The sequence below is a fragment of the Hominimerdicola alba genome (assembly GCF_900112155.1).
Classification (GTDB): domain Bacteria; phylum Bacillota; class Clostridia; order Oscillospirales; family Ruminococcaceae; genus Hominimerdicola; species Hominimerdicola alba_D.
The window spans coordinates 1-56,693 of the sequence record NZ_FOKQ01000028.1 but is presented as its reverse complement, the minus strand read 5'-3'; the positions used below and the strand labels follow the sequence as shown (position 1 = coordinate 56,693).

Below are 56,693 nucleotides of genomic sequence, written 5' to 3'. Positions count from 1 at the left end.
AGCGGTCACGGCATACGTATTTCAGGCAAAAAACTCGGAAGACCGAAGAATTACGCCGACAGCAAGGCTGAAAAGAAGGCAGCATATAAAGATAATACCGACAGGATCGAAGTGGAGCGTAAGTTCAGTCTCGCAAAGCGCAAATTCGGTCTTGGTCTGCTGCTCACAAAAAGAGAAGACACAACAAGAGCATCGATAGTTCTCAGCGTTATCGCAATGAACATCGACCGCCTGGCGGCGATGCTTTTGCGCTTCTGGAAAATAGTGATAAATATTCGCTTCTCATATCGCCAGCCGGTATGCCATGGATTTTAGAGGCTTGTTGAGGAGAGACTAATTATGTCAAGAAGGAGATTCCTTTATCTGATGTAACAGATTCGCTAAAATGCGTATCCCTGTGTAGTCAGTCGTTTTTTCTCTCAGACAATCTTATTATCCCATTGTAAGCTTGAGATCGGCTCTGTTTGTACAGCCACCATTTTTGCAGGCATAAGTATATCCTCTCATGTTAACCCATGCCATCTTCTTGCCTTTAACCTTTTTGTCATAACTAAACCACTTTTCTTCCTGCCTTTCACTTTTTTCTCTCTCATCAGATTTGTTTTTCCCACTTGTAGAGTCATAGGTTCTTCCATTTATTCTGTATGCACTCCTGAAAGTATAATAATTATCCAAATCAGTTCCACTCAGATAAGCCTCTACAGTGTTGGTCTTGTTGCTGTAGCTGAAATATTCATGTAAATAAATTCTATCCCCACCTGAATAGCTTCCTTTTTCAATATCAATATCTCCATAGTTTTTATATATTGTCTTCTCTTTATCATATGAAGATGCACCCATAGCCGATATAGTTGAGATAGAAGTCATCATTAATACAGCAACACCAAATGCTTTAATCCTTTTTACGATATTCATTATAATATCCTCCGTTGTTTTGCTATAGTTTTATAGTGTTATAAACTGGTGATCACTTTTTAACACCAGTATGAGAATTATATGAAGCACTTCATTGGTTAATAGTATAGCAAATGACAACTTAATTGTCAAGCTAAAATCATACTAAATTTTTTGAATTGTCAAATTATCACGCAATTTTCTGGTAGAATTGAGTTGAGCTATGCAATGTTTATAAATAATAGAAATTTTTATCAAGAAAACAAAATCCAAATTACTTTAATCATAACCACTAATTAGCCTTGCGTTTTAGGTTACATCTAAACAGCCACATCCGAAGATGTGGCTGTTGATCCGCTGTATATCGTCTGTATCAATTATTTCGGTATGAATAGATTACTTCTTTAGCGCTAGTCAGATAAAGCTCCCCTCCTTGGCAGTTTTCCTCTAGTTAGCTATTTTAATACCACGCATCAAAACAAGGCATTACAGCCGAATTTGCCATTCTTCTGGATACTATCCTCAGCTCATCAGTATTCTTCGCTGAATTTATATCCGCAACCAAAGGTCTGTCACTATCATGGTTTGCTATAGGTGCTGTGAACTTCGGCATGCTGTCGGGTGTAAAAGCAAGAACTTCATAACGTTCAATGCTGTCACCTGCAAAATTAACAGCGTCCGATGCCTTTTCAGGAAGAACATATCCGCCCGAAAGACTTATCACAAAGTCGAATTCCTTAAATCCGTAATAATTTCCGCAGCCCGTAACCGAAATTGTGGCTGTGCCGGCAGAGATATTGTTGTAGTACTTGATGATGTAATCAACACCGCGCACAAGCTTCGTTCCTCGAAGAGTCACGTTTATATCTGGCTCGATGTGCCTGCCGGTGAACTTATAAACAGGTCTTATATCGCATGTACAAGCGCTGAGTGAAGCCTTTGTTCTTACATTCAGCACCTTTGAACTGCTCTCGGTAACTGCATCACCTGTGTCAAGCAGAGAGTCTATCCTGTACTCAAACATGGTGTTCTGTGGCAGAGATTCATCGGAGAACGATGGTGTTGACACCTGTGCTACCTCGGTGAAATCTTCCTCGCTGCCTGCAAGTCTGCGCTTTATGGAGAAGCCGTCGGAGCCGCCTTTGCTCTTCCATGAGAGCTGAACATGGTCGCCGTAAACGCCGTCAGCCGCAAAAGAGGTCACAGGCATAGCGTATACGCCGCCTTTATAGTTTACGCCTTTATTTTCTACAAAAGTATTGGCATTAACATAAGCGCTGGAACCATCACCTGCAAATATGCCGTACTCGGTACAGCCGTTTATCGTGTTATCGGTTACGTGTATGCCCGAAGCACCCTCAACTGCAACGCCGCTGTAGCTTGCCTTGACAGTGTTTTTGCTGACATCGGCTTTGGCTTTGCCCGCGATATAGATACCGCTCTGGGAAGAATTTTCAACGGTATTGCCCGATATGGTGACCTCGGCGCTCTTATCCGCCGAGATACCGCTGCCGGCGCTGTAAAGACAGGAATTCTTCTTGACTACCCCGCCGGTGCCGCCTAAAACTGCTATAGCGTCAGCTGAACTGCCGATGATGCTGTTGCCGCTTACGGTGACATCGTTGGAGAATTTAAGGCTCACCAGATTGCTTCCGCTCTTTTCGCCGTCGGTAGGTGTACCGATGACATTTGAATCCACGAAAACGCCGGTCGCATCGTTCATCTGAACAGCCGATCCCGAACTGGTGATATTGTTTGAGCTTATATGCACTCCGCTGACCTTGTAGTCGTGGTCAGGCAGACTGCTGTTCTGCACCATCTTGCCATAGAGGCTTATGCCGAAAGGCTTATCGCAGTAGCCTGTTGCATTTGCGCTGATGGTGTTGTTGTTTATAACGATATCAGAAAAATCGTTTATCCTGTCATAAACGCCGTCATAGCCTGCCACAGGTGTATTATATCCGGAATATTCCAGATAAGTCATGTTTTTGAAATCAATACCGCAGCCCACACCTGTCATACTGTTGTTCTCGATGGAACAGCAGCGGTAATTCTGCATGATGATGGCGGTATCGTATATATTACTGAAAGTATTGCCCGCGATATAGAAATTGGTATAGTACTTTCCAACCGTGGCGGAATGAGAACCCATACCTCTCATAAGGTCGTAGAAGCTGTTATTCTGTATGATCACGTTATCGCATGGAGTATCATCAAAAGGTGCGTAGCCGTCGAAAAGGTTGGCATTATTGAGGACATCGAACTGTATAGCCTCCTTGTACTTCTGTCCGTAGTACTCATGGAAGCTGCAGCCCTCGATGGTGACATTCTTGATGCCGCCCAGCTCCAGCATATGGCAGTTATAGTTGTCCTTGAATTCGACGTTCTTTACCCATAGATCATGAAGATGACCCATACGTATGGCAGAAAAAGCCTTCACGCTGCCGCCCCCGGTATTTCCGTCAAGGCAGCCGCCCTCGATAATGATATTCTCCGCACCGTCGAAACCGCCGCAGCCGTCGGTATTGTTCATCAGAAGCACGCCGCCCGAAAAATCCTTTCTCAGGGTGGCATTATCAAGATAAAGCCATGTATTGGAGCTTACGTACAGTCCTTTGCGTATGCTGTACGTGCCCTCGGGTACTATGACCTTTACCTGTACCGAGCTGCTGCCCTTTGTTTTAGCATAGTCAAGTGCTTTTTGTATAGCGGCAGACGAATCCTTTTTACCTGTGGGGTCTGCGCCAAGGTCGGTAACGCTGACCGCTATGGCGGAATCATATCCGCTTATATTTGCGCCCGAAGCATGACTGCCGCTTATTACGCTGTAATCATAGGCACTTGCGGTGAGCATAAAACGTCCCGACATAAGCAGAGCCGCCGCTGATAAAGCAGCAGTCCACACAGACAAGACGCGCACCAAACTCTTTAAGTTCACTTAGCCTCTATCCTTTCGCTTATCTTCTCCGTTTATTAAGCTATTATAAAGCTTGTCCGACGAGAGTTATGTATATTTTTGTCGGCGGACAAATAAAACCATTTACACGCATACATTATAACATCTATGTACATATTTGTCAACCCATGAAAAATTAGCCTTTTCAGGACATAGGGTGAAAATTCTGTGAGAGTTTTTAAGTTCATGATTAATTAATATCAAGTCAATAACTCTCGGTTATAATTAATGTATATTTTTTATGGTTATCCCGCTGACACACCTGACTTAACAGCGAACAGAGGAATATAACGTCAACATAATATATCCCTGTTGATACGGCATTTTAAGTGGTGTGGTAAATGGATAGTCAGATATCTTTTTATTGAAAGGTCAGTGCAAAATGTCAAAAAAGAATTTAAATATAGAAGATATGAACGTAGACGCTGAGGATTTCGAGTACGAGAAAAAACTCGCCGAGGAAGAAATGCTGAAAAAACAGCAGGCAGAGGAAAAAGCCGCGGCAGAAGAAGCCGCCCGCGAAAAGCGTCAGCGTGAAGCAGAAAAAGAGCGCAGCCGCCAGATAGAGGAAGAGCGCCGCGAGCTGCTGAAAATGAAATCGGGCTTGACATCCGAAGAGGATTCGGAGTTTACCAAGAAAGACGAAGCTTATGAAAAGCCTCACGGCATGGCGGCGGTGGCAAATTTCTGGTATCACTACAAATTTATCGTGATCTTCTCATTTATCACACTGGTGGTATTGGGCTATCTGATCTACTCCGAATCTACAAGAAAGCGCGACGATATCAGCATCATGGTCATCACAGACAACGACCTCAGCCTTCGCACCGAAGAACTTGAGGAGTTTTTTGAAAAGTACACCGATGATATCGACGGCAACGGCTATGTTCATGTGGGAGTCATAGTGATACCCATAAGCAAGGATATCGATGCGGTGACCAAAAACACCTATTCCCAGAAATTCCTTGCGGAGATACAGACAGGCGAGGGCATGATAGTAATTACCGATTCCCACACATCTGACGAGTTCATGTCGGTAATGAAGACCGACCTTGACAAAGATTTCCCTGATAACAAGTACATCGACGAACAAGGCTTCAGCTTCAATTCCAAGATAATGGCTGAGGAACTTAAATACGAGCTTATGCCAAATGATGTGTATATGTCTATACGTATACCACAGGATACCATGGGGCTCAGCAAGGACGAGGCACAGAAATACTATGACCAGTACTTTGAGATATACCAGCGCATAGTCGATGATATAACCACACGCTGTGAAGAGACCAACGACCCGGGACTTACCACCGAGCCCGTAAAATACGAAGACGAATCAGAAGCGCAGTAACGCAGGCTCTATAAATAATAAATAACAAATAATGAATAATGGATAATTAAGGTATCGCCTTTGGCGATGAGTTTTTTGGAGACGCCTTTTGTTCATTATTCATTTTATTTAAGGAGATAAGAATGAAAAAGAGAATTTTGTTTTTGGCTTTTGTCTGTTGTTTGCTTACATCCTGCGGGGATGGTGTATCTAAAAGTGACGTGAGTTCAGATAAAGCTGTAAATTCATCTGTGACTGAAACTGAAACTTCTGCCGAAAGCACGACGGAAGTTATTTCAGAAGCAGAAGAAATTCCCGCAGATGAAAGTTCATCTGCCGAACACACTGTGGAAGTCATAACCGAAATGAACGAGGAAGCCGCGGAAGAGACCGCTCTGCTGACAAGTGCCGAGGAATTGCAGCTTACCGATGTTGACGGCTGGGAGTCAAATTACACTTTTGTTTACGGCGGAGAGGTCTACAATGCAATATACTCCCCCGACAACTGGAAGATAATTGATTCATACAAGATCACCTGCGAGGCGGATATGATTATTATATGCGGTGCGCTGGCTGATATCCACCCCATCCACGGCAGTGACGGCGAAAGCTACCGCGAACCCGAGGATATGGCTTACGAGTGGATACAGCACAACATCGCCTACAGTATACTGCCCGATGACAACAGCTGGAAAGCCAACGCCAAGGACGTTGATATCAATCCCGCCGACCAGAACAAGAGCCTTTACGAGATGTACAAAAGCAAAACAGGCGGAGATCTGCTCTGATAAGCAATTTAATTATATATCATAATATATTTATATTGACACTTCTCTGCAAAAGTGGTATATTGTAATAAACCAATAGTTAGTATCTTTTTGTTACAATGAGAGGTGAGCGACCTGTATTCACTTGAAAATTATGACAGACCATCAGTGGCGGCAGACGCTGTGGTCTTCGGTATCGACAGTATCAAGTCGGCGGACAAGAAAACCCTCGACACGAAAAAGCTGAAACTTCTGCTGGTAAGGCGCGGCGAAGAACCGTTCATGGGCAGCTATTCCCTGCCTGGCGGATTTCTGCGAAAGGGCGAGACCATCGAGGAAGCCGCTATAAGAGAGCTTAAAGAAGAAGCCGGGGTCAACGAACCCAAGCTGATAAACCTAGGGGTATACAGCAAGCCACAGCGAGACCCCCGCGGCTGGATAATTTCCTGCTGTTTCATCGCCCTGACCAACACTGTGGAACTTTCCACGGCGGCGGGCTCTGATGCTGAATCAGCCCACTGGCTCGACCTTGAAGCCACCAATACCGAAGACGGTCTTACGCTGAAACTTCACGATGACGGCGAGGTTGTATACGAGTATTCATGCGGAGGTATGCGGTCGGATAAACTGGCATTCGACCACGGCGAAATGATACTTGACGCATTCCTGAAACTGCGTGACGAGGTGATAAATCACGATATGATATTCGGACTTATGCCCGAATACTTCACCATATCAGATCTCCAGCAGCCATATGAAGCCATCACGGGGATACATCTTTCCCCCCAGGGATTCAGAAAAAAAGTGATAGGCAAGCTCGCGGAAACAGAGCTTTTCGATGAAGCCGCGGCACACAGGACATCGAGACTTTACCGAAAGGCGTGACCCGATAAAGAGGTGTCGGTATGATCGATAGATTCACAGATGAATATTTTTTCCTGAGCAATTTTTACGAAAGCAAAGTAACTTATGATGGCATCACCTATCTTAACAACGAAGCCGCATTTCAGGCGATGAAAACTCTTGACGAGGATGAGCGCAGGAGATTTGCATTGCTTGACCCCGATGCTGCTAAAAAGGCAGGCAGAAAAGTCAGCCTGCGGGCGGACTGGGAAGACGTTAAGACAGATCTGATGTACGAGATATGCAAGGCAAAATTCACCCAGAATGACGACCTTGCCCGCAAGCTGTCAGCCACAGGGGATGAAGAGCTTGTTGAGGGCAACAGCTGGGGCGACAGGATATGGGGAAAAGTCAACGGACAAGGCGAGAACCGCCTTGGGATAATACTTATGAAGATAAGGGAGGAGCTTAGACAATGAGCAATTTCGATGCAAAAAAGGTCAAGGAAGACGTTATCAGATGGATAAGAGAGTATTTTGAGGCAAACGCTACACCCACCACAAATGCTGTCATCGGCATTTCCGGCGGAAAGGACAGCTCCGTAGCTGCGGCGCTTTGCGTTGAAGCACTGGGCAAGGACAGGGTCATCGGCGTGCTGATGCCCCAGGGCGAGCAGTTCGATATTGACTGCAGCAAAAAGCTGGTGGCACATCTGGGTATCAAAAGCTATGAGATAAATGTGGGCAGCACAGTTTCGGCTCTTCTTGGTGAGCTGGGCAACGCTCTTGATATCTCCGAACAGGCAAGGGTGAATACTCCCCCGAGAATAAGAATGACCACCCTTTACGCAGTTGCTGCCTGTGTGGGCGGACGTGTGGTTAACACCTGCAATATGTCTGAGGACTGGGTGGGATATTCTACAAAATTCGGTGATGCCGCTGGCGATTTCAGCCCCCTCTCCGAGCTTTGCGTTCGCGAAGTTATTGCTGTGGGCGACGAGCTGGGTCTCCCCTACGAGCTTACTCACAAAACGCCTATCGACGGTCTTTGCGGAAAGACCGACGAGGATAATCTCGGTTTCACCTATGCCGAGCTTGACAGCTATATCAGAAAGGAGACCGACCTTTCCGATAAGCCCGAACTGAAAGCCCGCATCGACGGTATGCACGCTAGAAACCTCCACAAGCTTCTGCCCATGCCGAAGTTTGAGTATGATCCCGAATAAGTTCATGATAGTATCAAAGGCACTTCCCTGTTGCGGGAAGTGCCTTTTTCGCTTACAAAGTTTCAGTCAGCATTACAAGCAGGTCGCATATCTTTTCCATGGACTCAACACAGCAGTACTCGTATCTGCCGTGGTAGTTGTGACCGCCTGTGCAAATATTCGGGCAGGGCAGACCTTTGAATGAAAGGCTTGAACCGTCCGTGCCGCCGCGGATAGGCTGTATCCTGGGCTCGATACCCAGCTTTTTCATGCAGTCGGAAACATTCTCCACAAGGAACATGAAATCGGGGTCTATCTTCTCGCGCATATTGTAGTATGTGTCCTTGACCTCGGCGGTGACTGTACCTTCGCCGTATCTCAGATTCAGGATATCCGCAAGCTTGGCTATCAGGTCTTTTTTGGCTTCAAACTTAGCCCTGTCATGGTCGCGGATAAGGTATGAAAGTGTGGCGCTCTCGGTGCTTCCCTCGATGTTCATAAGGTGGAAGAAACCTTCCCTGCCCTCGGTGAATTCGGGCTTCTGCTCAGGGGGAAGAAGGCTGTCAAACTCCGCCGCGATTCGTGCCGCGTTGACCATCTTGTTCTTGGCTTCGCCCGTATGCACGTTCACGCCCCGCACGGTGATATCAGCAGATGCGGCGTTGAAAGTTTCAAATTCAAGCTCACCGATGCCGCCGCCGTCAACGGTGTAGGCGTAATCCGCGCCGAACCTTTTAAGGTCGAAATTGTCAGTACCAGCGCCTATCTCTTCATCGGGTGTAAAAGCTATGGCTATCTCGCCGTGCTTGATGCTGTCGTCTGTAAGCAGACGGTGAGACATGGTCATTATCTCCGCAACACCCGCCTTGTCGTCAGCGCCGAGCAAAGTTGTGCCATCGGTGACGATAAGCGACTGCCCGATATAATCCTTTATTTCAGGGAAGACCGATGTCTTCAAAACTATATCCTGCTCTGCGTTCAGGGTGATATCTTCGCCGTCATAGTTCTCGATGATGCGGGGATTTACGTTTGCGCCCGATGCTTCGGGTGAGGTGTCCATATGAGCGATGAATCCCAGCGTATGCGACCGCATACCACCGTCATTGGCTGGTATCCTTGCGTATACGTAACAATGCGCTTCGTCAAGATACACATTCTTCGCACCCATATCGGTAAGTTCCTGATACAGCAGCCTTGCCAGGTCGAACTGCTTGGCAGTGCTGGGCTGGATCTGCGCATCCTCATCGGATTGGGTATCTATCTTTACGTATTTTAGAAATCTTTCAATTACTTCGTTCATGTTTATCCTCCATAAATTATTTGCGGAATGAGAAAAGGCAAACTGGCGTAAACTGCCAAAGAAGAGAGCTTTGGCTCAAGCCTTTCGCGAAAGGCTTGCGGAGAGCTCGAGAGGCAGAGCCTCTCGGTCAAGGCGCAAAAGTGACGCTGCAACAAAACAATAAATAGCAAAGCAATCTTCCGACCAAATAGGCGCGGCAATATTTACGGACTTAGTTTGAGCGTATGCAATAGGTTTGCATACGCTCTTGTTTTTGATATTACCGCGCCCTATATGGACATTAGTATGCTGTGCTATTTACAGCACGGTTGCCGCGTCACTTTGTGCCTTATTTAATAATGCTTGTTAGGATTATATGTTGATTGAACAGCAGGACGCGGGAGTTTGCCTGGTAACTCAAATACACTTTTATCAAGCTTTTTAAGCGTTTCCTGTTGTCGTTCGATAATTTCCTGCTGCTTTTCTGCAATTTCAATAAGCTCGCTTAGCTTATTGCTTATCTGCAAGATAGTAAAAATTAGAACGATTTGTATAACGGCAATACAACCTGCGACTGCAATAACAGCCATATTATCTTCCATAATATAATATCACTCCTTATCCAACTGAGCAGCTATACGCTATTCAATTTGCTCCACAACGTTCAATTATTTATCTCCAAACGAAACGCCCAATGCCTTTGCGTACTTCACCATCTGGTCGTCCTCAGGCACGAATTTCGTCTTTCCTGCAACGTCTTCCAGCTTATTCTCCGATACAACTTCCTTTATCATCGCAACAGCATAGCCATACTTTTCCTTTGCAACAAGCTCTGCCGCGTGTACACCGAACTTTGTGGCAAGAACTCGGTCATAAGCCGAAGGACTTCCGCCGCGGAGCATATGACCGGGGATACATACTCTTGTCTCTCTGCCTGTCATCTGCTCTATCTGCTTTGCTATGCGGGCGGTAGCGGTGGTAATGCCCTGCTCAGCACGGAGTTTAGCACGCTCCTTTTTCTTCATCTTGGCTTCTTCCTTATCGAAAGCGCCCTCAGCTACTGCCATGATGGAGAATCCCTTGGAATCACGGCGCTCGCAGGCAGCCGCAAGCTTTTCTATATCGTAGGGTATCTCAGGGATGACGATCATATCAGCACCGCCTGCAATGCCCGAATAGAGGGTCAGCCAGCCAGCCTTATTGCCCATTATTTCAGCTACAAGGATACGTCCGTGAGAGTTCGCAGTGGAGTGCAGTCTGTCGATAACATCGGTGGCGGTATCAACAGCGGTATGGAAGCCGAAAGTAACGCTGGTGCCCCAGATATCGTTATCGATGGTCTTGGGCAGACCGATAACGTTAAGACCTTCTGAACTCAGCAGATTGGCAGTCTTGTGAGTACCGTTTCCGCCCAGTGTCAGCAGACAATCCAGCTTCTGCTTTTTGTATGTTGCTTTCATCGCCTTTACCTTATCCACCTTATCGTCTTCAATTACCTGCATCATCTTGAAAGGTGTTCTCTTTGTGCCGAAGATAGTTCCGCCCGTGGTGAGTATGCCCGAAAAATCCGACTGGTTCATCTCTTTGCAGAGACCGTTTATCAGACCAAAATAACCATCGTGTATACCGATTATCTCAACGTCGTCGCCGAATTTTTCATAACAAGCCTTGGCAACACCTCTGATAGTTGCGTTAAGTCCCGGACAGTCGCCGCCGCTTGTGAGTATACCTATCCTTCTCTTCATAACTGATCATATCCTTTCTGTTATCTTCGTCAGTATTTATCATCAAGATCGTCTAAAAATGCCTGATCGTCATCATCGTCAAGATCCATGCCTGTCAGCTGCATAACTCGGTTTTTGAGTATCGAGGAATTTTCCTCGGGAACAGCGTAATCGTACTTTGAGATACCGCTGGAAGCCTTTGGTTCCTCGCCAAGCTTGAACCTTGCTATCATGTTCTTGAGTATCAGCGACTGGCTGGAAAGCTCCTCACTGGCTGATGCTGTGCCCACTGAAGCCGAGGTATTCGCTGAAACGACAGTGGATATCTGTCCGAGACCTGTATTTATCTGGGCGATAGCTTCTGTCTGAGCTTCCGAAGCTTCCGAGATGTTCTTTACAAGGGTCTGTATCTCTTCCGAACCCTCAACTATACTACCAAGGGATTCCGCAGTCTTTTCAGCGATCTGCGAGCCCTTCTGTACTGCCGCCGAGGAATTCTCGATAAGTGAAGCTGTCTGCTTTGCCGCTTCAGCGGAACGTGAAGCAAGACGTCTGACTTCATCGGCTACAACGCCGAAGCCCTTTGAACCCTCGCGGGCAGCTTCAACCGCCGCATTCAGCGCGAGGATATTGGTCTGGAAAGCTATCTCGTCAATTACTTTGATTATCTTGGATATCTGTTCCGAGGATATCCTTATCTCGTTGATAGCACCCAGCATACTGGTCATATCTTCATTGCATGAGCCGATGGCTTCCGCATTTCTTGTAACGATGGTGTCTGCGTTCTTCGCGTCGTTGGCGTTCTGCTCTACCTGCTTTGAAACGTCTTTCAGGGTAACTGAAAGCTCCTCTATCGCAGATGCCTGCTGAGTTGAACCCTGTGACACTGACTGCGCCGAGTTGGACACCTGTACAGCGCCGGTGTTAACCTGTTCAGCGGCGGTATTTATTGATGCGAACGTGTCCGAAAGTGAATTCAGGATATCGTTGAATGTGGTCTTTATCTGCTGGAAATCGCCCTTGAAAGTACCCTCCATGCGGTGGCACAGGTTGCCGTCGGATATCTGGTTGAGGGCAACTGTTATCAGGTTGATGTACTGTCTCAGACATACGATGGTCTCTTCAAGCGAGCTTGTCAGCACACCCAGCTCATCCTTTGAGTACCATACGTCAACAGGTGCGGAAAGATTGCCCTGTGCAAGCTCACGGATACGAGCAGTCGCGGATACTATAGGCTTTGAAAGACGTCTGGAGAAGAACATTGATGAAAATACCGTCAGCAGCAGAAGTATTATGCCGCATATAAGGATGGTCCTGAACATACCAGTAGAAGTGCCGATGAAATCGCCGGGTGTCAGTGCGTAGATCATTATTGAATCAAAATAAGCAGAATTACAGGAGCCGAAAACATAGTTCTTGTTATCAAGCTTGAACTCGCCCGAATCCTCACTGCCGGCTAAAACAGGTCTCAAAGCTTCGGCAAAAGATTTGTATTCTTCGTTATTGCCCTCTTCCTTTATAGGGTTAAAACGCTTCAGACCCACGGACTTGTCGGTATGCATCAGTATATTGCCGTTCTTGTCCACAAGGCAAACAAAACCCTCGTGACCGATCTCCGAAGCGGAGAAAATATCATACAGCGAAGAGGTATCTATAACGGAAGCTGCAACTATATATTTGCCGTCCCTGAAAGCTGACTGGAGAATATAGAAGTACTGCTGCTTTCCGTTAGCGCCGTCAACAACATAAAGATCACTGATGCGGGTCTCATTGGAGCCCACAGCATTAGCAATATCTTCCCTTGATATAATATCGGTGAGCCCCGAATTGGTGGAAAATAAAGTCTGACCCTCAGCGCCCATTATGGCACAGGTTATATTATCCCTGACATTTTCGGGAAAACCGTTCTTTATGACTTCTACCATACCCGCTTCACCTGCAGCCTGGCTGAAATCGGATGATCTTACAGACCTGGACATATCTGTGATATACTGCTGAACGGAGTTATCAAAGTTCTTAACGCCCTGTACCGAAAGGGGTTCCGCAGAACTCATCACCGAATCCTTGGTGGTCTTGCTGATGGCGGTTATCGCAACAGCATCGAGAACGGATATGATTATCAATGCCACAACAAACATTATCAGCATCAGTTTAGTACCGATCGTCTTCATATCTGGATCCTCCCGTTAAATAATTTATCAAAATGCTTAATTTACCATTTCAACATATTTAGAGTATATCATATTTGCACAATTTTTTCAAGCCTATATTCGGCTTTTTTTGAATTTTTTTTGCAGATACGGCATATATACTAAAAAAAGCTGTAAATATAACAGTTGACATGGAGGAGATACAATGTTCAAAACGATAAAGCTGAACAAATTACTGCTGACAATACTGCTCCCTGCGGTGATCGCCGTGGGTGCCGGAATAACCAGCACATTCGCTGCACAGGAGACCAGGCCCGAAAAACCTCAGAAAAACGGCGTTCCAGTCCCTATAATAATGTATCACAGCATAACTCTTGATGATGACTGCCTTGGTGAATACGTGGTCAGTCTTGACCAGATAGAAAGCGACATAGAATATCTCAAGGAGAAAGACTTTACACCCGTATTCGTAAACGACCTGATAAATTATGTAAACTACGGCGGCGAACTTCCTGACAAGCCAATAATCTTGACATTCGATGACGGCTTTTACAACAACCGCGAATACCTTTACGGGCTGCTGAAAAAAGAAGATTACAAGGCGACAATATCCGCTGTTGGAGATTATACGATAAACGCATCGGAGAGCGGAGAAAAGCAGTCAGCGCTGTACTCATACCTCAGCTGGAAAGACATCACCGAAATGCGTGAAAGCGGCAGATACGAATTCTGCAACCACAGCTGTTCAATGCACAGTCTCGGCGAAAGGCGTGGCATACTCAAAAAAGAGGGCGAATCCGCTGACGATTACCGACACGCCCTGATATGCGATATAGACGGTCTGCAAAAGCTGTTTGAGACCAACTGCGGTTTCAGACCAAACGTATTTACCTACCCCTACGGATTTTACTGCGATGAAGCCGAGGAGACCATGAAAGCTCTTAGTTTTGAAGCCACCCTGGGCGTGGAAGAAAAGCCCAACTACATAATAAAGAACGACAGCGAATGTCTTTATGGGCTCAACCGTTATAACCGTTCGGGTCTTACCGACACTATAAGCTTTTTTGAAAATATGATGAAAGACTTTGAAAACAGTTGACCGCGGCGCCGTGATGGTGTATAATAGGGTTGTCAAAATTCCCGCAAAGGAGATAATAAAATGAAGATATCAGCTTTAGGCATCGCAATTGCTGCCGCCGCACTGATGCAGCTGACAGCATATGCTGATACCACCGATACAATATCCGTAAACAGCACACCCGCGGTGGGTGAAAATTTCACCGTCACCGTAAGGATAGAATCCGACAGCGACATAGGCTATCTTAATTCGTCACTGGAATACGATGACAGCGTTATCGAATTTACCGGCGGCGACGCATGGGGCGGCGGCGGACTAATAACCTTGTACAGCTTCCCCGGTGAGGACAGCGGTGTGATTGACTGTGTGCTGAATTTCACAGCCATAGACGAGGGCGACAGCGCCCTTACCCTGACCAACGGCTATGTTTTTTCGACCGACGGCTCGGTACTTGAACAGCCCGCATCAAGCGCAAGCGTCCATGTTGATGCCGCAGTCGAAGATACTCCCGATACGAATGACAGCGCCGATGTACCTGACGATGCCAGCACATACGAAAATGTACCTACTGATTCGACCGCATCTGAATCAACCGATGATACTACCAACATAACCGAAGAACCTCAGGTACAACAGCCTGTAGTACAGGGCTACCTCATCGGGCTGACCTGCACCGCAGGTGAACTCTCCCCGGAATTTTCCTACGATACTTTCGAGTATATCGTCAACGCTGACAGTTCCTGCGAGACCGCTGAACTCAACGCAACAGCGGCAGCATTTTCCGATATGGTAACTATCTCAGGAGGCGGAGAACTTGATTACGGCGAGAATATAATCACCGCCACCGTCACCGCCGAGGACGGCACGGTGAATACCTATACTGTAAAGGTAATCCGCTCCAAGGGCGAAAACGGAGATAAAAATGACAACAGCTCCCGCACCGGCGAAAGCACCGAGGACAGGTACAAAAAGCTGCTGAATCCCGCTCTGGCAATAATACTCATTACTCTGATCGTTGCACTTTTCATTGTTATCAACTGGACGATGAAGCTGGGTAAGAAGAAAAAGAAATAAGGCAAAAAGCCCTCTGTCTGTTGTTTCAGACAGAGGACTTTTTATATGCGGGAGAAACATTTTGGTAAGCATCACTAAAAGAAGTTTATTGTATCAGTTCTTACTTCACAGTTACCCTCATTATTGTACAGATCTTTTTCCTCAGGTCTTACGCGTATCAAAGTCAGTACACCCTTTTTACTATCGAAACCTAAGTTTACATCATCCTCAAAGGAATCATATGCGAAGCAGCTGAATTCAGTATCTTCAAGTTCCTTTTCAATAGTTTTCAGCTCGTTGATCCCGTCATCATTGATCTCATACAGAGTGGATATCATCTTGTTATCTTCGGTGATGCAGGCAGCTGCTGCATATTTACCGTCCTGTGTTACGCAGGCAAAAGCCTTATCGTCTTTTACTTCATCAAAAAGATCATACTCGAAAATTGAGCAGCACTTATCTCCGACCTTGATATCTCCGTTTTCATCCGGCTTTAATATATTAAGTTTATTGTCCTCTTCCCCAATAAAGATGATAGAATTGCCGTTTGCTGAAAATCTGCCTGGCTGTTCAAACTTTTCTTCACTGAGTGTTTCTAACCACTTTAACTCATACGATGATGACATATCGGATAAACTGTACAGATAGGCTCTGTTTATTCCATCATCATCTGAATATGCAAGAAGCAGAAGATCATTTGAGATCTTAGGTCGAACAGAATTGGATTCATCCCCGGCAAGCTTTATAATGTTTTTCTGATCTTCATATCTTACATAATACAGAATTGAATGCTGCACATTATCATATTCTCCCGCGCTTTCCATCCAGATATACTTGAAACATAATGTTTTACCGTCAGGAGAAGGATAAGGCATTATCTGCTCTCCGATTCTTCCGGGTTCATGATCAATGTTATTCAAATCGAGATCATACTCATACAGAACATTTCCGCTGTCATCATAGATCGTTGCCAGATATTCTCTGACCTTATTTTCGTCATCTATGATAAAAGCATACGTTGCAATTTTATTTTCGGGCTGCATATCAAACAGCACGTACTGCTCAGTATTTATAGTATTGATGACTGAATCTGACGGAACATCATATATCATCAGCCGGGCATCGACCGATCCCCCATTTTTAACGGCGTGGTTGTAGATCAAATATCTGTCATCATTTATCCTTTGTACCATACAATCGGGATAGGCTTTGCGTAATTTTAATATCATCCCTGTATTTTGTTCTACATTTTTCTTTAGGTTTTGCAGACCTGTATCATCACTTTTTTTATCCGCCTTTTCCGAGTAACTGAAATTTTCTCTGTTCGCACTCTTGATATTGTTCTTCAGTGAGAACACCAAACCACCCGCTGCAAGCAGCGCAATACAAGCCGCGATGGCGCCGCTTCGCTTCAACTGTATCCTTGCGTTTGATCTTACTTTGGTAACACCCGTTGCTTCCACTTTTATGTCTCTGTTTTGTGAAATAATACTGTTTGTCTCGTTCATATCAAATCCCGCCTTTCTCATGAAAGAGGAGAGTATACGGTCGGTCTGTTCTTCCGAAATTGACGAATCTGCGCCGAAGTCTGAAAAGCTGTCCTCAAAGACTTCAGCCTGTTCTTCTGTCATATTCTCGGCTATCTTGTTAAGACGTTCTTCCATCATTTTCCCTCCTCTAACATTTTGCGCAGTCTCACAAGCCCCCGGGATATCCGCTTATCAACTGTGTTCGCATTCATTTTCATTTCTCTTGCTATATCGGAAGACCTCTGACCGAAAAAGTATTTTCGGATAAATATAGTGGTATCGGGCTCTCCCAGTTCTTTCAGAACATCTATACAATGGCGCTCGGCAATAAGAGAAAGCAGACCTCTCAGTGAGCGTATCCGAAAACCGTCCTTTTCGCCCGCGCGGTAGAATCTCAGAAAGATATCGCTGACGGCTTCTTCCATATCCTGCTCGGTATAAAGACCGCCCAGCTTTGTATAAACTATCTTGAATACATACCCGCTGTATCTTTTGATCAGCGCCGCCATACCACTCTGCGGAGAGCTTTGCAGCATCCCGATCAATTCTGTATCGTTCATAAGTACCTCCGATTTTCTGAAAGCTTTCACTTACGTTAGTCGGGTGAATTTTCAAAAACCTGACATGATATGGAATAATTATATCAAATAGATGTAAATATTTTATGAACGCAAAAAGCGCAGTACAAAAACGTACTGCGCTCCGCCAATATAAAAGCCCGAAAGCTCACTTACATAAACTCTATCCTGCCCGAAAACCTTGCCTTTTCCATAACAGCGTTAAAATCATTACACAGCACCGAATATTTCAGATGCTCCCCTATCCTGATAGCGCCGCATCTCACCGATACACCGACTTCTCCCCCGCTGTAGGGTACTTTCCCGCCGTTCTGGGAAAGCACATTTTCTGCGATAGCAGTTACTTTTTCGGTGTCATCGCTTTCCGTTATCATGGCAAATTCATCGCCCCCAAGACGCAGGCATATCATGTTTTCATCGGCGGCTTCGTTTATCCTGCGGAAAGCTTCAAGTATAGCCTTGTCACCCGCATCTCTGCCAAGGGTATCGTTTATCACCATAAGGTTCTGAATGTCAAAGCAAAGAACATAAGTCCCTGCCTGCGACCTCAAATAATCGTAGAACTCACTGATATCATATTTCTTGACTCTCATACGCTCATTCCTTTCAATATATTCGGGGTTCAGGGGCGGATAAAGCCCGCAGTCACCTTTCCATTGTTTTTTGAACTTCGAGGGTGCTATCCCCCACACTTTTGTGAAAGCACGGGTGAATACCTCATGGGAGTTGTAGCCGAATCTCATGGCGGCTTCAAGGACAGAGACTTCCTCGGTCAGCAGAAGCCGTCCCGCAAGGGTAAGCCTGCGCTTTGAGATGTAGTCTTTCAGGCTGAAATGGGTGCAGTACTTCCAGACTTTTTGCAGCGAGGACAAGGATACAAAGCAGGCAGCCGCAATATCCTCCTGTGAGATATCCTCACACAGATGAGATTCGATATAATCCAGCGCCGCAACAAATGTCGTGAACCCGTGTTCAAATCTCTCATTATCCTCCGCCATGAGAACACCTCCCGAAAAATATCAGTAACGTTACTATGGTCATATTATAACACAGATTTTTTATTTTGTCTTGACTTTTTGAGCATTTTCTTTTTTACGTTGACTTGTGATGTTGAACGTGGTATAATCCAATCAAGCGCAATAAATTATGAAATAAAGTTCATACGAATAACCGATGTGTGCGCTGAAAAGGAGCAACACCATGAAAAGACCCACCAAATATACCGTCATAAATAACCCGCTTGATGACTATGATTTCAGCTTTCGCAGATGTCACGCTGCGGAGATAGGCGCATACTTTTTTGCAACGGTGTTCCTCATATTGATCTCCGCTTTATTTGTCTGCACTGAAAAAGACGGCTGGACAGTTCTCAGTAAAAACCTGCACTATCCAATAGGCTTTTTTGTTCCATTTTTTCTCATGGGTCTTAGCATGACATACAGAATAAAGCGCGTGAAAAAAATCATTGAAAACGGAAAAAAGACAGAGGGTGAAGTGATCTCCTACCGCAGGATACGCGTTAATGTTCGTTCTGGAGGTATAAGCAGCAAACCCAATCACACCTTGCTGAATATCAGATTTCGTGACAAAGGCGAACGGGAATGTACTATAAGTGTCGGGCGAAAATTTCCTGAAAAAGTGCTGGCTTCACCTTACTGTACTGTCTATATCCTGGATGATAAAGTGTTTGTCACTGGTTTCATCCTGAGAAAAAAGGGGGATCCTAAAATATCTTTTGAATTGAAAGAGTGACCGGATAACATATCCTACCCATTAAACAGCCCCGCCAGGGCTTTACCAAGCAGCTCCCCCGAATACTGCGCCTGTGCCAGTGTGTTGCCGTGACTGCCGACTTCAATAAGTAACGAACCGCTTGAAAGGTCTTGATTGTAGTACCTTGTGTCGAAAAGCACAGGTCTGGTCAGACCCTGAAAGCGGTTTTCTATTTCAGACTGAAACGCGCAGGCGAAACTGAAATTCTCGCGGAAATTCGGAATATTCCCACTACCGTCATCGGCACAGGATATTATCATTATCTGCGCCGCTTCCCTGCCGTCTATCTCGGCTACGGGGGCTATACGGGTGCCGTCATTTCGCTCGATGCCGTCGCGGTGGATATCAAGGCACACCTTTATCGAAGGGTACTCCGCCAGTATCTTCTGCACCGCCTCGCGGCTGGAATAATAGGCATCGTCATAGCTGGGATAATCGTGGACAAGGGTGTCATGGATATAGGGTATCCTCGCCGCGTCCAGCTGTTCGCATATCCTGTCCCCCACGGAGATTATGTTCTTGTCACGCTCGGTGGTCTTGCCGTAAAAATCGCTGTCGTACCAGTCCCTGTCCGTAAGCTCGAAGCTCTCGGTGGCGTGGGTGTGGTAGATGAGCACCACAGGCTCACCATCGGAAAAGTCCGTATCAAATGGCAGACCCTCACCGCTGAGTTCAAGGAGTTCGGCATTGTCGTAGAGGGTGCAGTTTCGCACCTGACCGCCTGTGGATATATCGAAGAACTGTGGCTCATCACTGCGCTGATAGGTGTATTTCTGAATAGCGCCGTCATGGTCGGTGAGGTCTTCGGGATAGGGTATCATGCCGCTTACATCTTCCGCAGGGAGAGGACTGGGTATCTCCGCGCTGACTCTTGCAGGCTCACTCTCGGTCTGTGCAAGGGCGATATCCCAGTAGCTATGTGATGATATCTCTGCCCCAGCTGGGAGCGTATGCGACCGCATATTTTGGTCATGCCCTCGCTCGATCACGAGAAGCTTCGATGCACCCTCGCATACCGCCGTAATGCTATCGGAGTGTTTCGCAGCGTGGAAAATGCACATGGGTACCACAAACACCGCGAATATGCAAAGCAATGCCCTTAGACAAACTGTTTTAAGTCCCATAAAACCACCTCGGTAAATGTATATTCGGGACAGGCTGTTTTATGCCTAGCCGTAACAACTCCCCCGCCCCGCGAATATACTATACCAGAACAGGAGGGGCTTATGGACTACCTGATACTAATAAACAAATTTGAACCTATACCCCCGGGCTGGGCTGACACCCTGAAACTCCGCGAGGCAGGCGGAAAGCTTTTCGAGGAGAAGACAGCTCTTGCGCTTGAAAAACTTCTGGAGGAAGCTGAATCCGATGGCATAGGGATAGAAGTCATATCGGGCTACCGCTCCGATGACTATCAGCAGATGCTCTGGGAAAAAGAGATAAACCGCCACATGAGCATCGGGCTTGATTACACAGCGGCAGTGGCAGAGACCGGTAAAACTCTTGCGCTGCCGGGCTGCAGTGAACACGGCACAGGTCTTGCGGCGGATTTGGGGACTTACGGTTCCGATGATATCGACCCGAATTTTCACAAAACTGCCGCTGGAAAATGGCTCTCGCGGAATGCAGGAAAATTCGGTTTCATACTCCGCTATCCCCGAATGAAAGAGCACATCACGGGCATAGATTTCGAGCCCTGGCATTACCGCTACGTCGGCAGAAGACCCGCCGAACTTATCACCGAAAGCGGCATATGCCTTGAGGAATTTTTGCACTTTTACTCAAATAAATATACTTTATGCTGAAAAGTATGTGAAATACTTGACTTTGCTTTGTGAATGTAGTATAATAATAAAAACTCAGAGAGAGGATGTGCAAACAATGGAAAAGAAACGTTCAGAGAAAAAATCATTCTGGTGTTTGATGAGTGCACTGTTGCTGGTCGTAGGGTCAACAGCGTATATCGTATACAGATACTTCGAGGAAAAAGAGCACTACGAAAAGTGGAAAGATTATGAAGAATGCGGCATTTGATGCCTAAAGATATCGGTCGGGAAACATATCCCGACCGATTTATTTTTTTGCGTATATAGTTTACTATAAAACAAAAAGGCAGTCTATTGACTGCCTCCTGCTTGTGTAAAAATTTTGGAGAGGATGAAACGAGCTAAGAGTAATTTCTTAGTGTTCATTCTTTTCTTTCTTTGTTCTACAATAGATATTATAGAACAAACAGGCGATTTTTACAAGAACAAAGCTATTACATATGGCTACATTTATATTACAAATGATTTCAAAATGTAACTATTCTGTTTACAAAGTGCTGTTCTCATAATTTACAATCGATCTTGAGAGTCTTCCTGTCATTGAATTCGATGCCGTCGGAAAGGGTGATATTAAACTTCTGATCCTCTGAAAAACCGATGGTTTCGCCGTCATCCAGTATCACATCGCCTTCAACGATATAGCTGACTATAGCCAGCATAAAGCTGAGGAATTCGTGGGGCTCTCCGCTGTAATTCAAAAACTCCATCTCCAGCTTCTTGAAGTTTTCCATACCCATGGTATATCCGCGAAGTTTTCCAGCATCGTTGGCAAGACCCAGCCAGACAAAGTCCAGCAGAGGCAGAGCATCTGATTTTAATAACTCCGCATTCTGGCGATAGAAAGCGGGAGCATATACCGTGCCGTTTGTGTAGATACCTATGGTATTGTCATCGATACAGCTTTCGCAGACTTTTACAAAGGTCTTCGCACGTTCCATGACACTCATGCCATTGCATACGCTCACAACGATCTGAGCGGTATGCTTTGCAACTTCCTGCTGTGCATCGGGCCAGAGAAAATTGAATATCGCATTCTGTTCAGCCTCGCCATCGGGTACAGGTGTCGGGTAATACGCGAGAGAAACAAGATAATCCCCTGCGTTGAATACGAAGATCTTTTCATCATCCTTGTTTTCAAGATCCTTGGGTTCGATATCCCACTTCTCTTTCAGCCTGCTGAAAAAAGCTTCCTGATCCCATTCGGCATCGCGCAGAAGCACGAAACCGAGAAAATTACTGTTTCCAAACATATCAGTACTCCGCACCATACTGCGCACGGTAAGCGCGCATTGCATCGAGGTACTCCTTTCCTTCAACAACGCCGTCCTCGATAGCCTTGATGATATCATTGATATTAACGATGGAATATACCTTCACACCGTAGTCCTTATACGCCTGCTGAACTGCGGAGAAGTCGGTATCAAGTGCTTTTTCCATACGGTCAACAGTGATGACCATGCCTGTTACGTTAACGTCAGCCGCACTCTTCAGCTTGGGCATGGATTCGCCCAGCGCCTTGCCAGAAGTCATAACATCGTCAATGATGACCACCTTTTCGCCGTCGGTCAGCTTCTTACCAACGAACATACCGCCCTCGCCGTGATCCTTTGCTTCCTTTCTGTCGAAGCAGTAGGAAACATCATAGCCGAACTTGTTGCTGAGTGCCACAACAGCGGAAACTGCCAGAGGGATGCCCTTGTATGCAGGTCCGAAAAGTGTCTCAACGGGGATATCGTTATCCTTTATGCACTCAGCATAGTACTCGCCCAGCTTAGCCAGCTGTGCGCCTGTCTTATAGTTGCCGCAGTTGATGAAGTAGGGAGCTTTTCTGCCGCTTTTCAGTGTGAACTCACCGAAAGTCAGCACTCCGCTGTCAACCATGAACTTGATAAATTCTTCTTTGTAAGTCATAAAAAACTATCCTTTCCGATTTTGAACTTGATAGCATAATTATACCATATAGTACCGCTTTAGTCAATGAGATTATATGAACAAATCGGCTTTTGTCACGGGTCACAGAACCACCTGATCCTTGCCGTGTGTCTTGCCGTAATACAGTTTTTCATCGGAATTTGATATCCAGCCGTCATTTGAAAGTCCGCTTTCATAATGGGTCGCACCTATGGTGACTGTAACATGGAGTTTGTGGTTTTCAAAACTGAATTCTTCCTCAGATATTTTCTGTCTCAATGATTCCAGTATATCTTTTTCATTATTTCGGATAGTGGAAAGTATTATAAATTCCTCTCCGCCCCATCGGCATACTATACAATCCTTGCAGTTCTTTTTTGTGATATACGATATCTGTTTCAGGATATAGTCACCGCAATTGTGCCCGTAGGTGTCGTTGACTTTTTTGAAATCATCGATATCAAGGATAGCCAGCCAGCGGTCTTCGGGAGAACCTACCTCCATATGTTCCATGGAAGTAAGCAGGAAATGACGGTTGTAAAGTCCCGTCAGATTGTCTATCAGCGCCATCTGTTCAAGCTTTTCTTCGGATCGGATAGCTACATTGTGGAAAAGCACCATGTAGATCAGCACGATGCCGAAAGTTGCCGCTGAGTTAAAGGCTATAAGTATATCCACGGCAAGTTTAGGGATATCGTAAAGAGGTTCGTGGGTACGGGCATATATGTAACCTCCCGTATAAACAGCCACATGGATTGCAAGCATAAGTACAAAAGGAAGTTCCTTTTTAAGAACCCTGTTGTGAAGATAACCGCTGTAGCTTATGCACGCCAGCATTCCCAGTGCAAACAGCTGGAATGCCGCTTCGGTGCCGACGCATACCAGCCCGACTATCATAAATCCCAGAATCACCGTGCATATTATCACCGTTGATACGAGATAATGCTTCTTCAGGATAAGATAGATATTTGTGGTGTTGATGACAAGCTTGACATAGACCACATATCGCATCAGCGGCATATCGGTGCATATGGCGACAAGCAGGAAGAAGACATCTGTAAACAGCAGAAATCCGCCAAAGAACAGGGTGAGTTTTTCTATCAGAACTGTATTTTTTATCGTTCTATTCATATTCATAAAAACACTCCTTAATTGAAAAAGAGCAATTATTAATTTTTAGATTCATAACTATGGATATAATTAATTATTTACTATTATACCACACTTCACTAACTTATTCAATAGTTTATTGAGATTTTTATAAATTTTAACAACAAAAAGAAGCTCCCATTTTCGGAAGCTTCTTTGAGATCTTATAAAACCGCGTAAGTTCCAGCCTTAAAGCTTAAATTCAAGACCTTCACCCAGCTTGAATGAATAGATGTAGCTGCTCTTTACCTTTTCGCCCAGAATAAGCTCAAAGGCGGCTTTATATAGCATCAGCTGAGTTTTGTAGCGTTTCATCTCCACGGTATTTTTGAAATTGTCGGTCTTGTAATCCACCAGCACCCAGCCGTCGGATTCTTTGAAGATGCAGTCAGCGATGCCCTGTATGTAGCCATCTTCGGTGGTGTACTCACTGAGTTCGGCGGTCAGACCAAGATCTTTCACGCTGGCTAAGAATTTCTGCTCGCGGCGCAGGTCAGGCGAGGACATCATTCGCTCAAACAGTTCGCTTTTGGCGAAATCTTTCAGCTTGTCAATGTATACGCCTTTAGCTTCTCTAGCCGTAAGACCACCGCTGTTCACCAGCCTGTCAAGCTCTGCATCCACGCTTTTGCGCATATTTTCATAGTCTGCAAGCTCCATGAATTTATGGGTGAATGTGCCTTTTTCCGCCGCCGTGAGTTTGTCCAGCTCATCGCTGAGACGTGGCAGGTTAGGGAAGAACTCGGTGTTCTTCTCACCCTGATCTTTCGCCTTTTCAGCGGCGACTATCTCCGTTACCGTCAGCTTTGCGGGCAGACGGGTCTCGGGGCGCTCGGTTTGCTGATCGAATCTCTTTCTCAGTCTTGCGACAATGGCGGGATCAGATGACGCACGAACAGTCTTTTCCTCTTCTTCCGAGGTTTCAGCATCGGCAATATCCTCGCAGACGTGATAGGTCACGTTGATACCCTTGGCACTTTCGGATACTACCACCGTATCCAGTGGCATACCAAGCCAATCCTCAAGCAGCGAACGCTCGGGTAGCTTTGCCAGGCACATTACCGTCCATGCCAGAACGCTGTCCTGCGCCGATGTGATATCCGCGGGTATGCGTTCGTATCTCGCCGAAGCCTTTACAGCATCACGCAGTTTTTCCAGCAGTTTCTCGCGGGTGGTATGACCTGTTTTCTCATTTGAAAACACAAGTATCAGCTTTTCTTTTGCGCGGGTGCATCCCACGTAGAAAAGGCGCATCCTCTCGCTTTTCTGTTCGCGGATCAGCACATCGGCGAGGTAGTCGTAGTACAGGTCGGCACGCTTGACGTTCAACCGCCTGTCCCTAAGTGCGAATGCACATCCCATAGTCTTGTGAAGCTTTATAAGCTCGCGGGTATCCTCGCGGACAAGGGGTTTTGAAAGGGTGCAGAGGAATACGAATGGGTACTCCAGACCCTTGGATTTGTGGTATGTCTTGACGTTGACGGAATCGCCGCCTGCCGTGACGGAGACCGCGTTCCTGAATGCCTTGTCGTTTCCCGAAACCGAATCTATGAAACGCAGGAAACCTGTAACGCCATCGTTTCCGCTGCGCTCGTAATCCCCTGCGTACTGCATAAGCAAACGGAGATTAGCGCGCTTTTTTGCAGAATCAAGGTACAGTGAAGTAAGCCCCATAAGGTCGGCAACATCGAATATCCGCCTTATCAGCTTTTCAAGGCTCATGCTCATGGAGCAGAAGCGCAGGGATTCTATCATATCAAAAGCGGAGCGGCATTTCTCCTGAAGCACCGCACTGCCCATATCGACGTACTTTGCGTATTTCTCGTCTGTGCCAACTTCCTTTGAAGCACCTGCCAGTATCTGGTAGATGTGGTCGGGCTTTTTACGGTTGACAGCTATGCATTTCTGCCTGATAAGGGCTATTTCATCGGGGGTGAAGCCCATCACGGGGGACAGCATAACCGCCGCAAGGGAGATATCGTTCATGGGGTTGTCAACGGTGCGCAGAAGATCGAGAGCAAGGGATATCTCACGGGACTTTATGTAGCCCTCGGTGTCCTCGCAGAAAGCCCTGAGACCAGCGTCCGAAAGTGCCTGTGTCACCTGTCTGATGTTGTCATTGGTGTTCACAAGTATGCAGAAATCCGACTGCCTGCAGGGTCGGTCAACACCGCCGTCGCAGACAGGCTCACCGCGGTCTATCATTTCCCTGATGCGCTGTGCAGTGCATCGGAATTCCTTTGAAATAACGGACTTTTCCTCGGGCGCGTCCACCAGCATTACTTCGGCGGGACAGCTCCTTTCGGTATATACAGCTCCCTCTTCAAGGCGCTCGCTTCCGTCATAATCCACCTGACCGCAGCCGCGGCTCATGAGCCTTTCAAAGATGAAATTCGACAGAGCGATTACTTCTCCCCTGCTTCGGAAATTCTTTTGAAGACCGATGTGCTCCAGCTGTTTTTGCTCGCCGTACTTCTGTGCAAGGTCGATACAGCTCTTGAAAAGCTCGGGATTCGTCTTGCGGAAGCCGTAGATAGCCTGCTTCATGTCACCAACTATGAAGGTGTTATTTCCCATATATTCCAGGTCATCGGTGTCCGATACCGCCTTGAATATCGTTTCCTGAATATCATTAACATCCTGGTATTCGTCGATAACGATTAGCTTGTAAAATCCGCCTGAGCGTATCTCCTCGGCAAGCTCGGTGCGCTCAAAGCCATCATCAGTCTCACGCACCAGAAGATTTTTTGTCATAAGCTCAATATCGCCAAAATCAACCGCGTTTTTCTCAAGCTTGATATCGAAGCTGACTTCCTCAACGCGCTTTTCAAGCCTGCATATAGCGAGAAAAAGCTTCTGCCCCAGAGCAAGGTTTTCACGAAGATGATCGGCAGACAGAGCCAGCACGCGGGAAGCACCGTAAAGAAGTGTCCCAACTCCGTTGATATCCTGCTTGAAGCGCTCTTTTACGTCGTTGAAGATAGCCTTGATATCCTCGGGCGGCTTGCCCGAAAGCCGCATGGCTTTGAATTTTTCGGCGGTTATCTTCCCGAAAGCCGAGCTGTCGCGGTGGGCTGCGGCAAGCTGATAACTGCTGAAAATATCCTCGCAGATCGCCATATTTTCCTCGGCGGTCTTAACGTGATCTTTGAAACGGAATTCATCTCCGCCTGCTGAGATGGTGTAATTGAAGCAGTAACGCGCATCATCAACAAGGCGTTCAGCTTCGGCAAGCTTTGCATCAAAGCGCGAAAATGCATCTTCGTACAGCATCTCAAAAAACTCGTCACTGACGCAGTTTTCCGAGGTATCCCGTATCCACTTCTCGGTGTGGCATATAGATCGCAGATGGCTGTAAAGCTCTTTCACCACCTGTTTCAGTTCGCCATTGTTCGCAGAGAAAAAGTTATCAAGAAATTTGTACTCATCAATATTTTCGGCGCAGAGTTCCTCGGTAGCCTGTTCAAAGGCAGTATCGAAGATCATCTCGCACTCCGCTTCACCGAGAATTTTCAGATTGCCTGTAAACTCGAACTTATTAATGTTCTCCTTTACCATATCGAAGCAGAAAGAATCTATGGTGGATATCCTTGCCAGCTGGACTAAGTCCTGCTGACGAAGCACCCAGACATTTTCGGGGTCTTCACGGAGTTTTTTCTCAAAAGCCGCATTAAGCTTGTCACGCATCTGTGCGGCGGCATCTATGGTAAATGTCACGGCGAGAAGCCTGTCCGCGGGGATATTCTTCTCCTTGTCCGTCAGCAGGCGGATTATCCTTTCGATAAGCACCGCGGTCTTTCCGCTGCCCGCAGCCGCCGAAACGGTAACACCTCTGCCGTATGAATCTATGGCTTTCTGCTGATCGGCTGTCCAGCTGACACTCATTCTTCTCCCTCCCCATTTTCCTGAATTATCTCTTCCAGTGCCTCATTCATCTGCTCTTTGGTTCCCTTTCTGGGCTCATCGGGGAACGCTCTGCCACATATGCCGCTGAATCTGCAGTAAGAGCAGATATTTTCCAGCGGGTCGGCATCGATATCACCGTCAAGCAGACGGTCGCCGTACTCGATGACCTTGCGTTTCGCGAAAATCCTCATAGCCGTGAACATGGCATCACTCATGGTGTAATTGTTGAGTTTCGTTTTTCCAATGGTGGAATCAAGCTTCTCATTCACAGCTCCTGCATCGGATATCCTGCCATTTCGCGAAAATGCTTCAATGGCAGATTCGCAAGCGGCACTGTAGAGTATATCCTCAGAAATTTCGCAGTCCTCGGAAAGCTTCTGACCTTCGCCGATAAGCTGAAGGTAAAAAACTCCCGCCTGTTCAAGCTCCATATCCGGGTTGACAGGATTGCCCGTTTCAAGCAGGATCGACAGATATATCAGCATTTGCAGGTTCAGCCCGCAGAAAAGCTCACCAAGGTCGAAAGCCGCATGTTTGCGGAATTTATAGTCGATTATGCGCACGAATTTCCTGCCCTCTTCATCCTCATAGATATCCGCGCGGTCGATGGTGCCTATCAGAACTATGTGCCTGCCGTCTTTCAACGTAAGGTCCAGATGGTCGGCACCGTTATCCTTAGTCAGCTTGTATTCGGTGACAGCTGGTGCAAATCCGCCGTTTGAAAGCTCACGCTGAACATACTTCACGATGTTGAATGCCTGTTGTTTCATGGCTTCAAATCGGTAGAGGAAGGTCTTGCTCTTGCCGAAATCTCCGCAGAAAATGTTGTTGTAATACTCGGTGAAGCACTCCTCTATCAGCGCGGTTATCTGCTCATCGGTCATTTCAAGGAAGTGCTCACGGTTCTCCGCAGGAGTTCGTGCCTCGGAACCTATGGCTTTTTCAAGCACCTCATGTATCATCAGTCCTTTGTTTAGCCCGTCCATATCCATCTTCTGGGAGCGTGAAAGTCTCAGACCGTAATTACAGAAATACATAAAGGGGCATTTGAAATAGTTATCAAGCTTTGTGGGAGAAACTTCCGCTGTTTCCGCCGCGAAAAAGACTTCCTTTGCCCTTTCTTCCGAGAGCTTGAAAGGCTTTTCCTTGCAGGCTTCGGTGAGAGTCCTAAGCTTGTCATAATAATATGCCGAGCCCATAAGCGAATCACGGATACTGCTGACAGAAGCGCTGTTATCACGGGAGTGTTCTATGTACACGGTGTATGCCGTTTTGTAAGAAGTGCAGAAAAAGTCCAGCGGGAGCTGATTTATGTTCTCTTCACGAAGCCCCAGTATCTCGCCGACTTCTTTCACAAGCACCGAGGGACGCTTTTCACTGCCCAGCAGGTCAGAGCGAGAATACAGCACATAAAGCCTGTCCGATGGGGTGCAGAGCGCCGTATAAGCCGCAAGTCTTTCACGCTTCAGGCTGTTCAGAGAATTGTCAGCTATGTCGATATCCTCTTCAAGTTTCAGAAGTTCCTTTTCATGCTCGCTGAGTAGTCCCCTGCTTTTGACTGAAGCGGGGAAAATACCGTCATTTACTTCTGCCGCGAAAAGTGCCTTAACTCCGCTGAACCTTGAATGTGAAGCGTCCACTATGCGAACGCAGTCAAGCTTCTGCGGTGGCTCCGAGACTTTCATCTGGGAGAGCATAAGGCTGTAAAGGTCGTAGTAACTGCGCAGGCTTATCTTTTCATCACCAAGCAGTTCGTAGATCGACCTTACCGCCGAAAGGCTCATTGTCCACAGCTGTTTCAGACCTCTTGACATTTCTGTTTCGGTGTCATTATCCGAAGTGCTGACACGCTTCACCAGTGAGTATGTCTGTCTTGAAAGGTCGAGAGCATCAAGCAGTTCGTAAAAAGCCCTTGATATCTGCGTCGCAGTAGCCCCTGCACAGACCTCTTTGAACCTAACAAGGGGCTCGATGACCTGTCTTCTCAGTTCGTTTATCCGACCAAGGTCAACACCGCTGTCGGGGACAGCTGTGAAATCCTCAGTCCACATATCGCCGTCAACGCCCCAGCGCACGCAGTAATCCTCAAGGTCGCTTATCTCGTAATTCAGCAGACCGTACAGCGGCGATTTTATCAGCTTTATGATATTGTCCGTTTTGAATTTTCGGGTGAGAACGGTCTTGAAAATGGTGTTGAGGTAATGCACTATCGCCGAAGCATCGATGCTGTCACGCTTATCGAGGAAGAACGGGATATCGTACCTCTCCATAGCACCTGAAATCACTGCACCGAAGCTTTCAAGGTCGCGGACGGTCACAGCAATATCGTTGAAGGTGTAGTTTTCCTCACGAACCAGCCTGCATATCTCAGCGCATATGTAGTCAGCTTCCTCGTAAACATCGTCCGCCGCCAGAACCTTTACGCAGTCTCCCGATGCCTTGTAGGGAGTTCTGTTGTAGTCAAAAAGATGCTCGGCAAGCTGTAGGATATCGGGGTGGTCGCCTGCATTATCGGTGGAAGAAGTCTCTATCAGCTGTTTGTTGTGGCTGCGTGTCATATCCCTGAGCGCCTGCCTAACGGATACCGTAACATCAAAGGGATGAGTGCGGCATCTGGACACAAAAGCGTCGTCTATAAGCAGTGATACCGTCAGGGACTTGCCTTTGATGATACACTGTTCAAGCATACGTTTTTCATCATAGGTAAAATCTGTGAAAGCCGAAACGAATATGCTCTTACCGACGAAAACATCACAGCTGCGGGAAAGTTCAGCGGCTTCCTCCATAAGAGAAAGCTGGTCTTTCATGTTCGCTCTTTCAAGCTCCTGCATATAGTTCTCAAATATCGCACCGAGGTCGGAAAGCTTCATGGAAATAGAGCCCTCCAGCTTGGCAGAAGCCGCCTGCAGAGTCTGAGGTGTAACACCGCTCTGGCGCAAACGGGGCAGAAGCTTGGTCAGCTCACCGATAAATGAAGCCTTGGCAGTGCTGTTCTTGTAGAACCTGATAACACCGTCCTTAACAGCTTTTTTCACCGACTGGAACATTAGTATCATCTGGGCATTTGCGTTGGCACTGTCCTTTGCCTTGCTGCCGTAGCAGGCAGAGATATCCTCAGCAAGATGCTGAAAACCCGTGGTCTCGATGCTGTTGAACAGACGCGCTCCAAGAGCCTCGTAAAGAGTCTTGTCGTACTCAAAGGAGAACTGGTCGGGCACGATGACAAGAACCTTTTCCCCCGCAGATGCGGCTGCACATATACGCTCTATAAAAAGGCTTTCGCGGCTGCTGCGCACACCGCCCGTGATGATCTCGGTCATAATTATTCCTCCCCGTAGGATATAGTTATTAACAGTATACCACTGTGGGACATTTTTGTCAAATCTTAATTGTACAAATTATCGTACTAATCTAAAATTTCACGAATTATCTCCGCTATCCTGAATGATATCTCTATCTCCCCCTCGCCATTTATCACCGTCAGTTCGCCGCTTTCGGTCTCTTCCTCAAAACACACCGCTTGCGCCGGAAAAAACGCATTCTCAAGTCCGCCGAAAAATCTGCCGTTTCCGAAAGCGAAAATAAAAGCTGACACTGCCGCGATGTAAAATCTGTTTCCTGTTGACATAAAAATTCCTCCCAAAATAAGCTTTCACACTTATCATGGGAGGAAAAATATGTTTTATTCAGTTTCCGAATACCTGCCTTGCAATATCCACCGACTGCTTAGCATCCTTGGAGTAGAAATCCGCACCTATCTGCTCGGCGTAATCGGGGGTGACAACTGCGCCGCCCACCATTATCTTGCAGTCAACATTGTTGGCACGCAGAAGTTTGATAGTCTCTTCCATGCTGACAAGAGTTGTGGTCATCAGCGCAGAAAGTCCGACCAGATGAACATCATTCTCGATAGCCGCATCAACAACGGTCTGATAGTCAACGTCCTTGCCAAGGTCGATGACCTCATAGCCGTAATTCTCCAGCAGAACTTTCACGATATTCTTGCCGATATCGTGGATATCGCCCTTGACCGTTGCGAGGATTATTTTGCCCTTTGAAACACTGCTGCCGCCATCGGCAAGCATCTTCTGCTTGATGACCTCGAAACAGCCCTGAGCAACGCCTGCGGTCTGTATAAGCTGGGGCAGGAATATCTTCCCCTTTTCAAACTGCTCGCCTGCTTTATCCAGTGCGGGAACAAGCATCTCGTTGATGATGGTCATGGAATCCGTGGTCTCCAGAAGTTTCGCCGTTATCTCAGCGCCTTCGTGCTTCAGACCGTGCTCGATAGCATAGGGTAAGTCCATGTCGGATTTCTTCTCAGCCTTAGGTGCGGGAGAAGAAGTATCTGCGCCGTAGTGGGCAATGAAATCCATTGAGTTCTTGTCGATATTAGTCAGCAGCTTATAAGTTCTTACAGTTGCCGTCATGGAATCGATATTCGGATTCATGATAGGCAGGTCAAGACCGCTTGTCAGGCACATCATCAGGAAGTTGTGGTTTACTATCTCTCTGCTTGGCAGACCGAAGCTGATGTTGGACACACCCAGAACAGTGCGCAGACCAAGCTCATGCTTTACACGGTACACCGCATTGACAGTCTGCATAACGTTCTCCTGCTCAGCGGAAGCCGTCAGCGTAAGACAGTCAATATAAACGTCCTCTTTGCGTATTCCGATAGCCATAGCGCGGTCAAGTATCTTCTTTGCCAGTGCGAAACGAGCATCGGCGGTCTTGGGTATGCCGTTCTCGTCAAGGGTAAGACCTACCACCGCCGCACCGTATTTCTTTACAAGAGGAAGCACGGTTTCAAGGGACTTTTCCTCAGCGTTTACGGAATTGACGATGGGCTTGCCGTTGTAGACCCTCAGTGCCGCTTCCATTACCTCAGGTATGGTGGAATCCAGCTGAAGCGGAACATCGCAGACACCCTGCAAAGCCTTTACAGCCTTGACCATCATCGCCTTTTCGTCAATAGCGGGAAGTCCCACGTTGACATCAAGGATATCAGCACCCGCGTCTATCTGCTCCATAGCCTGACCCAGGATATAGTCGATATCGCCCTCGAGAAGTGCCTGCTTGAAGCGCTTTTTACCTGTGGGGTTTATCCTCTCGCCGATAATTCTGGGCTGATCTATGACAACTGTCTCAGTAGGCGAACAGCATACAGCAGGGATATGAACGTCCCTCTTGACGTATTTCTTGCCATCCAGCATCTTTTTAAGTGAGGCGATATAGGTGGGGTCAGTACCGCAGCATCCGCCTATGACTTTGATACCAAGAGGTATCAGCTTCTCGGCGAACTCAGCAAATTCCTCGGCTGAACAGTTGTATTCGTTGGTAACAGGGTCGGGCAAACCTGCGTTTGGCTTTACCACAACAGGCAGGTTTGTCCACTGACATATCTTCTCAACAACAGGATAAAGCTCCTTGGGTCCCAGAGAGCAGTTAACGCCCAGAGCATCAACACCCAAGCCCTCAGCAGTAAGGCACATGGCGCTGATATCAACACCTGTGAAAGTACGCATATTCTCCTCGAAAGTCATGGTACACATTATGGGCAGGTCGCTGTTCTCCTTAGCCGCAAGGATAGCCGCTTTCAACTCGTAGAGGTCGGTCATGGTCTCAAAAACGATAACATCAGCTTCCTTGCCTGCGATGACCATTTCCTTGAAGATATCGTAAGCCTCCTCGAAAGTCAGCGTGCCCGTAGGTTCAAGCATCTGTCCGATTGAACCAATATCCAGTGCCACAAGGGTATCATGACCCTCAGCAGCCTGCTTCGCAAGGCGTATACCCTCGCCGATCAGTGTATCAACGGAATATCCGCTCTTTGCCAGCTTGTGCCTGTTTCCGCCGAAAGTGTTGGCGTAGATAACATCGGAGCCAGCCTCAATGTACTGCCTGTGTATATCCAGCAGCCATTCGGGCTTTTCTATATTCATGACCTCGGGCGTTTCGCCCATTTTCAGACCCTTAGCCTGAAGCATGGTACCCATAGCACCGTCAAGTATCACAAATTCCTTGGTTTTTAAAAGTTCTCTAAACCCCACAATGTTCCCCTCTTTTCCTGAACTGACAAACATCTTTCATATTGCAGGCAGAACAGCCCTGTCTGCCCTTTTGTATCTCATTTTCACTAAGACCTATCACCGCCGTCACGGATTTTCTCGGCGTAAGGATATTGCTTGCGGTGGCATTCAGCCCTATGAGCTTCTGAGCCTGCAAAACATCGAGAAAGCTCCCCTGAATATCCAGCGGAAGGTCACCGTAGCCCGGAGAAAACCGCCATGTCCGATAATAAGCCGCAAACTCCTGCCCTATGGCATTCTCTGCTTGATCGCACACCTGTTCAACAGCCGCACTTGCCAGAAAATCTGCCATCACCGCGCGTGTCATGTCGGTGGCTTCAAAACGGCGTATCACCCTGTCCGCATGAGCAGAAAGTGTTGCCGCCATAAGCACAGCCTTACAGCACCCCGCAAGATGCTCCCTGATGGCATTGCCCTCCAGCACAAGAGAAGTCCCGCAGACCGCTACACCATTGCTGACAGTTTCGATATCGAAAACATGGTAGATACAGCAGGGTTTGATAACCGCAAGCAGAGCCTTTTCGCACTCGTCCATCATGGAAAGTATCTTTTCATCGGGGTCAGTATCCCTGTAACCCATATAGCGCAGGGCTTCCTTTTTGTCAAGACTTTCCAGCCCGACCTGCAAATGACCGTTCAAACCGCCGTCCTCCAAACTACATATTTTTTTCATTATACCATATCAAAACCGATATTACAAGGACTTCAAAAAAATTTTACGTGACTAATCGAGCCATCCGCCCGAGGACAAAAAACTGACCCCGCATATGCAAGGTCAGTCGGTGATATTTTATAGCTTTTACGTAATCGGGTATTATTTGAAAATGTCCTTGATCTTGTCCAGCTTTTCTTTGAAAGAGTTCTTCTTTGCGTAGTTCTTCTCGTTCAGCGAACGCTCAAACTCGCGGAGCTTCTCCTTCTGCTCACGGTTCAGATTGCGAGGCACTTCAACGTTTATGCGCACGTAATGGTCGCCGTAATCATTGCGGTTAAGACGCTTGATACCCTTGCCTTTCAGCCTGAAAACGGTGTTGTTCTGTGTTCCCTCAGGAACATTGTACTTCACCTTGCCGCCAACGGTAGGTACGGTTATCTCATCACCCAGAGTTGCCTGAGCGTAAGTAATCGGAATATCAGTCCATACATCGAAACCGTCGCGCTCGAATATGGGGTCGGGACGAACTGTGATATTGATATGCAGGTCGCCGTTGGGTCCGCCGTTTGAACCTCTGTGACCCTCACCTGCAACTCTCAGTGTCTGACCATCATCTATACCTGCAGGGATATCGATATCCCTCTCAACGGACTTCTTGACGATGCCCTGACCACCGCAGGTGCGGCAGGGATTATCAACTATCCTGCCCTTGCCGCCGCAGCGTGAACAGGTGGTAGTCTGAGAAATATTTCCAAAAGGAGTTCTCTGGCTTATCCTTACCTGACCTGTACCATGACAATCGGGACAAGTCTTGGGTGAAGTTCCTGCTGCCGCGCCTGTTCCGTTACAGTCAGGACAAGTCTCGTTCCTTGCATACTTCATCTTCACCTTTTTGCCCGAGCAAGCTTCCATGAAATCAATGGTGAGATTAGCACGGATATCGCCGCCGCGCCTTGGGGCATTGGGGTTGGTGGAACGTCCGCCGCCGCCAAAACCGAATCCGCCGAATATGGAATCGAAAATATCGCCCATGTCCGAGAATCCGCCGAATCCGCCGCCTGCACCGCCGCCGTAATTGGGATCAACGCCTGCATGACCGAACTGATCGTACCTAGCCTTTTTGTCAGGGTCGGAGAGGACTTCATAAGCCTCATTTATCTCCTTGAATTTCTCCTCTGCTTCCTTATCTCCCGGGTGAAGATCGGGGTGATACTGCTTGGCAAGCTTACGGAATGCTTTTTTTAGCTCGTCCTCCGAGGCACCTTTCTGCACGCCGAGGACTTCATAGTAATCTCTTTTATCTGCCATATATATCGCTCCTAAAGCGGTATACCCCCATTCCGCAAAACGGAACGGAGGCTGCCGTCAATTATCTGTATATCAGTCTGCGTCAGTGAACTCAGCGTCGATTACATCATCGCCGCCCTTGTTGGTGTCAGCAGCACCTGCGGAAGCTCCGCCGCCCATGTTCATGCTGTTGGGGTCAAAGCCCTGTGCGCCGCCCTGTGCGCCTGCCTGCTGATAAACCTTGGTAGCGATAGCCTCGAAAGTCTTCTGCAGTTCTTCGGTCTTAGCCTTGATAGCATCAGTATCAGTACCCTTCAGTGCTTCCTTAAGAGCTTCGATCTTGGTCTCGCAGTCAGCCTTGTCGCCTGCGTCTACCTTGTCGCCGAAGTCCTTCAGAGCCTTCTCAGCCTGGAATGCAAGCTGGTCGCCGTTGTTTCTGATGTCAACTTCTTCCTTCTTCTTAGCGTCCTCAGCAGCAAAAGCTTCTGCTTCCTTGACAGCCTTGTCTATGTCTTCCTTGGACATATTTGTAGAAGAAGTGATGGTGATGTTCTGCTCCTTGCCTGTGCCCAGATCCTTAGCGGAAACGTGTACGATACCGTTAGCATCGATATCGAATGTTACTTCGATCTGAGGTATACCTCTGGGAGCGGGAGCGATACCGTCGAGACGGAACATACCCAGCTGCTTATTATCTCTTGCGAACTCTCTCTCACCCTGAAGAACGTTGATATCAACAGCGCTCTGGTTATCAGCAGCGGTGGAGAAGATCTGGCTCTTCTTGGTAGGGATAGTTGTATTTCTCTCGATGATCTTGGTGCATACGCCGCCCATAGTCTCAAGACCCAGTGACAGAGGAGTTACGTCCAGCAGCAGCAGACCGTCCTTAACGTCGCCGCCGAGAACGCCGCCCTGATATGCAGCACCCAGTGCAACACACTCATCGGGGTTGATGCCCTTGAAAGGCTCCTTGCCGATGAATCTCTTAACAGCTTCCTGAACTGCAGGGATTCTGGATGAACCACCAACCATCAGTACCTTCTGCAGGTCGCCTGCGGAAAGACCGGAGTCGCTCAGTGCCTGTCTTACAGGACCCATTGTGGACTCAACCAGATCAGCTGTCATCTCATTGAACTTAGCCTGTGTAAGTGTCATCTCCAGGTGCTTGGGACCTGTGGAATCAGCAGTGATGAAAGGAAGGGAGATTGTGGAAGAAGGAGTAGAAGACAGCTCAATCTTAGCCTTCTCAGCAGCTTCCTTCAGTCTCTGCATAGCCAGCTTGTCAGCAGTCAGGTCAACGCCCTCAGCTGTCTTGAACTCAGCTACCATCCAGTCGATGATCCTCTGGTCGAAGTCATCGCCGCCCAGCTTGTTGTTACCTGCTGTAGCAAGAACCTCGGTAACGCCGTCGCCCATCTCGATGATGGATACATCGAATGTACCACCGCCGAGGTCGTATACCATTACCTTCTGATCCTCTTCCTTATCGATACCGTAGGAAAGAGCAGCAGCGGTAGGCTCGTTGATTATTCTCTTAACAGTCAGACCTGCGATCTGACCTGCGTCCTTAGTTGCCTGTCTTTGAGAGTCGGTGAAGTAAGCAGGAACTGTGATAACAGCCTCTGTTACCTTCTCGCCCAGATAAGCCTCAGCGTCAGCCTTCAGCTTCTGGAGTATCATAGCGGAGATCTCCTGAGGAGTATACTCCTTGCCGCCCATAGTTGCCTTGTAATCGGAACCCATGTGTCTCTTGATGGAGATAACAGTGTTCTCGAAGTTTGTAACAGCCTGTCTCTTTGCGACCTGACCAACAAGTCTGTCGCCTGTCTTTGAAAGACCAACAACGGAAGGAGTAGTTCTAGCACCTTCGCTGTTAGGGATTACTACTGCTTCGCCGCCTTCCATAACTGCTACACAGGAGTTTGTAGTACCAAGGTCAATACCGATTATCTTTGCCATAAAATATCATCCTTTCAGTTTACTCTGTTTATATGGTTCAAGTGATTTTACAAGGCATTTAATACCATGCTATGTTTACATACGTTTTTTACTACGGATTAGCAACAACGACCATCGCATATCTGATGACCTTATCGCCTATCCTGTAACCCTTCTGGAATACCTGAGCTACAACGTTCTCGCCAAGCTCCGGGTCTTCTATCTGGTTTACTGCATTTGCTATATTCGGGTCGAATACTTCACCCACAGGGTCGATAGCTTCGATGCCCAGCTTTGTCATTGCATCGCTGAACTGCTTGAATATCATCTCGATGCCTGCCTTGTAAGCTTCGTCCTGAGTTTCAGTGCCCAGTGCTCTCTCGAAATTATCCATAACGGGGAGTATGTCAGCCACTGTATCAGCCTTTACCGATGCCGAGATATCAAGTCTTTCCTTAGCTGAACGCTTGCGGAAGTTATCGTACTCAGCCATAAGTCTCAGGTACTTATCCTTGGTATCAGCCAGCTCAGCTTTGAGCTTTTCCTCCTCGCTCTGAGTATTCTCTTCCTCGGGGGCAGTATCGTTATTTTCTTCTTTCTCCGTATCCTCCGCAGTGTCCTCAGCTGTTTCCTCAGTGTTCACTGCTTCCTCTTCAAGTTCATCCTGTCTCTCTTCAAAAGCCAATTCCAGCGCCTGCCTTTCTGTTACTTATCATCATTGTCATCTCTCTCGGATATCAGGTCTGTTATCCTCGATGTGAAGTATTCAAGATATGGTATGAATTTTGCGTAATCTATCCTCATGGGTCCTATCAGACCAAGTGCACCTGCCATCTGTCCGTCCTTTGAGAACGGTGCGGTTATCATCGAAGAATTGTGTATCACAAATCCGTCAGTCTCGGGTGAAAACATTACGTTCAGTCCTGAGAATGTGCTGTCGATAAACGCCATGAGTTCCTTTTCGTTATCAAGGAAAGATATTATCTCGGTCTGGTCGAGATCCTTGCAGGTCAGCAGATTTTTCTGCCCTTTAAGGCTCACGCTCCGATCGAGTTCCTTGGTCATTTTCAGTACTTCGGAAACCAGCGGAGAAAGGGTCATCATGTAAGTTCCCATAGCCTCCGTCAGCTTTTCCATGTTAGCGTCTGATATCTCGCTGATCGGCACACCGTTCAGGTTCTGCTTAACGAAATTATCAAAGAATTCCAGCTGTTCGTGTGTAAGATCGAATTCCAGTCGGCAGACCTTATTTTTGATCTCACCGTTGGATGTTATCATCAGTATGACGTACATCCTCTTGCCCGTGGGTATTACCTCGACCTTAGATATCAGCGAAAATTTAGGTGTGGAGTTTGCTACCACCGTAGCACACTTTGTGAGCTCTGCCAGTGCAAGAGAAGCGCTTTCCACCAGATCTTTCTCGGTGACGAAGTCATCGGGAAGCATGGAATCCAGCCTGTCCTTCTCCTCCTCACTCAGAGGGTTCTGCTCCATCAGCTTATCCACATAAAGTCTGTACCCTTTATAAGTAGGTACTCGCCCCGCCGAAGTGTGGGGCTGTTCAAGATAGCCCTGCTTTTCAAGCTCTGCCATCTCGTTTCGTATCGTGGCGGAAGATGCTTTGACATGAGCCATTATCGCCTTGGAGCCAACAGGCTCTCCCGATACTATATATTCGTCCACAACTGCGGACAATATCTTTAGTTTTCTGTCGTCCATCTGCTCACCGTCCCGCCTTTCCTGAGTTCAGCTTGTTTAGCACTCGCGACTTTCAGGTGTTAGCACTCATTCTCTCTGAGTGCTAAATATAGTTTAACCCTTTTTCTTCATTTTGTCAAGACCTTTGGACTAATTTTTTCACCAAACTTAAAAATCCTGTCAAAAGCAAATTGTACACATTAAACAAAGCTGACGTACACATCGACATAGTCCACTGTTTTCGGGCTTATTTCAGCATAAACCAACTTCCCGGATCACCCCGTTGATGAAAGAATATAAAAAAGCACTTTTGCCATACTATGACAAAAGCGCCCTTAAAATGCATTATTTATGCTGACCGCAGACTTAAAGCCGATTTCCAGAAACAAAGTTTACCCAAAGAAACTTTGTTATTTATTTCTCATATCGGGTCTGCCGCCCTCGGGTGGTCCGCCCACACCATTCCTTTTAAGAATGATCTTCATGTAATTATCAGCCACCAGAAATACTATGAGGTAAGCCACAACAAAGCTTATAAGCATGGATTTACCAAGCATAAGAACGTAAGGCGGTCTGTGAGCGGCCGGTATCTTCACGAAATTTATAGTCACCATAAAGATAGTGATTATCGGGGTGTAGATCAGATCGGAGATAAAACTGCCCAGTGCCCTGCAAGGCAAAGGCTTTCCTGTTATCCCGGCTTTCTCGCAGGCTTTATCTTCAAGGAGCTTCATAGGAACGAAATATCCGATCACAAGACTTATCAAAAGACTTTCAAGAAAACCCACCAGAAAGGATCCCACGGTAAAATTACCTGAGGTAAAAGACCCCACGAATGAAAGGCAAAGACTTAGCGTAACACCCATCATTATGCTCATCTGAATCTTTATCTTATTTGCCATAAGGCATACCCCCGTTCTCTATCTTTCGGATGTCGTACTATATTATTATCTCAACACCCGCAAAAAATCACGCTGTCAGTAACACTAAGGTCACATACAATAAATATATTATGACATTTTTTCACACTATTGTCAAGCATATTTTTGTATTTCGTGGAATTTGACAATTATTTGTCAATCTGTGCTTAAGGTTTGCCAAAAATGAACTTGACAAGCAATTTTTGATGTAGTATAATTTAAACTGATATTGATAAACCTGCCGCAGATAAGTTTTTATGCAAGTATTAAATCTCAGCGGCGCTCGTACAATTGTCCTAAAACTCCCGCTTTACGGGACGTTTGCTTATTTAAACAGGAGTCTGATATTATGCGCAAAACCAAAATAGTATGCACCATAGGTCCCGCAACAGATGATGAGAATATCCTCAGGGATATGATGAAAAACGGCATGGATGTTGCCCGTTTCAACTTCTCCCACTCTGAACATTCCGTTCATCAGCAGAGATTTGAGACAATTACCCGTCTGCGTGACGAAATGGGTCTCAACATCGCAACACTGATGGATACCAAGGGTCCCGAGATAAGGCTGAAGGATTTCAAAGACCACAAGCCCGTAACCATCAATGACGGTGATATGTTTACACTTACCACCAGAGATGTTGAAGGCGATGAGACCATCTGCTCCATCACTTTCCCGAAACTCCCTCAGGATATCAGCACAGGTACAAGGATACTGATAAATGACGGTGTTATCGAACTGAAAGCCATCAAGATAGACTCCACCGATATCCAGTGCGAGATAATCCACGGCGGTGTAGTATCAGACCATAAGGGCATCAACGTTCCCGGTGTGAAGCTTTCAATGCCCTATATCTCCGATGCTGATATGGCTGATCTTGCTTTTGGCGCAAAGATGGGCTTCGATTTCATCGCAGCTTCTTTCGTAAGAACAGGTGCAGATGTCACATACCTTAGAAAATTCACCCAGAGCCTCGGCTGGTTCAACCCCAGGATAATCGCTAAGATAGAGAATGCCGAGGGCGTTGAGAATATCGATGAGATACTTGAAGCCGCTGACGGCATAATGGTAGCAAGAGGCGATATGGGCGTTGAGATACCTTTTGAAAAGATCCCTGCGATACAGAAAGAGCTTATCCACAAGGCTTACAACGCGGGCAAGCAGGTCATCACAGCCACACAGATGCTGGAATCAATGATAAACAATCCAAGACCTACCCGTGCCGAGATAACCGACGTTGCAAACGCCATCTATGACGGCACTTCCGCAATAATGCTCTCAGGCGAGACTGCTGCGGGCAAATACCCTGTTGAGGTCGTAAAGACCATGAGCCTTATCGCCGAGACTACCGAGGGTGATATCGACTACGTCCGCCGTTTCCAGAAGCGTGACGATATCGACCACCCCAGCATCACCGATGCTATCTGCCACGCAACAGTTACCACCGCCCACGACCTTAAAGCGGCAGCTGTGCTGACAGTTACCAAGAGCGGTGCCACCGCGCGTATCCTCTCCAAGTACAGACCTGACTGCCCCATAATCGGTCTGACCACCGACCCTGTTACCTGTCACCAGATGAATATGTCATGGGGACTTCTGCCGGGTCTTGTGGAGGAAATGGACAACACCGACGAGCTTATCTCCCGCGCTATCAAAGTCGCACTTGAAAAGGGCTACCTCAAAGAGGGCGACCTTGTAGTCATCACCGCAGGCGTACCTCTCGGAATGAGCGGCACCACCAATCTGATGAAGGTTGAAAGAGCATAAAAAACAAGCCACAGATTTCCACAGCCATTGGAAATACTGTGGCTTTTCTATTGACATTTTGTCCTCGCTCGGATATAATATATCCATAAATCAACTAAGGAGCACGCCGATGAAAAACATAAAAGCCTACCGCACATTTTTCAGATATCTCGATAATATATGGAATTCCGAAGAACACGATTGGCTGGGCGGATTGCTTGGGGCGATGAGCTGGCTGCCTGATGGCAGTACAGCCGACCCTGCCCACGAATATGATTGGGATGATGCAGTCGAACAGGTATCCGACCCTGATGATGCATACATGATCGGTATGCAGTTTCTAAGGATATATCTGGATATCGGCTATATCGATGAGATAGGCGAGATACTTAAAGATATGGAAGCCCGCAAAAGGCTCGACCTCTGGGAAAAAGCTGTTCGCGATGTTGAACAGGGGCTGGATGATCCGTATCTTCACTTAGGGTGAGAATAATTTCCACCGACCCATGAAATAACAATAAGCCCCCAAGCACCAAAATGCTTGAGGGCTATATTTATGCGAATATTTTCTAACCCTTTGCGGGAATATCAAAGGTCTTACGTCTGCCGAATCTTTTAGCCGAGGACACCAGCCCCGACAGCACAGGCACCAGAAAAGCAAAGCCCACCGACACAGCAAGACACCTGATATCAGGCACCGCCGTGCTGAATATCTTCGCCAGCACAGGGACGTATATCCCCGCAAACAGCACCGCCGCCGAAGCCGTCACCGCGAAGAGCAGAAAAGAGTTGTTGAAGAATGGCACCGAGAACAGAGTCTTTTCCTCAGATTTACATTCAAAAACGTGTATCAGCTGACTAAGCACCAGCGTGATAAGCGCACCTGTCCTCGCCAATGGGAGCGCCGCCCCCGCTTTAAGCAGAACCGAGAACGTCCCGAGAGTGCATATACCGATAAGTATGCCCCTTATCAGCATACGCCACAGCAGACCACCGCTGAAAAAGCTGTCGTTCTCACGGCGGGGCATCTTCTCCATCACAGTCTTTTCGGGAGGTTCAAGCCCCAGTGCTACCGCGGGCAGACTATCCGTCACAAGGTTCAACAGAAGTATCTGCACAGGCAGCATCACCATTGGCAGACCCATCAGCAGTCCGCCGAACATCGTAACCACCTCGCCGATATTGCTTGAAATCATGTATCTCACGAATTTGCGAATATTAGAATAGATAGTCCTGCCGTCTTCAACAGCGTTCACAAGGGTGGCAAAATTATCATCAAGAAGTATCATATCCGCCGCCTGCTTTGTGACTTCCGTGCCCTGTATCCCCATAGATACGCCGATATCTGCCTCTTTCACCGCAGGTGCATCGTTAACGCCGTCACCTGTCATGGCACAGATGTGTCCTTTCGCCTTGAAAGCCCTGACTATCCTCAGCTTATGGGCAGGTGTCACCCGCGCAAATACCGAACAGTTTTCAATGACTTCCGCAAGACGTTCATCGCTCATTTCGTCAAGCTCACTGCCTGTCAGCACAAGACTTCCCTGTTTCAATATCCCCACCTGACGTGCTATCGCCGCCGCAGTAAGCTTGTGGTCGCCTGTTATCATCACCGTCCTGATGCCTGCCCTGCCGCACTGACGAACAGCCTTTGCCGCTTCAGGTCTTGGCGGGTCCTGCATACCCATCAGCCCAAGAAAAACAGTGTTTCCGTCCAGTATACGGCAAAACGCCAGCACCCGCAGACCCTCAGCCGCAAATCTGTCACCCACACGCATTACAGCTAGCTTTTCAGCACTGCCGAAAGGCTTCACACCCGCCGCCGTCAGCACCACGGTACACTCGCCGATTATCACATCGGGACTTCCCTTTTTGAATGATACCATATTTCCGCCAGCCCCACGGCATATCACTGTCATAGAACGGCTCTCGCTGTCAAATGGTATCTCATCGGTGCGAGTGTATGCGACCGCATCCGAAAGTATACCAAACTCTGCCGCCGCTAAAGCTATGGCACATTCCGTAGGGTCGCCCTCTGCCGTGAACCGAGCTGAATTTTTCTTCGCTTTCAGCAAAGATCTCGTATTTTCCTCCACCCGAGCATTTGAACACAGCGCTCCACAGACCATCAGCTCTTTAATAGTATCGGGTATCTCAGCCGACAATCCTGCCGCATCAAAAACATTCCCCACGCCATCGGATACTGCCGTGACTTTCATCTTGTTCTGTGTGACAGTGCCTGTCTTGTCCGTGCATATCACAGTAGCGCACCCCAGAGTTTCCACCGAGTGAAGCTTGTGTACCAGTGCATTCCGCCTGAGCATCTTCCTTACAGCCAGAGAAAGTGCTATTGTCACCGCCGCGGGAAGTCCCTCGGGGATAGCCGCGATAGCCACAGTTATGCCTGTCATCGCCATATCAAAAAGTGGTTCGCCCCGCAGAAGACCCGCAATGAAAACTATAAAGCATATAACGATGCATATCACCGCCAGAGTACGCCCAAGCTCCGCCAGCTTTTTCTGTAAGGGGGTCAGATCTTCATCGATACTGTCCAGCATCACCGACACTCTGCCCATTTGCGTGCGTCTGCCTGTCGCAGTAACCCTGACTGCACCGCTTCCTTTCGTCACCACCGTACCCATGTATGCCATATAAGCCTTGTTAAGCGAAGAAAAATCCACTTCATCCGACCGCAACCGCTTGCACACAGGCTCCGCTTCTCCCGTGAGAACGGATTCATCACAGCATAGCATTTTAGCGCTGATTATGTAGCCATCCGCAGGGACTTTATCACCTGCTTCAAGGGTGAAAACATCCCCCACTGCAAGCATCTCCGCAGGCAGAGTTTTAAGCACACCATCACGGTAAACGCGGGCTGTGGGCGAAGTCATTGCTTCAAGCTTTTCCAGAGTTTTCTCGCATCGGTACTCCTGGATAAATCCCAGCAGGGCGTTTATCACCACCACCGCGATTATGGGCACAGCGTCAGTATACTGCCCCATAAGCACCGATACCGCCGTAGCCCCAAGAAGTATCATAACCATCACATCATGAAACTGCCCCAGAAATATCTTCATCGCACCCTTGTGCCGTTTTCCGCCAAGTATGTTCCTGCCATCCGTTTCAATCCGCTGTGCCGCCTCCGCCGAGGACAGCCCAAGCACTTCATCATCCACCGCAGGACATTCCAGCTTCTTATCCAATATCCCGTACATCTCCATCTTCCTTTCATCGTCAAGACATTTTTCCGTTTTCTCCGCCTGCTGATATTTTGGCAAACATCGCCGCACTCAGCAAAGCAGAGAGCTACTATAAATCTATTCAGGCGGACAAGGATTATGACCGCCCATATTTTACATCAGCAGACAAACAGGCTCACAACTCTGGATTTTTTGAGCGATTTTCGCTATTGACATTTCCTTAGAATTGTTATATTATTAATAATGGTGTCCTGTCGTCAAGTGTACAGCAGATTTCGGCAGGATTCAAAGACGGCGTAGTTCACAGCTGTACGCGAATGATATTGCCGTACTATTTCTGCGGAGGTATACTATGAGCGGATATATTTCCGATATGCGCAGGCTTGTGGGTCACAGAACTTTGATACAGTGCGCAGGCAGCGTGATATGCGTTGACAGCGAGGGCAGACTACTCCTTGGCAGACGCACCGACAATCACCTGTGGGGCTACGCTGGCGGTTCGGTGGAGATCGATGAAAAGGTGGAAGACTGCGCAAAGCGTGAGCTTTTCGAGGAAACAGGCATCATCGCCGATGAACTTGAATTCTTCTTCATCAACTCGGGAAAAGAAGCGCACTACGTCTACCCCAACGGTGACGAAGTATCAAATGTGGAGATAATCTATATCTGCAAAAAATATCACGGCGAACTCAAAAGGCAGGAAGAGGAGATCGAAGAACTGTGTTTTTTCCGCCCCGAGGAAATATCCCTTGATATGATATCCCCGCCTATACGTCCCGTTTTTGAAAAATATCTCAGCGGGATACTTTAAAAGATAAATTACGGAGAGATGATATGAGTTTAAAAAATACGCTGACCATCTGGTTCGGCAAATTAATGGTAAAAACGCTTCACCTACTGGGCAAGGACGCGGGCAACGCTCCGGGTCTTGTACTATGGGAGCTGAATAAAGACTGCCTTAAAGCCTTCAAGGTTGACTGCCCCATAATCGCAGTCACAGGCACTAACGGAAAGACATCCGTTACAAACTACCTCAACCACATTTTTGAAAGCACAGGCAAGAAGATAATCACAAATAAACAGGGCAATAACCTTGACACAGGCATAACCTCACTACTGCTGAACAACTGCGATATGAAAGGCAGGGTAAAGGCAGATTATCTTGTTCTGGAGATAGATGAGAGCCACGTTCCCGTTATATTCTCCAAGATGAAGCTTGAAACTCTGGTACTTTTGAATTTCTTCCGCGACCAGCTTGACAGAAACGGCGAAGTCGAAACACTGATACTCAAAGTCAAGAAATTTCTGGAGACTTACGAGGGCAACGTTGTCCTCAATGCCGACGACCCCAATGTTTCAAGACTTGGTCTTGCAAACCTCAACAACAAGAACATCTACTATTTCAGCGTTGACCGCTACGCAGGCGCAACTGATAAGCCCTACGAAGTGGGCGAGGGCAAATTCTGCCCAAAATGCGGCACCGAGCTGGTATATGACTACTATCAGTACTCACACGTGGGCAAGTTCAAATGTCCCAAATGCGGCTTTGGCGATGTAAAGCCTTATATCACCGCTAAGAATGTAAAGCTGGATGTCCCCTCTGTTGAATTCGAGGGCGAGGAGTACAAGATAAGCCATAACAGCATATACTACGTCTACAATCTGGCGGCTGTTTATACCGCTGCAAACCTTTATAATTTCGATAAAAAAGTCCTCCACGAGACCTTTGAGAAATTTGAAGTCAACAACGGCAGACTTGAAAAATTCAGCGTTGACGGCAGTGAACTCCTGGTAAATCTTGCCAAGAACCCCGTAGGCGCAAATATGACCCTGAGAGTTATGAACGAGCACAAGGGCGAAAAGGAACTGCTTTTCGTCCTCAACGATAACCTCGCTGACGGTCATGACGTTTCATGGATATGGGATATCAATTTCTCCATATTCAACGACGTTTCGAGAGTTGTCACCAGCGGCACAAGAGCATACGATATCGCCATAAGAATAAAGTGCTCGGGATATGACCCCGATAAAATTGTTGTCAAGCCCGACCTCGACTATGCAATGATAGAATTCTTCAAAAACAAGGGCTTCAAATATGCCATCGCGAACTATACCGCGATTCAGCCCACACGCGCCGCTATCAAGCGCTATAATGAGAAAGTAAAAGGAGGTCAGGGCTGATGGATAAACTGAAAATTCTTCATATGTATCCCGCAATGCTTGACCTTTACGGCGACAGCGGAAATGTTGAGATACTTTCCTACCGCTGCAGGATGCGGGGAATCGAGACAGAAGTCTTCAAGCATGACCTGGGCGATAAAAACACCGATTTTTCCAGTGTGGATATAGTCTACCTCGGCGGCGGCGCCGACTTTGAACAGCAGCTTCTCGCCGATGATCTTCTCGCACTTAAAGATGATATACGCAAGGCATACGAAAGCGGTGTATACTTCCTGATGATATGCGGCGGCTATCAGCTGATGGGTCAGTATTACAAGGATTCAAACGGCAAAAAAATACCGGGTCTGGGTCTCTTCGATTATTACACAGTGGCTTCTACAAATAAGCGCGAAAGATGCATCGGTAATATCGTGGTTGAGACAAAACTCGGCGATGAGAACTACAAGGTCATCGGCTTTGAAAATCACGGCGGACAGACCACAAACGTCACTTCACCTTTCGGAAAAGTCCTTGCGGGCAACGGCAACGAATTTGCAAGCAGTATCGAGGGCTACACCGAGAAAAATGTCACCGCCACCTACCTGCACGGACCACTTCTCTCGAAGAATCCCAAGCTTGCAGACCACATCATCTCCTACTGCATGACCAGAAAAACAGGCAGTGCATACACTCCAGCCCCCATAAACGATAAGCTTGAAGACGAGTGCCGCAAGGTGCTTCTGGAAAGGCTTCTCAAAAAATAAGAGGTGACCGATGTTCTCACTTTTCAGAAAAAAGTCTGCGGATAACGACCCGCCGCTGAAAAAGCGGGTGGAAAAGATGAAATGCCGCAAGATAAATTTCGTCGATGACGATTTTGACAGGCTGTGCGCTGAAATGAAAACGGACTGCAAAGCGCTGATGCGCCTTAAGCCCGTGAATTACTATGCGATAAAAAACAGCTACATCATGGGTATGCTGTATTCCGAAGAGGATTTTTCCGAGAATTTCATTCAGCTCCTGCACTTTGAAAGCGAGCGTCAGACAGGCAAAAGCCATATCTTCCCTGTTGATACCGAAACCGCGGTGAAGCTTCTTGCCAAGGTGGGGATAATGATCGACCTCAAAAAGATACAGCAAAAATAAATGCATATTTTTTCTAAAGAAAGCGAGTGAACCAAATGTCCGAAGATACAGAACAGATGCAGGAAAAATTCCGCGCCATACAGGAAGACCTCAGCAGTAAGATATCATGCACCGACAGCTTCGATGTCAATAACATCAAGACCGTTGCAGGCATCGACCTCGCTTACTGGAAAGATGAAAATGACGATGAACAGGCAGTCTGCTGTATCGTGGTCATTGATTTCAATACACATGAAGTCATGGAAAAAAAGCATTTCAGCGGTAAGATAGACGTTCCCTATATGCCTGGATTTCTCGCTTTCAGGGAACTTCCGCTGATACTTGAGACTGTGAAGCTGCTTGAAAATATCCCCAATATCTATGTCTTCGACGGCAACGGATATCTTCACCCAAGACATATGGGCATAGCTTCACACGCTTCATTTTACCTTGACAGACCCACATTCGGCATAGCAAAGACTTACTTCCGCGTCGATAAAAAGACGGATTACACCGAGCCCGCCCCCGAAAGCGGAAGCTTCACCGATATCGTAATAGGCGGAGAGGTCTACGGCAGAGCACTGAGAACTCACACAGGTGTGAAACCTGTTTTCCTGTCCGTCGGCAACAATATCAGCCTTGATACAGCCTGCAAACTCGCCCTTGCCCTCACCGACAAGGAGAGCCACATCCCCATTCCCACAAGGCTTGCCGATCTGGAAACTCATGTCCAAAGGACAGAGCTGACCACCAGTAAAATCTAAGCGCACACGCAAAAAGGCACTTCTGTTCCGCAACAGAAGTGCCTTTATCATTTACTTATCTCCAGTGGACTGTCTCATGATAACCTTGTGATCAACGGTATAATAATTGTTGTCCTTTTCGGTGGAATGGATATTCTCTATAAGCTTCTCAATGACAAGCTCACCCATCTTGAAACATGGCTGTTCAACAGTCGAAACAGTAGGCAGCATCATCTCGCACATTGTGATATTATCGAATCCCATGACCGAGATATCCTTACCTGCCGTTAAACCCAGTTCAGACGCACGGTGTATCACAGCGATAGCCAGCAGGTCGGATACCGCAAATACAGCAGTAGGCATTTTATCCAGATTTGCAAAATAATCCATAGCATCCGTGCCGCAGTTGTATTCGTAGCTGTCGCGGTAGACAAGCTCCTCACGGAAGGGTATACCCGCTTTTTCAAGAGCCATCTTGTAGCCGTTCTCACGAGCGGTAGATGATATAGCCTCGGATTTCGTTCCCAGAAAAGCGATATCCCTGTGACCCTTTTCGATAAGTGCGGTAACAGCATCAAAAGCGCCGCTCTCATCGTCAACAGCCACCGTCAGCACATCAGCCCCCGGCACACCCTCACAGCACAGCGCGATATCGTAATTCTGTGCAAGGCGGTTCAGCGAATCCGCATCGTACATCGTGCCAAGCAGTACCACACCATCCACCGTCCTGTTGAAAAGCATATTCATCTGACGTGCTTCAGCTGTAGCAGTGTTGTCCGATACCGCAGTGATTATATCATAACCGAGCTTTGAAGCATACCTCTGCATACCCGTAACTATCTTTGAATACAGCGAGTGTTCCGAGGTTGGCATTATGCATAGGATAACGTTGGTCTCACATTTTCTCAGGTTTCTGCCGAGAAAATTAGGAGAATAATGCAGTTTCTTGATAGCGTCATTCACTCTGGCAGTCGAATCCTCAGATACATTACAGCTTCCGTTGAGTACCCTTGAGACCGTAGCCACCGAGACACCAGCTTCTCTTGCAACGTCCTTTATAGTAGCGCTCATAACTTACTCCTTTCAGTAGTATCATATATCCTTCATTTATTAATTCGTATTATACCATACTTCAACTCAAAAGTAAAGACACCGTGCAACATTTTCACACATACGCTATGCATGAAACGACCAGTTTCTCAGTATACCTTTTTTATCTCTTCAATTTTGTATATTTCTTTAAACTTTGCCAGATCATCAGCATCTCTTATCAGCATTACCTCAGTGAAATGACCGTCTTCTTTATTCTTGAAACCTGCTATCTGCTCACCTGTACAGATACTGCATTTTATCACAGCTGTCTGTTTATCGGGGTCAAATGGTATGTCTTCGCTGAGGTATCGCTCGTAGTAAGGATTCTTGCCATGATCCTGTTTCATTTCAATGCAGAATACTATGATAAATCCTAAAAGGATAACTCCCCCGATAATACTCATTTTCCAATAGAAAACACCTGTAATTATCCTGATAACAGCAGGCAGCAGTAACCCGACGACCAAAGATAATACTATCCATGCCGCCCCAAAATGAATGGAATTGATCTTAGGTATCCTGAACTTACTCATAATTGATTTCTACCTCTATATACAAACTGCGTCAAGTACAAATGATATCTTCCCTTACTTACATTATCGATTATACCATAATCATCCTTTCTTTTCAATACGGTAAACTAAAAAACGTGAACGTGTATCAAATATCATTGTTAATACAAATGTGTTGACTTTTCCTTCGGATAGCGGTATAATAATAATGTTATATATAAAGGGAAGCTCATATCATTGGGCTGAGAACCCTTAGACCTAATGCGGATAATGCCGCTGTAGGAAGTCATAAAGCGATTTTTTACAGGAGGTATCAAACAGGTACCGCCTTTTTTTGTGCCTATATCCGCACCTAGAATTAATTCAGGAGGTATCATTATGCTGGGGACTATGCTGGAAAATGTCAGAAAAAAATGTCCGCTGATACATAATATCACAAACTACGTCACAGTCAATGACTGCGCAAATATCATTCTCGCCTGCGGGGCTTCTCCCATCATGGCAGACGATGAGGGCGAAGCAGCCGAGATAACCGCTATCTGCGGCGGTCTGAATATCAATATAGGCACGCTGAACCATAACACTATACCCTCGATGTTCCTTGCGGGCAAAAAGGCAAATGAACTTGGACACCCTGTTCTTCTTGACCCTGTGGGTGCGGGCGCATCAAAACTCAGGACTGAGACTGCCTGCAAGCTTCTGGATGAGATAAAATTCACCTGCATACGCGGCAATATCTCCGAGATAAAGACCCTTGCTTCCGTAGGCGGTACTACCAAAGGCGTTGATGCAGATGCCGCAGATAAAGTCACCGAGGAAAATCTTGACAGCGTAATAGCTTTCACCAAGAAACTCGCTGAAAAAACAGGTGCGGTCATTGCCATTACAGGGGCTATCGATATCGTATCCGATGCCGAAAAAGCCTATGTTATCCGCAACGGTCATCCCATGATGTCTTCAATAACAGGCACAGGCTGTCAGCTTTCAGCCATGACCACTGCTTTCATCACCGCCAATCCCGATAACCCTCTTGAAGCCGTTGTAGCCGCAGTATGCACTATGGGATATGCTGGTGAAGTTGCACACGAGAGGCTTTCCGACAAGGATGGCAACTCCACATACAGAAACTACATCATCGATGCAATATACAACATGACTCCCGAGGCGCTGGAGAAAGGAGCAAAATATGAAGTGCGATAAAAATATGATGCTGCTCTACGCTGTTACAGACAGAGCTTGGCTGGGAGATATGACCCTTTATCAGCAGGTGGAGCTCGCCCTTAAAGGTGGCGTGACCTGTGTTCAGCTTCGTGAAAAGGAGCTTTCCGACGAAGATTTTCTCGCCGAAGCAATCGAGATTTCCTCCCTCTGCAAAAAGTACGGTGTACCCTTCTTCATAAATGATAACGTGGACGTAGCCGTAAAATGCAAAGCCGACGGTATCCACGTTGGTCAGGAGGATATGGCTGCCGCTAAAGTCCGCGAGCGTGTTGGCGATGATATGATGATAGGTGTGTCCGTGCATACCGTAGACGAAGCTCTTGAAGCTGTTGCCGCAGGTGCAGACTGTCTCGGTGTAGGCGCGATGTTCTCAACATCCACAAAGGCTGATGCAAGTGTACTGCCAATGGATACCCTGCGCGATATATGTGATGCGGTGGATATCCCTGTGGTTGCCATCGGAGGCATCGGCAAGGGCAATATCCATAAGCTAAAAGGCACAAACGTTGACGGCGTAGCACTTGTCAGCGCCATATTCTCCGCTGAGGATATCGAAAGCGAGTGCCGTGAACTCAGAAAATTATCCGAGGAAATGGTAAGATAATAAACGGTCGTATCATCGGGTATACGAAAGTATACAAACCGATACGAAAATATACGGTCGCATTATCACGTATACGAAAGCATACAAACCGATACGAAAATATGCGGTCGCATTATCACGTATACGGCGGCATATCGGGGGCACCACCTTATGCCGCATATAGTAAACAACATTGAAATTGCAGATTTGCGAACTTCGCAAAAGCATATATCCAACTTTTACTCGTTCACAAAGCGCAATTTCTAATGTATTTTACTATATAAAACAATGCTTTATCTGAAACCTGAAAGGAGTTATGATAATGAAAAAGAAAACAGCATTGACCGTTGCAGGAAGCGACTGCAGCGGAGGCGCCGGTATTCAGGCTGATCTGAAAACAATGACCATGAACGGTGTATACGCCATGAGCGCTATCACCGCACTTACTGCCCAGAATACTACAGGCGTAACAGGGATACTCGAATCCACTCCCGAATTTTTACAGCAGCAGCTGGAGGCTATCTTCGAGGATATCTTCCCAGACGCTGTAAAGATCGGCATGGTTTCATCAGTCAGCCTTATCCGTGTGATCGCGGAAAGTCTTGAAAAGTACAAAGCTAAAAATATAGTTGTCGATCCCGTTATGGTGGCTACCAGCGGCGCAAAGCTGATAGACGACAGTGCCATCGAAGAACTGAAAAAAAGCCTTCTTCCAATTGCCTGCGTCATCACCCCGAATATCCCCGAAGCAGAAGTTCTCGCTGATATGAAGATCACCTGCGAAGATGAAATGGTGGCTGCCGCAAAGCTTATCTATGAAAAATTCGGCTGTGCAGTTCTCTGCAAGGGCGGACACCGCATCAGCGATGCCAATGACCTGCTTTACAATGAAAACGGCGCAAAGTGGTTCAGGGGCAAAAGGATCGATAATCCCAACACCCACGGCACAGGCTGTACACTTTCAAGTGCCATAGCTGCAAATCTTGCCAAGGGCGAAAGCCTTGAAAATGCTGTAGAAAAGGCTAAGAACTACATTTCGGGAGCACTTGCGGCACAGCTGGATCTCGGAAAAGGCAGCGGTCCTATGGATCACGCATTTATATTGAATTAAGATCACACGGAGGAAAGAAAAATGGAAAACATCAAGCAGAAATTCGACGGTTATGCAGATCAGTACGATTACTGGTTCAAAGAAAATTCAAACCTTTTTGAGAGCGAACTGAGACTCTTCAAAAAAGTTCTCGGCGATATATCGGGCAAGAAGCTTCTGTCCGTAGGCTGCGGAAGCGGTCTGTTTGAAAGTTTCATCGACAATTCGGGTATCGAGGGTATCGAACCCTCAAAGGATATGGGTCAGATAGCAGAAAAGCGCGGTGTTAACGTTATATGCTACGGACTTATCGAAGACATCGACCTGCCCGAAAACAAGTATGATATCATCTATTTCAACGGAAGCTCCAGCTATATGGAAGACCTCACACCTGTTTACAAAAAGAGCCTTGCAGCCCTGAAAGACGGCGGCAAGCTGATACTCCTCGATGTACCCAAGGAGAGCGCATTCGGCTTTATGTATCTCCTCGGAAAGAGCCTTGGAACTTACGACCACGAGTACCTCAAGGGCACAATGCCCGGTCTCCCCTACCCCATCGAACTGGCTTCTTCCGGTGTATGGCACTCCACCGAAGAGAAGATAGGCGTTCTGAAAGAGCTGGGTATAACAAAATTCTCATTCTACCAGACCCTCGTTAAGAACCCCATGTACACCAACGAAGAGCCCGAGGAAGTTTCCGATGGCTACAAGAGCGGCGGATATGTTGCGATAATCGCTGAAAAATAAGGGGTCAAAATGTCGAAATTATCCGAAAAATTATATGAAAGAGCCAAGCCCCTATGGGACAAGGAATCTGAAAACTATTTCGTTTCCGCCATGGCTGAGGGAACTCTCGATGAAGAAAAATACCGCGCATATATGCTTCAGGATCACTGCTACCTGATCGACTATATCGGTATACTCGAATTTATGCGAGAACAGGCAGAGGATGCCGAAGTTGCGAACTTCCTGAAAAAAGCAGCAGACAGCACCCGCTTTGAAAAAGACACCGTCCATGTGCCGAACATGAAAGTTCTCGGCATAACCGATGAAGAAATAAGCAGCACTGAAAAAGCTCCTGACAGCGAAGAGTACCTGACCTATATGATGGACAAAGCAAAAGAGAGCCTTATCTACGGCATTACAGCCCTCTTACAGTGCTCATGGAGCTATGCCTACATCGCACGGAAAGTTGCTGACAGGTACGGTGAAAAGCTTGAAAGCTCACCTTATACCGATTGGTTCAGCGCGTACACATCAGAAGAATATAGTGAAGCAAATCAGCGCTGGATAGATATTCTTGACCGCGTGGCGAAAGATATCTCCCATGCGGAGGAAGAAAAGCTCTGCGAAATATTTGAAAAATGCGCTCATTATGAGACACGGTTCTGGAATATATTTATTTCGGCAAAACACGAAGAAAAATAAGTAAATGATCTTCCATTGGTCAATGCGACCGATGGGAGATTATTTTTACAAAGCAAGCTCGAGAAATATGCCAAGGAAGGGAGCTTTGGCTCAAGCCTTTCGCGAAAGGCTTGCGAGGAGCCACAGTCAGCAACGCTGACTGTTAAGGGCAGAGCCCTCGCATCAAGGCACGAAACCAAAATGCACAGCGACCTATAAGAGAAAAACAAACTACCGACCATGTCAAAAGGGCGCGGCACGCGGTCGACGCAGTCACCGCTACAAAAATCCGAGCGTGGACAATACAATCGTCCACGCTCTTTCTATGTCCGTAAAAATATTGCCGCGCCCGAAATCAACGGCGATAGCTCGTTGATTTCTCAACCCGAGGAGTGAGTGGTGAATGCTTGCAAGCCAACGTATACCAAAGTGTGCGACCGTATGCCGCCGCACAAACTATTCGCAGAATAATTTTGTCGTGTCTGAAATCAATGGCAGTTCTTCACGTACAACCCAGTCGCTGTTAGTTGATTTCTCGACCCAAGGAACGATGTGCGAAAACTTGCAATCTACCGACCACAGTCAATATCCGACTATCCCAACAAATCCCGCCAGACATTTCTTCATTATGAGTATACATCTCAGCGATGAAATATTTACTCAATGATATAACTATATGAAACTATCAAATTACATTAAGCTCAAGTAACCAAACTTCTGACCTTGTATTTCAGGGCGTTAATCGCAAAGAAACAAATGTTCTGTACGGAACATTTGAGATTCACTGCTAACTTTGTGAATTGCAATTATATTCAATTAATTTTTACTCAAAATACTTAAATTATTTAAATTGTTAATCGATTACATAAATTGACAAAATACAAATTTCGTTGTATAATACAAAAAACGAGGGATTTATAACATTTTTTTATTGTTATTATATTTAATGGAGCTTCCTGTAACCAAACAAATCAAGGGGTTGCAAAAAAGAACACCTCAGTGTAGAATGTAAATACTGACGATGCGAAAGTTAGTAATACAAACTACAGAAAGGTGTCCTCTATATGTATTATACACAAAATGAAAAGATTTTGCAAGTAGGAGAAGAAAAAATAATTGTCGGGATCGATGTAGGCAGCGAAAAGCACTATGCCAGAGCATTTGACTGGAGAGGGATGGAGTATTCAAAGAAGGCCTATGTGTTCACAAATGACGCAGAAGGATTCGCAGGCTTTTTTGAATGGATCACCGGGATCATGGAAAAGAGCGGAAA

49 protein-coding genes and 1 pseudogene are annotated in these 56,693 nt (G+C 46.9%); 24 read left to right on the top strand and 26 right to left on the bottom strand.

The genetic code is table 11. The annotated features are described in order from the left end of the window. Nucleotides 1-315 (top strand): transposase (locus BM265_RS14235; protein WP_143098734.1); only part of this gene is annotated, 315 nt, incomplete at its 5' end. A gap of 117 nt (nucleotides 316-432) precedes the next feature. Here the strand turns inward: BM265_RS14235 and BM265_RS14230 are convergent. Together BM265_RS14230 and BM265_RS14225 are read right to left on the bottom strand one after the other, a co-directional pair. Continuing rightward, nucleotides 433-915: a hypothetical protein gene (locus tag BM265_RS14230; protein WP_074962562.1), complete on the bottom strand. Its 483-nt coding sequence runs from the start codon at nucleotides 913-915 to the stop codon at nucleotides 433-435. Between the two features lie 439 nt (nucleotides 916-1,354). After that, nucleotides 1,355-3,763 carry a right-handed parallel beta-helix repeat-containing protein gene (locus tag BM265_RS14225; protein ID WP_242940859.1) on the bottom strand — a complete coding sequence of 803 codons (2,409 nt, stop codon included), beginning with the start codon at nucleotides 3,761-3,763 and terminating at the stop codon, nucleotides 1,355-1,357. Nucleotides 3,764-4,232: 469 nt separating this feature from the next. Here BM265_RS14225 and BM265_RS14220 point away from each other — a divergent pair, with 469 nt between their 5' ends. The 5 genes from BM265_RS14220 to nadE all read left to right on the top strand — a co-directional run bounded on the left by BM265_RS14220 (nucleotide 4,233) and on the right by nadE (nucleotide 8,012). Further along, complete coding sequence (locus BM265_RS14220) at nucleotides 4,233-5,198, top strand: hypothetical protein (protein WP_074962559.1); 966 nt, start codon at nucleotides 4,233-4,235, stop codon at nucleotides 5,196-5,198. A gap of 230 nt (nucleotides 5,199-5,428) precedes the next feature. After that, nucleotides 5,429-5,965, top strand: coding sequence for a hypothetical protein (locus tag BM265_RS14215; protein WP_207646988.1), 537 nt, complete (start codon nucleotides 5,429-5,431; stop codon nucleotides 5,963-5,965). 105 nt (nucleotides 5,966-6,070) lie between these two features. Further along, a complete protein-coding gene (locus BM265_RS14210; RefSeq protein WP_074962553.1) occupies nucleotides 6,071-6,829 on the top strand; it encodes an NUDIX hydrolase in 759 nt (252 codons plus the stop codon). A gap of 20 nt (nucleotides 6,830-6,849) precedes the next feature. Beyond that, nucleotides 6,850-7,266 carry an NADAR family protein gene (locus BM265_RS14205; RefSeq protein ID WP_074962550.1) on the top strand — a complete coding sequence of 139 codons (417 nt, stop codon included), beginning with the start codon at nucleotides 6,850-6,852 and terminating at the stop codon, nucleotides 7,264-7,266. Continuing rightward, a complete protein-coding gene (nadE, locus tag BM265_RS14200; protein WP_074962548.1) occupies nucleotides 7,263-8,012 on the top strand; it encodes an NAD(+) synthase in 750 nt (249 codons plus the stop codon). The genes BM265_RS14205 and nadE overlap by 4 nt, the downstream gene beginning before the upstream one ends. Nucleotides 8,013-8,064: 52 nt before the next feature. Here the strand turns inward: nadE and pepT are convergent, their stop codons facing one another. From pepT to BM265_RS14180, 4 genes are all read right to left on the bottom strand, one after another. Next, on the bottom strand, nucleotides 8,065-9,291 hold the full coding sequence (pepT, locus tag BM265_RS14195; RefSeq protein WP_074962546.1) for a peptidase T: 1,227 nt from the start codon (nucleotides 9,289-9,291) through the stop codon (nucleotides 8,065-8,067). Between the two features lie 332 nt (nucleotides 9,292-9,623). Beyond that, on the bottom strand, nucleotides 9,624-9,872 hold the full coding sequence (locus BM265_RS14190) for a hypothetical protein (RefSeq protein ID WP_074962544.1): 249 nt from the start codon (nucleotides 9,870-9,872) through the stop codon (nucleotides 9,624-9,626). 66 nt (nucleotides 9,873-9,938) lie between these two features. After that, entirely contained in the window at nucleotides 9,939-11,015 is a 1,077-nt protein-coding gene (locus BM265_RS14185) for a 6-phosphofructokinase (protein WP_074962542.1), read from the bottom strand. 29 nt (nucleotides 11,016-11,044) lie between these two features. Next, the gene (locus tag BM265_RS14180) at nucleotides 11,045-13,165 is read right to left on the bottom strand and encodes a methyl-accepting chemotaxis protein (RefSeq protein ID WP_074962541.1); all 2,121 of its coding nucleotides are present in this window, start codon (nucleotides 13,163-13,165) and stop codon (nucleotides 11,045-11,047) included. Between the two features lie 184 nt (nucleotides 13,166-13,349). On the opposite strand from BM265_RS14180, the gene BM265_RS14175 reads away from it, so the two are divergent. After that, nucleotides 13,350-14,243 (top strand): polysaccharide deacetylase family protein, encoded by an 894-nt coding sequence (locus tag BM265_RS14175; protein WP_074962539.1) that lies wholly within the window; start codon nucleotides 13,350-13,352, stop codon nucleotides 14,241-14,243. Between the two features lie 60 nt (nucleotides 14,244-14,303). Then, nucleotides 14,304-15,296: a cadherin-like beta sandwich domain-containing protein gene (locus BM265_RS14170; RefSeq protein WP_074962537.1), complete on the top strand. Its 993-nt coding sequence runs from the start codon at nucleotides 14,304-14,306 to the stop codon at nucleotides 15,294-15,296. Nucleotides 15,297-15,370: 74 nt separating this feature from the next. On the opposite strand, the gene BM265_RS14165 is transcribed toward BM265_RS14170, so the two are convergent. From BM265_RS14165 to BM265_RS14155, 3 genes are all read right to left on the bottom strand, one after another. Then, complete coding sequence (locus tag BM265_RS14165) at nucleotides 15,371-16,939, bottom strand: TolB-like translocation protein (RefSeq protein WP_074962532.1); 1,569 nt, start codon at nucleotides 16,937-16,939, stop codon at nucleotides 15,371-15,373. Beyond that, nucleotides 16,939-17,364 carry a sigma factor-like helix-turn-helix DNA-binding protein gene (locus BM265_RS14160; RefSeq protein ID WP_074962531.1) on the bottom strand — a complete coding sequence of 142 codons (426 nt, stop codon included), beginning with the start codon at nucleotides 17,362-17,364 and terminating at the stop codon, nucleotides 16,939-16,941. The genes BM265_RS14165 and BM265_RS14160 overlap by 1 nt, the downstream gene beginning before the upstream one ends. 170 nt (nucleotides 17,365-17,534) lie before the next feature. Then, nucleotides 17,535-18,380: a helix-turn-helix domain-containing protein gene (locus BM265_RS14155; protein WP_074962530.1), complete on the bottom strand. Its 846-nt coding sequence runs from the start codon at nucleotides 18,378-18,380 to the stop codon at nucleotides 17,535-17,537. Nucleotides 18,381-18,582: 202 nt separating this feature from the next. Here BM265_RS14155 and BM265_RS14150 point away from each other — a divergent pair, with 202 nt between their 5' ends. Then, nucleotides 18,583-19,134, top strand: coding sequence for a hypothetical protein (locus BM265_RS14150; protein WP_074962529.1), 552 nt, complete (start codon nucleotides 18,583-18,585; stop codon nucleotides 19,132-19,134). A 14-nt stretch (nucleotides 19,135-19,148) separates the two neighbouring features. Here BM265_RS14150 and spoIIP read toward each other — a convergent pair whose 3' ends face one another. After that, nucleotides 19,149-20,279, bottom strand: coding sequence for a stage II sporulation protein P (spoIIP, locus tag BM265_RS14145; RefSeq protein WP_074962527.1), 1,131 nt, complete (start codon nucleotides 20,277-20,279; stop codon nucleotides 19,149-19,151). A gap of 102 nt (nucleotides 20,280-20,381) precedes the next feature. On the opposite strand from spoIIP, the gene BM265_RS14140 reads away from it, so the two are divergent. Both BM265_RS14140 and BM265_RS20145 read left to right on the top strand, forming a co-directional pair. Next, the gene (locus BM265_RS14140; protein WP_074962525.1) at nucleotides 20,382-20,963 is read left to right on the top strand and encodes a M15 family metallopeptidase; all 582 of its coding nucleotides are present in this window, start codon (nucleotides 20,382-20,384) and stop codon (nucleotides 20,961-20,963) included. A 76-nt stretch (nucleotides 20,964-21,039) separates the two neighbouring features. After that, nucleotides 21,040-21,192, top strand: a complete 153-nt coding sequence (locus tag BM265_RS20145; RefSeq protein ID WP_170844230.1) for a hypothetical protein — start codon at nucleotides 21,040-21,042, stop codon at nucleotides 21,190-21,192. A 295-nt stretch (nucleotides 21,193-21,487) separates the two neighbouring features. Here BM265_RS20145 and BM265_RS14135 read toward each other — a convergent pair whose 3' ends face one another. From BM265_RS14135 to BM265_RS14075, 13 genes are all read right to left on the bottom strand, one after another. Next, a complete protein-coding gene (locus BM265_RS14135) occupies nucleotides 21,488-22,234 on the bottom strand; it encodes a DUF4261 domain-containing protein (protein ID WP_074962523.1) in 747 nt (248 codons plus the stop codon). Nucleotide 22,235: 1 nt separating this feature from the next. Then, nucleotides 22,236-22,895 (bottom strand): orotate phosphoribosyltransferase, encoded by a 660-nt coding sequence (pyrE, locus tag BM265_RS14130; RefSeq protein WP_074828844.1) that lies wholly within the window; start codon nucleotides 22,893-22,895, stop codon nucleotides 22,236-22,238. A 102-nt stretch (nucleotides 22,896-22,997) separates the two neighbouring features. Next, nucleotides 22,998-24,032: a GGDEF domain-containing protein gene (locus tag BM265_RS14125; RefSeq protein WP_242940858.1), complete on the bottom strand. Its 1,035-nt coding sequence runs from the start codon at nucleotides 24,030-24,032 to the stop codon at nucleotides 22,998-23,000. A gap of 201 nt (nucleotides 24,033-24,233) precedes the next feature. Further along, on the bottom strand, nucleotides 24,234-27,929 hold the full coding sequence (locus BM265_RS14120) for a UvrD-helicase domain-containing protein (protein WP_074962521.1): 3,696 nt from the start codon (nucleotides 27,927-27,929) through the stop codon (nucleotides 24,234-24,236). Beyond that, nucleotides 27,926-31,270, bottom strand: coding sequence for a PD-(D/E)XK nuclease family protein (locus BM265_RS14115; protein WP_074962520.1), 3,345 nt, complete (start codon nucleotides 31,268-31,270; stop codon nucleotides 27,926-27,928). The genes BM265_RS14120 and BM265_RS14115 overlap by 4 nt, the downstream gene beginning before the upstream one ends. Nucleotides 31,271-31,356: 86 nt before the next feature. After that, nucleotides 31,357-31,578, bottom strand: a complete 222-nt coding sequence (locus BM265_RS14110) for a hypothetical protein (RefSeq protein WP_074962518.1) — start codon at nucleotides 31,576-31,578, stop codon at nucleotides 31,357-31,359. A gap of 58 nt (nucleotides 31,579-31,636) precedes the next feature. Continuing rightward, complete coding sequence (locus BM265_RS14105; protein ID WP_074962517.1) at nucleotides 31,637-34,003, bottom strand: homocysteine S-methyltransferase family protein; 2,367 nt, start codon at nucleotides 34,001-34,003, stop codon at nucleotides 31,637-31,639. Next, the gene (locus BM265_RS14100; protein WP_081358476.1) at nucleotides 33,993-34,682 is read right to left on the bottom strand and encodes a vitamin B12 dependent-methionine synthase activation domain-containing protein; all 690 of its coding nucleotides are present in this window, start codon (nucleotides 34,680-34,682) and stop codon (nucleotides 33,993-33,995) included. The genes BM265_RS14105 and BM265_RS14100 overlap by 11 nt, the downstream gene beginning before the upstream one ends. A 174-nt stretch (nucleotides 34,683-34,856) precedes the next feature. Then, the gene (gene dnaJ, locus BM265_RS14095; RefSeq protein ID WP_074962515.1) at nucleotides 34,857-36,005 is read right to left on the bottom strand and encodes a molecular chaperone DnaJ; all 1,149 of its coding nucleotides are present in this window, start codon (nucleotides 36,003-36,005) and stop codon (nucleotides 34,857-34,859) included. Nucleotides 36,006-36,077: 72 nt separating this feature from the next. After that, nucleotides 36,078-37,943 (bottom strand): molecular chaperone DnaK, encoded by a 1,866-nt coding sequence (gene dnaK / locus BM265_RS14090; RefSeq protein WP_074828867.1) that lies wholly within the window; start codon nucleotides 37,941-37,943, stop codon nucleotides 36,078-36,080. 91 nt (nucleotides 37,944-38,034) lie between these two features. Then, nucleotides 38,035-38,607, bottom strand: a complete 573-nt coding sequence (gene grpE, locus BM265_RS14085) for a nucleotide exchange factor GrpE (protein WP_081358475.1) — start codon at nucleotides 38,605-38,607, stop codon at nucleotides 38,035-38,037. Between the two features lie 20 nt (nucleotides 38,608-38,627). Then, a complete protein-coding gene (hrcA, locus tag BM265_RS14080) occupies nucleotides 38,628-39,641 on the bottom strand; it encodes a heat-inducible transcriptional repressor HrcA (protein WP_074962511.1) in 1,014 nt (337 codons plus the stop codon). 389 nt (nucleotides 39,642-40,030) lie between these two features. Beyond that, the gene (locus tag BM265_RS14075) at nucleotides 40,031-40,522 is read right to left on the bottom strand and encodes a hypothetical protein (RefSeq protein ID WP_074962510.1); all 492 of its coding nucleotides are present in this window, start codon (nucleotides 40,520-40,522) and stop codon (nucleotides 40,031-40,033) included. Between the two features lie 367 nt (nucleotides 40,523-40,889). On the opposite strand from BM265_RS14075, the gene pyk reads away from it, so the two are divergent. Both pyk and BM265_RS14065 read left to right on the top strand, forming a co-directional pair. Then, on the top strand, nucleotides 40,890-42,308 hold the full coding sequence (pyk, locus tag BM265_RS14070; RefSeq protein WP_074962508.1) for a pyruvate kinase: 1,419 nt from the start codon (nucleotides 40,890-40,892) through the stop codon (nucleotides 42,306-42,308). Nucleotides 42,309-42,417: 109 nt separating this feature from the next. Further along, nucleotides 42,418-42,774 (top strand): hypothetical protein, encoded by a 357-nt coding sequence (locus BM265_RS14065; RefSeq protein ID WP_074962506.1) that lies wholly within the window; start codon nucleotides 42,418-42,420, stop codon nucleotides 42,772-42,774. Between the two features lie 82 nt (nucleotides 42,775-42,856). Here BM265_RS14065 and BM265_RS14060 read toward each other — a convergent pair whose 3' ends face one another. Beyond that, entirely contained in the window at nucleotides 42,857-45,565 is a 2,709-nt protein-coding gene (locus BM265_RS14060; protein WP_242940857.1) for a cation-translocating P-type ATPase, read from the bottom strand. Nucleotides 45,566-45,839: 274 nt separating this feature from the next. Here BM265_RS14060 and BM265_RS14055 point away from each other — a divergent pair, with 274 nt between their 5' ends. From BM265_RS14055 to BM265_RS14035, 5 genes are read left to right on the top strand one after another with little or no spacing between them, the layout of a single operon-like run. Next, entirely contained in the window at nucleotides 45,840-46,298 is a 459-nt protein-coding gene (locus BM265_RS14055; protein ID WP_074962504.1) for an NUDIX hydrolase, read from the top strand. A gap of 23 nt (nucleotides 46,299-46,321) precedes the next feature. Next, a complete protein-coding gene (locus BM265_RS14050; RefSeq protein WP_074962503.1) occupies nucleotides 46,322-47,668 on the top strand; it encodes a MurT ligase domain-containing protein in 1,347 nt (448 codons plus the stop codon). After that, complete coding sequence (locus tag BM265_RS14045; RefSeq protein WP_074962502.1) at nucleotides 47,668-48,411, top strand: type 1 glutamine amidotransferase; 744 nt, start codon at nucleotides 47,668-47,670, stop codon at nucleotides 48,409-48,411. The genes BM265_RS14050 and BM265_RS14045 overlap by 1 nt, the downstream gene beginning before the upstream one ends. A gap of 10 nt (nucleotides 48,412-48,421) precedes the next feature. Next, nucleotides 48,422-48,793, top strand: coding sequence for a hypothetical protein (locus BM265_RS20745; protein ID WP_242940856.1), 372 nt, complete (start codon nucleotides 48,422-48,424; stop codon nucleotides 48,791-48,793). Nucleotides 48,794-48,828: 35 nt separating this feature from the next. Next, a complete protein-coding gene (locus BM265_RS14035) occupies nucleotides 48,829-49,536 on the top strand; it encodes an endonuclease V (protein WP_074962500.1) in 708 nt (235 codons plus the stop codon). Between the two features lie 51 nt (nucleotides 49,537-49,587). Here BM265_RS14035 and BM265_RS14030 read toward each other — a convergent pair whose 3' ends face one another. Continuing rightward, nucleotides 49,588-50,586, bottom strand: coding sequence for a LacI family DNA-binding transcriptional regulator (locus BM265_RS14030; RefSeq protein ID WP_074962496.1), 999 nt, complete (start codon nucleotides 50,584-50,586; stop codon nucleotides 49,588-49,590). A gap of 128 nt (nucleotides 50,587-50,714) precedes the next feature. Continuing rightward, complete coding sequence (locus BM265_RS21025; protein WP_347500956.1) at nucleotides 50,715-51,140, bottom strand: hypothetical protein; 426 nt, start codon at nucleotides 51,138-51,140, stop codon at nucleotides 50,715-50,717. A 357-nt stretch (nucleotides 51,141-51,497) separates the two neighbouring features. Here BM265_RS21025 and thiM point away from each other — a divergent pair, with 357 nt between their 5' ends. The 6 genes and pseudogenes from thiM to BM265_RS13995 all read left to right on the top strand — a co-directional run. Next, nucleotides 51,498-52,319 carry a hydroxyethylthiazole kinase gene (gene thiM / locus BM265_RS14020; protein WP_074962492.1) on the top strand — a complete coding sequence of 274 codons (822 nt, stop codon included), beginning with the start codon at nucleotides 51,498-51,500 and terminating at the stop codon, nucleotides 52,317-52,319. Continuing rightward, nucleotides 52,306-52,944, top strand: a complete 639-nt coding sequence (gene thiE, locus BM265_RS14015) for a thiamine phosphate synthase (RefSeq protein WP_074962491.1) — start codon at nucleotides 52,306-52,308, stop codon at nucleotides 52,942-52,944. Before thiM ends, thiE begins: the two co-directional genes overlap by 14 nt. Before the next feature lie 301 nt (nucleotides 52,945-53,245). Continuing rightward, complete coding sequence (gene thiD / locus BM265_RS14010; RefSeq protein WP_074962489.1) at nucleotides 53,246-54,034, top strand: bifunctional hydroxymethylpyrimidine kinase/phosphomethylpyrimidine kinase; 789 nt, start codon at nucleotides 53,246-53,248, stop codon at nucleotides 54,032-54,034. 21 nt (nucleotides 54,035-54,055) lie between these two features. Then, entirely contained in the window at nucleotides 54,056-54,760 is a 705-nt protein-coding gene (locus tag BM265_RS14005; protein WP_074828919.1) for a class I SAM-dependent DNA methyltransferase, read from the top strand. A 9-nt stretch (nucleotides 54,761-54,769) separates the two neighbouring features. After that, on the top strand, nucleotides 54,770-55,441 hold the full coding sequence (locus BM265_RS14000) for a thiaminase II/PqqC family protein (RefSeq protein ID WP_074962487.1): 672 nt from the start codon (nucleotides 54,770-54,772) through the stop codon (nucleotides 55,439-55,441). A gap of 1,043 nt (nucleotides 55,442-56,484) precedes the next feature. Beyond that, a pseudogene (locus BM265_RS13995) lies at nucleotides 56,485-56,693 on the top strand (IS110 family transposase); the annotation flags it as partial.

Excerpts from the sequence above, each read along its gene's own strand:
- BM265_RS14230 (WP_074962562.1), bottom strand. The coding sequence starts at position 915 with ATGAATATCGTAAAAAGGATTAAAGCATTTGGTGTTGCTGTATTAATG.
- BM265_RS14225 (WP_242940859.1), bottom strand. The coding sequence starts at position 3,763 with ATGTCGGGACGTTTTATGCTCACCGCAAGTGCCTATGATTACAGCGTA.
- BM265_RS14220 (WP_074962559.1), top strand. The coding sequence starts at position 4,233 with ATGTCAAAAAAGAATTTAAATATAGAAGATATGAACGTAGACGCTGAG.
- BM265_RS14205 (WP_074962550.1), top strand. The coding sequence starts at position 6,850 with ATGATCGATAGATTCACAGATGAATATTTTTTCCTGAGCAATTTTTAC.
- nadE (WP_074962548.1), top strand. The coding sequence starts at position 7,263 with ATGAGCAATTTCGATGCAAAAAAGGTCAAGGAAGACGTTATCAGATGG.
- pepT (WP_074962546.1), bottom strand. The coding sequence starts at position 9,291 with ATGAACGAAGTAATTGAAAGATTTCTAAAATACGTAAAGATAGATACC.
- BM265_RS14190 (WP_074962544.1), bottom strand. The coding sequence starts at position 9,872 with ATGGAAGATAATATGGCTGTTATTGCAGTCGCAGGTTGTATTGCCGTT.
- BM265_RS14185 (WP_074962542.1), bottom strand. The coding sequence starts at position 11,015 with ATGAAGAGAAGGATAGGTATACTCACAAGCGGCGGCGACTGTCCGGGA.
- BM265_RS14180 (WP_074962541.1), bottom strand. The coding sequence starts at position 13,165 with ATGAAGACGATCGGTACTAAACTGATGCTGATAATGTTTGTTGTGGCA.
- BM265_RS14175 (WP_074962539.1), top strand. The coding sequence starts at position 13,350 with ATGTTCAAAACGATAAAGCTGAACAAATTACTGCTGACAATACTGCTC.
- BM265_RS14170 (WP_074962537.1), top strand. The coding sequence starts at position 14,304 with ATGAAGATATCAGCTTTAGGCATCGCAATTGCTGCCGCCGCACTGATG.
- BM265_RS14165 (WP_074962532.1), bottom strand. The coding sequence starts at position 16,939 with ATGGAAGAACGTCTTAACAAGATAGCCGAGAATATGACAGAAGAACAG.
- BM265_RS14160 (WP_074962531.1), bottom strand. The coding sequence starts at position 17,364 with ATGAACGATACAGAATTGATCGGGATGCTGCAAAGCTCTCCGCAGAGT.
- BM265_RS14155 (WP_074962530.1), bottom strand. The coding sequence starts at position 18,380 with ATGGCGGAGGATAATGAGAGATTTGAACACGGGTTCACGACATTTGTT.
- BM265_RS14150 (WP_074962529.1), top strand. The coding sequence starts at position 18,583 with ATGAAAAGACCCACCAAATATACCGTCATAAATAACCCGCTTGATGAC.
- spoIIP (WP_074962527.1), bottom strand. The coding sequence starts at position 20,279 with ATGGGACTTAAAACAGTTTGTCTAAGGGCATTGCTTTGCATATTCGCG.
- BM265_RS14140 (WP_074962525.1), top strand. The coding sequence starts at position 20,382 with ATGGACTACCTGATACTAATAAACAAATTTGAACCTATACCCCCGGGC.
- BM265_RS20145 (WP_170844230.1), top strand. The coding sequence starts at position 21,040 with ATGGAAAAGAAACGTTCAGAGAAAAAATCATTCTGGTGTTTGATGAGT.
- BM265_RS14135 (WP_074962523.1), bottom strand. The coding sequence starts at position 22,234 with ATGTTTGGAAACAGTAATTTTCTCGGTTTCGTGCTTCTGCGCGATGCC.
- pyrE (WP_074828844.1), bottom strand. The coding sequence starts at position 22,895 with ATGACTTACAAAGAAGAATTTATCAAGTTCATGGTTGACAGCGGAGTG.
- BM265_RS14125 (WP_242940858.1), bottom strand. The coding sequence starts at position 24,032 with ATGAATATGAATAGAACGATAAAAAATACAGTTCTGATAGAAAAACTC.
- BM265_RS14120 (WP_074962521.1), bottom strand. The coding sequence starts at position 27,929 with ATGAGTGTCAGCTGGACAGCCGATCAGCAGAAAGCCATAGATTCATAC.
- BM265_RS14115 (WP_074962520.1), bottom strand. The coding sequence starts at position 31,270 with ATGACCGAGATCATCACGGGCGGTGTGCGCAGCAGCCGCGAAAGCCTT.
- BM265_RS14110 (WP_074962518.1), bottom strand. The coding sequence starts at position 31,578 with ATGTCAACAGGAAACAGATTTTACATCGCGGCAGTGTCAGCTTTTATT.
- dnaJ (WP_074962515.1), bottom strand. The coding sequence starts at position 36,005 with ATGGCAGATAAAAGAGATTACTATGAAGTCCTCGGCGTGCAGAAAGGT.
- dnaK (WP_074828867.1), bottom strand. The coding sequence starts at position 37,943 with ATGGCAAAGATAATCGGTATTGACCTTGGTACTACAAACTCCTGTGTA.
- hrcA (WP_074962511.1), bottom strand. The coding sequence starts at position 39,641 with ATGGACGACAGAAAACTAAAGATATTGTCCGCAGTTGTGGACGAATAT.
- BM265_RS14075 (WP_074962510.1), bottom strand. The coding sequence starts at position 40,522 with ATGGCAAATAAGATAAAGATTCAGATGAGCATAATGATGGGTGTTACG.
- pyk (WP_074962508.1), top strand. The coding sequence starts at position 40,890 with ATGCGCAAAACCAAAATAGTATGCACCATAGGTCCCGCAACAGATGAT.
- BM265_RS14065 (WP_074962506.1), top strand. The coding sequence starts at position 42,418 with ATGAAAAACATAAAAGCCTACCGCACATTTTTCAGATATCTCGATAAT.
- BM265_RS14055 (WP_074962504.1), top strand. The coding sequence starts at position 45,840 with ATGAGCGGATATATTTCCGATATGCGCAGGCTTGTGGGTCACAGAACT.
- BM265_RS14050 (WP_074962503.1), top strand. The coding sequence starts at position 46,322 with ATGAGTTTAAAAAATACGCTGACCATCTGGTTCGGCAAATTAATGGTA.
- BM265_RS14045 (WP_074962502.1), top strand. The coding sequence starts at position 47,668 with ATGGATAAACTGAAAATTCTTCATATGTATCCCGCAATGCTTGACCTT.
- BM265_RS20745 (WP_242940856.1), top strand. The coding sequence starts at position 48,422 with ATGTTCTCACTTTTCAGAAAAAAGTCTGCGGATAACGACCCGCCGCTG.
- BM265_RS14035 (WP_074962500.1), top strand. The coding sequence starts at position 48,829 with ATGTCCGAAGATACAGAACAGATGCAGGAAAAATTCCGCGCCATACAG.
- BM265_RS14030 (WP_074962496.1), bottom strand. The coding sequence starts at position 50,586 with ATGAGCGCTACTATAAAGGACGTTGCAAGAGAAGCTGGTGTCTCGGTG.
- BM265_RS21025 (WP_347500956.1), bottom strand. The coding sequence starts at position 51,140 with ATGAGTAAGTTCAGGATACCTAAGATCAATTCCATTCATTTTGGGGCG.
- thiM (WP_074962492.1), top strand. The coding sequence starts at position 51,498 with ATGCTGGGGACTATGCTGGAAAATGTCAGAAAAAAATGTCCGCTGATA.
- thiE (WP_074962491.1), top strand. The coding sequence starts at position 52,306 with ATGAAGTGCGATAAAAATATGATGCTGCTCTACGCTGTTACAGACAGA.
- thiD (WP_074962489.1), top strand. The coding sequence starts at position 53,246 with ATGAAAAAGAAAACAGCATTGACCGTTGCAGGAAGCGACTGCAGCGGA.
- BM265_RS14005 (WP_074828919.1), top strand. The coding sequence starts at position 54,056 with ATGGAAAACATCAAGCAGAAATTCGACGGTTATGCAGATCAGTACGAT.
- BM265_RS14000 (WP_074962487.1), top strand. The coding sequence starts at position 54,770 with ATGTCGAAATTATCCGAAAAATTATATGAAAGAGCCAAGCCCCTATGG.